Source organism: Gemmatimonadales bacterium (genome assembly GCA_030697825.1).
Classification (GTDB): domain Bacteria; phylum Gemmatimonadota; class Gemmatimonadetes; order Gemmatimonadales; family JACORV01; genus JACORV01.
The window spans coordinates 1-46,801 of record JAUYOW010000331.1 but is presented as its reverse complement, the minus strand read 5'-3'; the positions used below and the strand labels follow the sequence as shown (position 1 = coordinate 46,801).

39 protein-coding genes, 1 pseudogene and 1 riboswitch are annotated in these 46,801 nt (G+C 68.8%); of the genes and pseudogenes, 12 read left to right on the top strand and 28 right to left on the bottom strand.

All coding sequences use genetic code 11. From position 1 onward, the window contains the following. Window positions 1–15 precede the first annotated feature (15 nt). The 17 genes from Q8Q85_16855 to Q8Q85_16775 form a co-directional block, all read right to left on the bottom strand. A complete protein-coding gene (locus Q8Q85_16855; GenBank protein ID MDP3775931.1) occupies window positions 16–1,515 on the bottom strand; it encodes an ATP-binding cassette domain-containing protein in 1,500 nt (499 codons plus the stop codon). 1 nt (window position 1,516) lies between these two features. Further along, window positions 1,517–2,269, bottom strand: coding sequence for a Nif3-like dinuclear metal center hexameric protein (locus Q8Q85_16850; GenBank protein MDP3775930.1), 753 nt, complete (start codon window positions 2,267–2,269; stop codon window positions 1,517–1,519). 1 nt (window position 2,270) lies between these two features. Then, window positions 2,271–3,242, bottom strand: coding sequence for a BMP family protein (locus Q8Q85_16845; protein ID MDP3775929.1), 972 nt, complete (start codon window positions 3,240–3,242; stop codon window positions 2,271–2,273). A gap of 137 nt (window positions 3,243–3,379) precedes the next feature. Further along, on the bottom strand, window positions 3,380–3,865 hold the full coding sequence (locus Q8Q85_16840; GenBank protein MDP3775928.1) for a polymer-forming cytoskeletal protein: 486 nt from the start codon (window positions 3,863–3,865) through the stop codon (window positions 3,380–3,382). A 44-nt stretch (window positions 3,866–3,909) separates the two neighbouring features. Next, a complete protein-coding gene (locus Q8Q85_16835) occupies window positions 3,910–4,698 on the bottom strand; it encodes a M23 family metallopeptidase (protein MDP3775927.1) in 789 nt (262 codons plus the stop codon). 23 nt (window positions 4,699–4,721) lie between these two features. Beyond that, a complete protein-coding gene (locus tag Q8Q85_16830) occupies window positions 4,722–5,612 on the bottom strand; it encodes a ParB/RepB/Spo0J family partition protein (protein MDP3775926.1) in 891 nt (296 codons plus the stop codon). Beyond that, entirely contained in the window at window positions 5,609–6,436 is an 828-nt protein-coding gene (locus tag Q8Q85_16825) for an AAA family ATPase (GenBank protein ID MDP3775925.1), read from the bottom strand. The genes Q8Q85_16830 and Q8Q85_16825 overlap by 4 nt, the downstream gene beginning before the upstream one ends. 179 nt (window positions 6,437–6,615) lie before the next feature. After that, complete coding sequence (locus tag Q8Q85_16820) at window positions 6,616–7,890, bottom strand: ABC transporter permease (GenBank protein ID MDP3775924.1); 1,275 nt, start codon at window positions 7,888–7,890, stop codon at window positions 6,616–6,618. Then, window positions 7,883–8,842 carry an ATP-binding cassette domain-containing protein gene (locus tag Q8Q85_16815; GenBank protein ID MDP3775923.1) on the bottom strand — a complete coding sequence of 320 codons (960 nt, stop codon included), beginning with the start codon at window positions 8,840–8,842 and terminating at the stop codon, window positions 7,883–7,885. Before Q8Q85_16815 ends, Q8Q85_16820 begins: the two co-directional genes overlap by 8 nt. Further along, complete coding sequence (locus Q8Q85_16810) at window positions 8,839–9,369, bottom strand: DJ-1/PfpI/YhbO family deglycase/protease (GenBank protein ID MDP3775922.1); 531 nt, start codon at window positions 9,367–9,369, stop codon at window positions 8,839–8,841. Before Q8Q85_16810 ends, Q8Q85_16815 begins: the two co-directional genes overlap by 4 nt. An 11-nt stretch (window positions 9,370–9,380) precedes the next feature. Beyond that, window positions 9,381–9,830 (bottom strand): SUF system NifU family Fe-S cluster assembly protein, encoded by a 450-nt coding sequence (locus Q8Q85_16805; protein ID MDP3775921.1) that lies wholly within the window; start codon window positions 9,828–9,830, stop codon window positions 9,381–9,383. Further along, entirely contained in the window at window positions 9,831–11,030 is a 1,200-nt protein-coding gene (locus Q8Q85_16800) for a cysteine desulfurase (protein ID MDP3775920.1), read from the bottom strand. A 65-nt stretch (window positions 11,031–11,095) separates the two neighbouring features. Then, window positions 11,096–12,439, bottom strand: coding sequence for a Fe-S cluster assembly protein SufD (gene sufD, locus Q8Q85_16795; GenBank protein MDP3775919.1), 1,344 nt, complete (start codon window positions 12,437–12,439; stop codon window positions 11,096–11,098). Further along, complete coding sequence (sufC, locus tag Q8Q85_16790; GenBank protein MDP3775918.1) at window positions 12,436–13,191, bottom strand: Fe-S cluster assembly ATPase SufC; 756 nt, start codon at window positions 13,189–13,191, stop codon at window positions 12,436–12,438. The genes sufD and sufC overlap by 4 nt, the downstream gene beginning before the upstream one ends. 1 nt (window position 13,192) lies before the next feature. Then, entirely contained in the window at window positions 13,193–14,629 is a 1,437-nt protein-coding gene (gene sufB / locus Q8Q85_16785) for a Fe-S cluster assembly protein SufB (protein MDP3775917.1), read from the bottom strand. Further along, on the bottom strand, window positions 14,626–15,330 hold the full coding sequence (locus tag Q8Q85_16780) for an HTH domain-containing protein (GenBank protein MDP3775916.1): 705 nt from the start codon (window positions 15,328–15,330) through the stop codon (window positions 14,626–14,628). The genes sufB and Q8Q85_16780 overlap by 4 nt, the downstream gene beginning before the upstream one ends. Window positions 15,331–15,373: 43 nt before the next feature. Further along, window positions 15,374–17,230, bottom strand: coding sequence for a hypothetical protein (locus tag Q8Q85_16775; protein ID MDP3775915.1), 1,857 nt, complete (start codon window positions 17,228–17,230; stop codon window positions 15,374–15,376). A gap of 6 nt (window positions 17,231–17,236) precedes the next feature. Between Q8Q85_16775 and Q8Q85_16770 the strand changes: the two genes are divergently transcribed. From Q8Q85_16770 to Q8Q85_16750, 5 genes and pseudogenes are all read left to right on the top strand, one after another. Further along, window positions 17,237–17,902: a LysE family transporter gene (locus Q8Q85_16770; protein ID MDP3775914.1), complete on the top strand. Its 666-nt coding sequence runs from the start codon at window positions 17,237–17,239 to the stop codon at window positions 17,900–17,902. Beyond that, window positions 17,894–17,989: riboswitch (TPP riboswitch) on the top strand. It overlaps the preceding gene by 9 nt. Further along, window positions 17,977–19,332 (top strand): annotated as a pseudogene (gene thiC / locus Q8Q85_16765) (phosphomethylpyrimidine synthase ThiC). Its footprint overlaps the riboswitch before it by 13 nt. Before the next feature lie 289 nt (window positions 19,333–19,621). Next, window positions 19,622–23,872 carry a S8 family peptidase gene (locus Q8Q85_16760; GenBank protein MDP3775913.1) on the top strand — a complete coding sequence of 1,417 codons (4,251 nt, stop codon included), beginning with the start codon at window positions 19,622–19,624 and terminating at the stop codon, window positions 23,870–23,872. Between the two features lie 10 nt (window positions 23,873–23,882). Further along, window positions 23,883–24,842: a hypothetical protein gene (locus Q8Q85_16755; GenBank protein ID MDP3775912.1), complete on the top strand. Its 960-nt coding sequence runs from the start codon at window positions 23,883–23,885 to the stop codon at window positions 24,840–24,842. 112 nt (window positions 24,843–24,954) lie between these two features. Continuing rightward, window positions 24,955–25,224, top strand: coding sequence for a ferredoxin family protein (locus Q8Q85_16750; protein ID MDP3775911.1), 270 nt, complete (start codon window positions 24,955–24,957; stop codon window positions 25,222–25,224). Here Q8Q85_16750 and Q8Q85_16745 read toward each other — a convergent pair whose 3' ends face one another. Next, entirely contained in the window at window positions 25,225–26,436 is a 1,212-nt protein-coding gene (locus Q8Q85_16745) for an alpha/beta fold hydrolase (protein ID MDP3775910.1), read from the bottom strand. A gap of 340 nt (window positions 26,437–26,776) precedes the next feature. Here Q8Q85_16745 and Q8Q85_16740 point away from each other — a divergent pair, with 340 nt between their 5' ends. Further along, window positions 26,777–27,925, top strand: a complete 1,149-nt coding sequence (locus Q8Q85_16740; protein MDP3775909.1) for a ribonuclease D — start codon at window positions 26,777–26,779, stop codon at window positions 27,923–27,925. Here Q8Q85_16740 and Q8Q85_16735 read toward each other — a convergent pair. The 3 genes from Q8Q85_16735 to amrS are packed head-to-tail and all read right to left on the bottom strand — an operon-like array spanning window position 27,922 to window position 29,962. Continuing rightward, entirely contained in the window at window positions 27,922–28,224 is a 303-nt protein-coding gene (locus Q8Q85_16735) for a metal-sulfur cluster assembly factor (GenBank protein ID MDP3775908.1), read from the bottom strand. The genes Q8Q85_16740 and Q8Q85_16735 overlap by 4 nt on opposite strands. Window positions 28,225–28,275: 51 nt before the next feature. Beyond that, on the bottom strand, window positions 28,276–28,665 hold the full coding sequence (locus Q8Q85_16730) for a DUF393 domain-containing protein (GenBank protein ID MDP3775907.1): 390 nt from the start codon (window positions 28,663–28,665) through the stop codon (window positions 28,276–28,278). Between the two features lie 13 nt (window positions 28,666–28,678). After that, window positions 28,679–29,962, bottom strand: coding sequence for an AmmeMemoRadiSam system radical SAM enzyme (gene amrS / locus Q8Q85_16725; GenBank protein MDP3775906.1), 1,284 nt, complete (start codon window positions 29,960–29,962; stop codon window positions 28,679–28,681). On the opposite strand from amrS, the gene Q8Q85_16720 reads away from it, so the two are divergent. After that, a complete protein-coding gene (locus Q8Q85_16720; protein ID MDP3775905.1) occupies window positions 29,945–31,372 on the top strand; it encodes a M28 family peptidase in 1,428 nt (475 codons plus the stop codon). The genes amrS and Q8Q85_16720 overlap by 18 nt on opposite strands. Window positions 31,373–31,387: 15 nt before the next feature. Here the strand turns inward: Q8Q85_16720 and Q8Q85_16715 are convergent, their stop codons facing one another. Next, window positions 31,388–32,218 carry a matrixin family metalloprotease gene (locus tag Q8Q85_16715; GenBank protein ID MDP3775904.1) on the bottom strand — a complete coding sequence of 277 codons (831 nt, stop codon included), beginning with the start codon at window positions 32,216–32,218 and terminating at the stop codon, window positions 31,388–31,390. Window positions 32,219–32,352: 134 nt separating this feature from the next. On the opposite strand from Q8Q85_16715, the gene Q8Q85_16710 reads away from it, so the two are divergent. Beyond that, window positions 32,353–34,653 (top strand): MMPL family transporter, encoded by a 2,301-nt coding sequence (locus tag Q8Q85_16710; protein MDP3775903.1) that lies wholly within the window; start codon window positions 32,353–32,355, stop codon window positions 34,651–34,653. A gap of 93 nt (window positions 34,654–34,746) precedes the next feature. Here the strand turns inward: Q8Q85_16710 and Q8Q85_16705 are convergent, their stop codons facing one another. The 5 genes from Q8Q85_16705 to Q8Q85_16685 form a co-directional block, all read right to left on the bottom strand. Beyond that, on the bottom strand, window positions 34,747–35,715 hold the full coding sequence (locus Q8Q85_16705; GenBank protein MDP3775902.1) for a hypothetical protein: 969 nt from the start codon (window positions 35,713–35,715) through the stop codon (window positions 34,747–34,749). Window positions 35,716–35,830: 115 nt separating this feature from the next. Then, window positions 35,831–36,106 (bottom strand): hypothetical protein, encoded by a 276-nt coding sequence (locus Q8Q85_16700; GenBank protein ID MDP3775901.1) that lies wholly within the window; start codon window positions 36,104–36,106, stop codon window positions 35,831–35,833. Between the two features lie 55 nt (window positions 36,107–36,161). Continuing rightward, window positions 36,162–38,933 (bottom strand): DNA polymerase I, encoded by a 2,772-nt coding sequence (polA, locus tag Q8Q85_16695; GenBank protein ID MDP3775900.1) that lies wholly within the window; start codon window positions 38,931–38,933, stop codon window positions 36,162–36,164. A gap of 19 nt (window positions 38,934–38,952) precedes the next feature. Next, the gene (locus tag Q8Q85_16690; GenBank protein ID MDP3775899.1) at window positions 38,953–39,519 is read right to left on the bottom strand and encodes a hypothetical protein; all 567 of its coding nucleotides are present in this window, start codon (window positions 39,517–39,519) and stop codon (window positions 38,953–38,955) included. Next, window positions 39,516–40,913 (bottom strand): GWxTD domain-containing protein, encoded by a 1,398-nt coding sequence (locus Q8Q85_16685; GenBank protein ID MDP3775898.1) that lies wholly within the window; start codon window positions 40,911–40,913, stop codon window positions 39,516–39,518. Before Q8Q85_16685 ends, Q8Q85_16690 begins: the two co-directional genes overlap by 4 nt. 93 nt (window positions 40,914–41,006) lie before the next feature. Between Q8Q85_16685 and Q8Q85_16680 the strand changes: the two genes are divergently transcribed. The 3 genes from Q8Q85_16680 to Q8Q85_16670 are packed head-to-tail and all read left to right on the top strand — an operon-like array spanning window position 41,007 to window position 44,159. Next, on the top strand, window positions 41,007–41,918 hold the full coding sequence (locus Q8Q85_16680) for a serine/threonine-protein kinase (GenBank protein ID MDP3775897.1): 912 nt from the start codon (window positions 41,007–41,009) through the stop codon (window positions 41,916–41,918). 4 nt (window positions 41,919–41,922) lie between these two features. Next, window positions 41,923–42,492, top strand: coding sequence for an orotate phosphoribosyltransferase (gene pyrE, locus Q8Q85_16675; protein MDP3775896.1), 570 nt, complete (start codon window positions 41,923–41,925; stop codon window positions 42,490–42,492). A gap of 20 nt (window positions 42,493–42,512) precedes the next feature. Then, complete coding sequence (locus Q8Q85_16670) at window positions 42,513–44,159, top strand: methyl-accepting chemotaxis protein (GenBank protein ID MDP3775895.1); 1,647 nt, start codon at window positions 42,513–42,515, stop codon at window positions 44,157–44,159. A gap of 30 nt (window positions 44,160–44,189) precedes the next feature. Here Q8Q85_16670 and Q8Q85_16665 read toward each other — a convergent pair whose 3' ends face one another. Continuing rightward, complete coding sequence (locus Q8Q85_16665; protein MDP3775894.1) at window positions 44,190–45,047, bottom strand: DNA-binding response regulator; 858 nt, start codon at window positions 45,045–45,047, stop codon at window positions 44,190–44,192. A gap of 74 nt (window positions 45,048–45,121) precedes the next feature. Between Q8Q85_16665 and Q8Q85_16660 the strand changes: the two genes are divergently transcribed. Then, window positions 45,122–46,801 (top strand): AAA family ATPase (locus Q8Q85_16660; GenBank protein ID MDP3775893.1); only part of this gene is annotated, 1,680 nt, incomplete at its 3' end.

Sequence of the window (46,801 nt, the reverse complement as noted above, 5' to 3'; positions counted from 1 at the left end):
GCCGCGCCCGCAGCTTCACGCCGCGCTACCCAGCATCCGCGCGCCTACCTCTTCGCGAGTGGCGGTACGCGGAAGCTCGATCCAGCGTCCCTCCACCATCACGGCGACCCGATCGGCAAGCGCGAGCACTTCGTCCAGGTCGGTGGAATGAAAGAGCACGCCGGCCCCTTCCTGCCGCGCCGCCCTGAGGATGCGCGCGTGCACTTCTGCCGTGGCGCGTACGTCCAGACCGCGCGTCGGGTTCTCCGCCACGAGGAGTGCCGGCCGGCGTGACAGTTCTCGGGCGAGCACTACCTTCTGCTGGTTCCCGCCCGAAAGCGTTCGCACCCGTCCACCCGCGAGGCCCTGGATGTCGAATGCCCCGATCGCCTCGTCGGCCGCCGCCAGGTCCCGCGCCCGGTCCACCCACCACCCGCCCGCTCCGCCCAGCGCCAGGTTCTCCGCCACGCTGAATTCGAGGATGAGCGCCTCTCCCTGCCTATCCTCCGGCACGAAACCGATGGTGCCGGAACCACCGATCGTCAGAGCGCCTTCGCGTGGCACGAGCCCCGCCACTGCCCGCATCAGCTCGCGCTGCCCGTTCCCCTCCACCGCCGCGATCCCGACGATCTCACCCCGCGCCACGCCGAACGAAACACCATCCACGACCCTACGCCCGCCCGAACTCCCAACGCAGAGATTTCTCACCTCCAGCGCCAACCCCTCCCCCCGCTCTCTCCCCTCACTCCCCTCACTCCCCTCTCTCACCTCTCTCACCTCTTTCATCGCCTCCTCCATCTCACGCTGCGCGGCACTCTCACCGATCATGGCGCGTGCCAGAGCTGCGGCGTCCCGACGGCCCGCCTCCTCTCCCGACACGACCGTCTCGCCGCGCCGAAGCACCGTCACCCGGTCGGCTATCGCCGCCACTTCGCGAAGCTTGTGAGTGATGAGCACAACGGCGACGCCGGAGTCAGCGAGGCGTCTCAGCGCGCCGAAGAGTTCCGCGATCTCACCCGGAGCGAGCGCGGCGGTGGGTTCGTCGAGGATGAGGACCCGCACCTCACGCGCGAGCGCCTTGACTATCTCGAGGCGCTGGCGAAGTCCGACCGGAAGATCGCCGGCGGTAGCGTCGGGGTCGATCGCGAGGCCCGTCGCCTGCGAGACCCGTCGCACCAAGGCGCTCGCCGCCTCGCGATCGTAACGCAGGCCGCGCCGGCCGAGCCAGACGTTCTCGGCTACCGTCATCGCCGGCACCTGGGTGAAGTGCTGGTGCACCATTCCCAGGCCGGCCGCCATCGCATCAGCGGGCGAACGGAACCGTGCCGCCCGGCCGGCGACTTCCACCGTCCCCGCGTCCGCCGGCACCAGCCCGAACAGGATGTGCATCAGCGTGCTCTTGCCCGCGCCGTTCTCTCCCAGCAGCGCGTGGATCTCGCCGGCAGCACCAGAAAAATCGGCCCCGCGCAACGCCTGCACGGAGCCGAACCGCCGCGAGATGCCGCGCATGCGCACGGCCTCCTCCCGCTCCGTCACGCTACAAGCCGGTCGGGTGATCGATGAAGGACCACGGCAGTTGGAAGCGCTCCGCGACGTGTTCCGCCAGCGCCTGGAGTCCGACCGTCTCGGTGGCGTAGTGTCCCGCGTACAGCGCGTTCAGGCCCAGCTCTTCCGCATCGAAGAAGGTCCAGTGCTGGCCTTCGCCGGTGATGAATGTGTCGAGCCCGGCCTCGTGCGCCTGACGGATCATCGAGCCCGCGCTTCCGGTGATGATGCCAACCCGGCGGACGCGCTCCGGACCGAACGGCATCAAGCGCGGCGCCGGGCCCAGCACCGTCGCGACTCGCTCGGCGAGCGCCTCACGCGGCAGGTCGAGCTCTCCCCACGCGCCGATCGGCGCGCCGCGGTAGTCGCCGAACCACCCACGAACCTCCATGCCGAGCTTTCGTGCCAGCACCGCGTTGTTGCCCACTTCGGGGTGCCGGTCGAGCGGGATGTGCGCCGAGTAGAGCGCGATGCCGTGGCGAACCAGCGCACCGACGCGGCGATAATGGCGCCCGACCAGTGGCTCGAGTCCTCCCCAATACAGGCCGTGATGGACGATGAGCAGATCCGCTCCGCGCTCGGCCGCCTGATCGATGGCCGCCTGGCATGCATCGACCGCAAACGCCAGGTGCTGCACCTGGCCGGCGTTCTCCACCTGCAAGCCGTTCAGCGCGTTCGCTTCGTCGGCTACTTCGCGCACCCGAAGGTAGCCGTCCAGGTATCCGGCAAGGTCTTCGAGTCTCATGTCAGCGCACGACCACCGGAACCGAATCCGGCACGAACTCGACCCGTGGGACGGCTAGCGTACCCGCCACGATCGAGTCGCGGGCTGCGGCGATGCGGGCGCGCAGCTCCGGCGTCACTCGGCCGCTCAGCGCGGGGTTTACCGCCAGGTCCACTACGCCATCCTTGATGCCGAAGTAGCGCACGCCGGGACGGAACCGCCCGTCCCGCACCTCGCGCGCCACCAGCAGGAGGGCTTGCGGCACGTCGAGCGTCGCCGAGGCGATTATCACGTCCGGCGCCACGTCATTCTGGTCCCGGTTGGCGCCGAGCGCCAGCACTCCCGGCGACTCGCGTGCCGCCTGGAAGATGCCGAAGGACGCCGCGTCGGCGTTGTGCAGGATGATGTCGGCGCCGCGGCGGATCTGCGCCAGCGCGTTCTCCTTGGCCGCCGCTACGTCCTCGAAGTTGCCGAGGTACGCCTGGAGGACCGTGACGGCGGGGCGCACGGCACGCGCCCCAGCGACGAACCCGAGGTAGGTGCCTTCGACCGGCGGGAGCTTGATCCCCCCTATGAACCCTAGCCGGCCGCTCCGCGTGAGCGATCCGGCAAGCATGCCGGCGAGGTACGTCCCCTCCTCGAGCCGGAACACCATAGGCGAGACGTTGGGTCGGACGGTCGAGCCGGACGTGGTGATGAAGATCGTGTTCGGGTAATCCGCACCGACCCGGGCAGCCGCGTCCTGGAACTCGAAGCCGTGACCGAACACCAGCCGATAACCGCGGGACGCATAGTCGCGGAACGCCTCGTCGAACTCAGCCGGAGTTTTCGTCTCCACATGGCTGATCTCCGCCCCCAGCGAGTCTCGGATGCGAACCAAGCCTTCGTAGGCGGCGGCGTTCCAGGCGGCGTCCGAAATGGGACCGGGGGTGAGGAGGGCGACCTTGAAGGAATCGCTACGCGTCTTGGAGCACCCTAGAACGAGCAGTGACACGACAGCGAACAGTGAACGACATGACACTATGTTGACTCGTTTGTCCACGAGTCAACATTCCATCATGGTGCTACACAAATAGTTAACAGACGAATGTTGGTCGCGTCGCGCACAATGTTGAACCTTCGGTTGATACGCTAGTGTCCTGTTCTTGGCAACGTGGCTCTTGGCGGTACCGCGACTCGCGCGACTGGCACCGAAGGCCTGCTAAGGCTGGGTTGTGGCACCGGTCGCGGCTCCACCCTGGCGCCGTTGGAGACCTTGAGTTCCAGCGCCGGCTGGTCGCCCATTCTGATCTGTCCGTTTAGGCTCCCGCCCTCCGCTACGGCGATCCTGCGGGTCGTGATGTCCCCGTTGACCGCGGCCCCCGATTGTATCTCCACCCGGTCCCCGGCCCGGACCGCTCCGTTCACGGTTCCGCCGATCACGGCTTCGCGCGTTTCGATGTCACCGTGCACCACCCCGCCCTTCGCCACGAGCACCTGGTGCTGGGCGTTGACGTGGCCGTCCACCGTCCCTTCCACCTTCACTACGCCGGCCGTCTCGATGTCGCCGCGCACCGTCATTCCGGCGCCGATGATGGACAGTCCGCCCGTGGTGCCCGGCCCTCTGTGGTCTACCATCGCTCCCGCGTCGGCTGCCGCTTTCGTCCCGAAGATTCCCATGGCTAGGTCCCTTCTCTCACCAATGTGAACGGATCCACCGATCGCCCGCTCCGGCGCACCTCGAAGTGCAGGTGGGGCGCCGTGGACCGCCCGCTGTTGCCGGAAAGTCCGATCACCTGCCCCGCGTTCACAGCGTCGCCTCGCGCGACGAGCACGCGGGAGAGGTGCCCGTACATCGTCTCGTAACCATCGGGATGGGTGATGAGGATGTACCGACCATAAGCTGCGTCGTTGCCGGTCTCCTTGGTGATTCCACCGCCCGAGGCACGAACCTCCGAACCCGCCGGCACGGCCAGGTCGACGCCACCATGCCCCTCGCTCGAATCACCGGCGGCAAGCCCCCTGGTCCGGTACGCCGGGACCGAAAGCGGCCAGCGTCGCGGCACCGACGGCCCCGGCGTCTCATTCGCGGCCGCGATGCTCGGCGCGCGCGCCATGATCGGCGGCGCCACGTAGAGCCTTTCCACTCTCGAGGCAGTCATCGCAACTCCGCCCGCGGCGTTCGGCGCGCCCGGTTCGGCACCCAGCATCCCGCGCAGCTGCGCGTAACGCGCCTCGGCCTCATCGAGCGCGTGCGCGAGTTCTCCAACGCGGCCGTTCTCACGGTTCAGCCGCGAGATCTCCCTCTGGAGGAACGGCGCCCGGCCGGCCGCGACGACGATCGGGCCATAGAACACGACCAGCGCCGTCAGCAACAGGACCGCACCAATGCCGCAAACCGCCGCGACCCGCACGACCGAGAACGGCACCCGATACTGGCGCGAATCGAGCGCGCCGTCCCGGTGCAGCATGATGGTCAATCCACGCCCGCGCATCAGCCGTCCCAGCGCCGGGCGAGGATCAACTCGAGCAGCCGGCCGAGGTCTTCATCCGAATAGAAACGGATGGCCAGGTGGCCCTTGGCCTTGCCGCTCAGCACGACGCGGACATCGGTGCCGAGCTTCTTGCGCAACGCCGCTTCGATCCGGCGTACCTCGGTCGGGACCTGCCGTCGAGCCTTCCTGCCGTCGCGGCTCTTGCGCGGGGTCGAATCGGTGCGCGACTGCCGCTCCATCTCGCGCACCGACCACCCGTGTGCCACGCACTCGCGCGCGAGTCGCGACATCTCGCGGTGGTCTTCGAGCGAGAGCAGGGCGCGCGCGTGGCCCGCGGTGAGCTCGCCGGCGTCGAGCAGTTGCTGCACGCTCTGCGGAAGCTTGAGCAGGCGGACGGCGTTCGCCACAGTGGACCGGTCACGCCCGACCGCCTGAGCGATCTCCCCGTGCGACAGGCTGAACTCGCGCGCGAGCCGCTGGTAGCCTTCCGCCTCGTCGATGGGGGAGAGGGAAGCGCGCTGCAGGTTCTCCACCAGCGCGAGCGTGAGCAGTGTCCGCTCGTCCACCTCACGCACGACCGCCGGGATCCGCTTCCACCCGAGCTCCCTGACCGCACGCCAACGCCGCTCGCCAATCACCAGCTCGTACCCGTCTCCGGTCTGGCGGACGACGATGGGCTGGATGAGACCGGTCGCGGCGATGGACTGCTTGAGCTCCTTGAGCGCCTCGGCGTCGAAGGCCCGGCGGGGCTGGAACCGATTGGGCTTGATCTCGCCCACGGAGAGTTGGCGCAGCGAGCCGTCGCGCTCCGCGTCCTCGACCGTCGAAACGCCGAGCAGGGCCTCGAGACCGCGACCCAGGCGACGCTTGTTGCCGGCCGTGCCGCTCACGGCATCGCCTCGATGGTCGGAAGCAGCGTAGCCTCGCGCGTCTCGGCCGGGGTCCGGTTGGCGGTACGGCGGATAAGTTCTTCTGCCACACTGAGATAGGTCTGAGCGCCTATCGACCCGATGTCGTACAGCAGAATGGGCTTTCCGAAGCTGGGGGCCTCGGCCAGGCGGACGTTCCGGGGGATGACGGTGTTGAACATGCGGACCCCGAAGTACTCCTTCGCCTCGTCGGCCACCTGCTTGGACAGGTTGAGCCGGGCGTCGTACATGGTCAGCAACACCCCGTCGATCGCGAGCCGTGGATTGAAGTTACGCTGCACGAGGCGCACAGTGTTGAGGAGCTGGGACAGCCCCTCCAGGGCGTAGTACTCGCATTGGATGGGGATGAGAACCGCATCCGCGGCGGACAGCATGTTCAGCGTGAGCATGCCGAGTGACGGCGGGCAATCGATGAGGATGTAGTCGTAGTTGGTGCGCACGCTTTCGAGGGCGCGGCGCATGATCGACTCCCGGTGGGAGCGTGAGACGAGTTCGACTTCGGCACCGACCAGGTCTCGGGAGGCGGGAGCCACGTCCAGGCGAGGGAAGTGGACCCCGCGCCGGATGACGTCGTTGAGGGGCCGGCCGTCGATCATGACTTCGTAAACGGTGAGCCTGAGGCCATCCCGCTCGAGCCCCACGCCGCTGGTCGCGTTGGCCTGGGGGTCGGCGTCCACGAGCAGCGTGCGCTTCTCCGCCGCGGCGAGCGAGGCGGCGAGGTTCACGGCCGACGTCGTTTTTCCGACGCCGCCTTTCTGGTTGGCAATGGCGATCACGCGGCCCATGGGGCGGAGAATCTATGGTGTTGCACGTGGAACAGATAGGGTGGGTGGAGAAGAAAACAGGGGAGTCAGGGGAGTCAGGGGAGGGGTTGCGCGGCGAAGCGGGTGTTGCACGTGAAACCCTTACCAGCCTCACTCCCCTTACTCCCCTTACTCCCCTTACTCGCCTTTTTTCGTGTCCATCAACTCTGCCTCGCCCAGCGCCACAACTCCTTCAGGCTGGGCCGTTTCCCATACATGAGTATCCCGATCCGGTAGACCCGGGCCGCGCCCCACACCACCGCGACGGCGGTGGCCGCCATAATAGCCAGGGACAAGGCGAGCTGGCGCAGCGGGACGTCCGACGTCGCCACCCGAACCGGCATGATGATGGGTGCGCTCAGCGGGACCAGCGAGGCCACCACCGCCAGCTGGCCGTCGGGATCGGTCATCGCCGCGAACGAGATGATGAGAGAAAAGACCAGGAGCATCATCACCGGCTGCTGGGCCTGCTGCGCCTCCGAGTCGGTGTTCACCGACGCCCCGACCACCGCAAACAGCGCCGAATAAAGGAGATAGCCGAGGAGGAAGTACACCCCGATCACCAGCAGAAGGCCGCCGCTCACCTCCGGCATCTGGACCGCGTTCGCCGCCTCCGCCGAGACGTGGAAGAAGCCAAGGATCTGCCGGCGGAAGTGCGCCATCAAGTAGCCGACCGCGCCCCAGATCGAGAACTGGAAGAGTCCCACACCCCCCACGCCGATCACCTTGCCGAGCATCAGCTCGAAGGGCCGGAGGCTCGAAACCAGAACCTCGATGATGCGGGTCTGCTTCTCCTCCAGCACGCTGCGCATCACCCCCATCCCGTAAATCAGGATGATCATGTAGAGGATGAGCCCCACGAAGTAGCCGAGGAAGAAGGTCACCTCACTCGACGCCCCGGTGGTGCCGCGCCGGCTGATCCGCAGCGTCTTGAAGTCCACCCGACCCTGGGCCTCCTGCACGATCGCCGGATCGATGCCGCGCCGGGTGAGCCGCTCCACCACCAACGTCTGCCGGATCACGCGTTCCAGGACGCTCATGTCCCGCAACGACGAGACGTTGCGGCCGCGGTACTCGGCCGTGCCCGCTTCCATCGTCGCCGCCGTGAGCGTCAGGAACCCGTCGAGCGCCTGGCGCCGCGCTTCCGCCGTCAGCGAGTCGGCCACCGCGGTGTACCGGTCCGCCTCGACCGGCAGGATGGTGACCAGGAACCGGCCGCTCGCCACCAGCTGCGTCCGCACCCGCTCCGCGAACGGCCCGCTCCCCTCATTGACGATCACGATGTCGTTCACTCGGCCCGTCTTGGTCGCCAGCAGACTGGGCAGCACAAACATCGCGATGATGAACACCGGCCCCAGGAGCGTCGAGATCAGGAACCACTTGTTGCGCACCTTCTCGACGAACTCGCGCCGGATCACCGCCCAGACCTTACGCATGGGCCGGCTCCTGCTGGGACTCAGCAGCGGCGTCGGGACCCGCCTTGTCGAGGAAGATGCGGTGCAGGGAAGGCTCGACCCGCTCGAACCGGCGCAGTCTCGCGCCCGAGCGCATCAGCTGCTCGAGCAGCGCCTGCGGGTCCACTCCGTCCCTGAGCGCCAGCTCCGCGTAGACGCCGTAGTCGTCCGCCTTCGCTACCAGACCACTGACGCCGGCCAGCGCCGCGGCGGTGTCGGCTCCGTCCTCGAAGGCCACCGCCACGTGCGTCCCGCCGTGCACGTGCTTCACCTCCGACAGCGTGCCGTCAAGCACCTTCCGCCCGCGCGCCACGATGCAGACGTGGTCGCAGATCTTCTCGGCCACGTCCATCTGGTGGGTCGAGAAGATGATCGTCGTCCCCTTTCGCGAGAGGTCCACGATGATCTCCTTGAGCACGTCCTGGTTGATCGGGTCGAGGCCCGAGAACGGCTCGTCGAGGATCAGGAGCTCCGGCTCGTGCAGCATCGTGGCGATGAACTGCACCTTCTGCTGCATGCCCTTGGACAACTCCTCCACCTTCCGCAGCCGCCACTCGCCGAGGCCCAGGCGGTCGAGCCACTCGTCGGCCTTGCGGCCGGCCGCCGCGCGCGCCACACCCTTAGCCTCCGCGAGGAAGACCAGCGTGTCGCGCACCTTCATCTTGCGGTACAGCCCGCGCTCCTCGGGCAGGTAGCCGATGCGCGCGCTGTGGTGCCGGCCGCCCAGATCGTCGCCGAAGAGCTTCACGGTCCCTTGGTCGGGGATCGTGATGTTCATCAGCATCCGGATGCTGGTGGTCTTCCCGGCGCCGTTGGGGCCCAGCAGGCCGTACACCGCGCCCTTCGGCACCCGCAGCGACAGGCTGGCCACGGCGACGAAGTCGCCGAAGCGCTTGGAGATGGCGTCGATCTCGACGATCAGGTCGTTGTTCATGATCCCAGGAGGTTGACGAGCGCGGAGCCGAAGGCCGGAGCGGCCTCGGGTCCGCGAGCGGTGACGATGATGCCTTCCACCACGACCGCCTCATCTACGAGGGTCGCGCCGCCGCGTTTCATTTCGATGATCGCGCGCGCATCGGGGAAGACCGTCGCGCGCTTGCCGGCCAGCACACCCGCCCGCGCGAGCACCGGGCAGGAGAGACAGATCGCCGCCACCGGCCGCCCGAGGGCATACATCTCCCGCGCGAGCCGAAGCGCGGGGTCGCTGTCCCACAGGTGCGACGGCGCGCCGGCGCCGCCCGCGAACACCAGCGCGTCGAAGTCCTTGGCGAGCACTTCGCTCAAGCTTGCCTCGGCGTTGACCCGAGCGCCAAGCATCCCGACCGCCACGCCACGCCTCGTGGACGCCACCAGCACACTGTGGCCGGCGCCCTCGAGCGCACGCTGGGGCTCGAGCAGCTCCTCGTCGCGGAAGCGTTCCGGGGCGATGATGTAAAGTACGCTGCGGTTTCGTGGCGCCATCGGCCCGAATACTACTCGGTCGTGACTGGCTCCGCAGAGGCGGTGATAGCGGCGTGAAGCGTGTGCCATGGAAGATTGGCACACTTGACCCGGGCAGGGAACTGCCGCACTCCGGCGAAGGCGGCGAGCTTGCCGAGCGCCTTCGGGTCTCCCGCCCCGGTCTCACCCATGACCATCGCGTGAAAGGCGTGGAAGAGCGCTTCGGCGTCGGCCGTGGTCTTGCCCTTGACCGCGCTCGTCATGAGCGAGGCTGAGGCCTGTGAGATCGCGCAGCCGGAGCCCTGGAAGCCGACGTCGGAGATCACCTCGCCGTCCAGATGCACGTAGAGGGTGATCTTGTCGCCACAGAGCGGGTTGTCTCCGTGAGCGGTGCGGTTGGCGTCGTCGAGATGCTTGAAGTTTCGCGGATTCCGGTTGTGGTCGATGATGATTTGCTGGTAGAGATCGGCGAGGTCGGCCATTCAGGCGAACACCTCGCGGACCTTCTTCACCGCCTCGACCAACCGGTCCACGTCATCGCGGTCGTTGTAGAAGGCGAACGACGCACGCGCCGTCGCCGGCACGCCGAAGAAGTCCATCACGGGCTGGGTGCAGTGATGGCCGGTCCGGATGGCGACGCCCTCCTGGTCCACGATCGTGCCGACGTCGTGCGCGTGAACGCCGTCCATCACGAAGGAGACGACGCTCGCCTTGTGTGGCGCGGTGCCGATCAACCGGAGCCCGGTGACCTGCGCCAGCGATCCCGTCGCATACGCCAGCAGATCCGCCTCGTGCGCGGCGAGCTGCTGCCAGTCGAGCGCGGCCAGATAGTCTATGGCGGCGCCGAGCCCGACCGCGCCCGCGATATGCGGCGTGCCCGCTTCGAACTTCGCCGGGAGCGGCGCGTAGGTCGTCTTCTCGAACGTGACCGAACGGATCATGTCGCCGCCGCCCTGGTACGGCGCCATGGAATCGAGCCGCTCGGCCTTGCCGTACAGCACCCCGATGCCGGTCGGCCCGAACATCTTGTGGCCGGACACCGTGTAGAAATCGCAGTCCAGGTCCTGCACGTCGATGGGCAGGTGCGGCGCCGCCTGTGCGCCGTCGACGAGCACGGGGATCCCGCGCGCGTGGGCGAGCGCCACGATCTCCTTCACCGGATTGATCGTGCCGAGCGAGTTCGAGACGTGCACCATGGCGACCAGCTTCGTCTTCGGGCCGAGGAGCTTCGGGACCTCGTCCACGCACAGCACGCCGCGCTGGTCCATCGGGATCACGCGGAGCCGGGCGCCGCGCTCCCCGCAGATCAGCTGCCACGGGACGATGTTGGAATGATGCTCCATCGCGGTGACGAGCACTTCGTCGCCCGCCGACAGGTTGGCGCGGCCGAAACTGCTCGCCACCAGGTTGATCGCTTCCGTGGTGCCGCGCACGAAGATGATCTCGCGCGCCTCGCGCGCGTTCACGAAGCGGCGCGCCTTCTCCCGCGCGCCCTCGTAGAGCGCCGTCGCGTGCTCGCTCAGCCAGTAGACGCCGCGGTGGACGTTGGCGTTCTCGGTCGCGTAGTAACGGGAGATCGCGTCGATCACCTGGCGCGGCTTCTGGCTGGTCGCCCCGTTGTCCACGTAGACGAGCGGCTTGCCGTGCACCCGCTCCTGGAGGATGGGAAAGTCCGTTCTCAGGAGCGCAAAGTCCGTTCGCTCCGGCCCGCCGGCCCGCTGGCCCGTGGCAGCTCGCTGGGCCGTCGTCACGCCGCCCGCCGCCCCCGGGCGCGGTTGAGCAGCCGCGCGCGCACCAGCCGCTCCAGCTGCACCCGGAGCGGCGCGATCTCCATTCTGTCCAGGATCTCCGCGCCGAAGCCGTAGGTGAGGAGACCCTGCGCTTCGTTAGGCGAAAGACCCCGGCTCTTGAGATAGAAAAGGGCTTTCTCGTCGATTGGTCCGAGCGTCGCGCCGTGAGTGCACTTCACATCGTCGGCGTAGATCTCCAGTTGCGGCTGGCTGTCGGCGCGCGCTTCCTCGGAGAGCACGAGGTTGTTGTTGGTCTGCTTCGAGTCGGTGCGCTGCGCGCCCTTGCGCACGATGATCCGGCCGTTGAATACCCCGCGGGACCGCCCGTCCAGCACGCCGTTGAAGTACTCGTGGCTCTCACAGTGCGGCTGGGCGTGGTCGATGGTGGTGTGGTGGTCCGCGTGTTGCCTGCCCTCGAGCAGGTACAGGCCGTTCAGAGTGCACTTGCCGCCGGGCCCGTCGAGCACGGTGCCGATGTCGTGACGCGAAAGAACCGCGCCCAGGACCACGGCGTGGACCGACAGCACGCTGTCCCGGCCCTGCCGCGTCTGGGTCGTGGCGACATGGTATGCCCGCTCGCTCTCGCGCTGCACCCGGTAACAATCGGCGCGCGCGCCGTCGCCGAGGACCACCTCCGTCACGGCGTTGGTCCAGTAGACGCCGTCGCCGTGTCCGGCATACGTCTCGACCACGGAGGCCCGCGCCATCCGCTCCACCACGATGAGGCTACGCGGGTGGGAGACCATCGGCTCCGCGCCCGGCATCGATAGGAAGAGGAGCTGCACCGGCTCTTCCATGACCGTGCCTTCCGGCAGGTAGACGAACGCTCCATCGTGCACGAACGCCGTGTTCAGCGCCGCGAACGCGTTATCGTCGAGGAGCGCCTGCCGCGCCAGATGCCGCTCCACCAACTCCGGCTCACGCTCAAGCGCGCCGACGAGGCTGCCGACCCGGGCGCCGGCCGGCAGGCCGGCCACCGACGACAGCGCCTCGACGAACCGCCCGTTGACGAAGACCGCGAGGTGCCGCCGCGCCTCGCACAGCTCGAGCCGCTCGAGCGACTTCCCAGCCGGCAACTCACCGGAGGCCTCGCTCGCGGGCGCGAACGCGGTCTCGGCGATCGGCTGCACGCTGGTGAAGCGCCATGCCTCGAGCTTCGTCGTCGGGAAGCCGAGTTCCGCGAAGCGCGCCAGTGCGCCAGCGCGCAGGACGCGTAGCCACTCGGGCGCGACCTTCCCGCCGTTCCTGGCGAACGCCTCGTGCTGCGCCATGAAGCGATCCAGGACCCGCGGAGCGTTCACGCCGCCACCGCCTCGTCCTTGAGCCAGTCGTAGCCCTTCGCCTCGAGCTCCTGCGCCAACTCCTTGCCGCCCGACTTCACGATCCGCCCGCCCGATAACACGTGAACGAAGTCCGGCGTGATGTAGTTGAGCAGCCGCTGGTAGTGCGTCACGATGATCGATGCGTTGTCGGGGCGGCGAAGCTTGTTCACCGCTTCGGCGACCGTCTTGAGCGCGTCGATGTCGAGGCCCGAGTCGGTCTCGTCCAGGATGGCGAGCCTGGGCTCCAGCACCGCCATCTGGAGGATCTCGTTGCGCTTCTTCTCGCCGCCCGAGAAGCCGTCGTTGACCGGCCGGTTCATGAGGCTGTCGTCCCACCCGATCACCTTGAGCTTCTCATCGAGAATCCCGAGGAAGTCGAGCGGGTCGAGCTCCTCCTGGCCGCGGTACTTCCGGGTCGCGTTGAGCGCCGAGCGCAGGAAGTAGGCGTTGGTGATGCCGCGGATCTCGACCGGGTACTGGAACGCCAGGAACACGCCTTCGCGGGCGCGCTCCTCGGGAGCCATCTCCAGGAGGTCCTTTCCTTCATAGAGGACCGTGCCCTCGGTGACCACATACGCCGGGTGCCCTGCCAGCAGCTGCGCCAGCGTGCTCTTCCCCGAGCCGTTAGGGCCCATGATGGCGTGAACCTCGCCCGCGTTGACCGAGAGGTCGATCCCGCGCAGGATCTCGCTGCCCTGGACCGAGGCGTGCAAGTTCGTTACTTGCAGCACGTTATCCTACACTCCCTTCGAGGCTGATCCCGAGGAGGTTCTGCGCCTCGACAGCGAACTCCATCGGCAGCTCCTTGAAGACTTCCTTGCAGAAGCCGTTGACGATCATGGACACCGCGTCCTCGGCGGAGAGGCCGCGCTGCTTGCAGTAGAAGATCTGGTCTTCGCCGATCTTGGAGGTGGACGCCTCGTGCTCCATGATCGCGGTGCTGTTCCGGACATCGATGTACGGGAAGGTATGCGCCCCGCACTGGTCCCCGATCAGCATGGAATCGCACTGGGAGTAGTTCCGGGCCCCGGTGGCGCCCTTCATGATCTTCACCAGGCCGCGGTACGTGTTCTGGCCCTTCCCGGCGGAGATCCCCTTCGACACGATGGTGCTCTTCGTGTTCTTGCCGATGTGGATCATCTTGGTGCCGGTGTCCGCCTGCTGGCGGTTGTTGGTCACCGCCACCGAGTAGAACTCGCCGACCGAGCCATCGCCCTGAAGGATGCAACCCGGGTATTTCCAGGTGATCGCGGAGCCCGTCTCGACCTGCGTCCACGAGATCTTCGAGTTGACGCCGGCGCATTTGCCGCGCTTGGTGACGAAGTTGAAGATGCCGCCTTTGCCGTTCTCATCCCCGGGGTACCAGTTCTGCACCGTCGAGTACTTGATCTGGGCGTTGTCGAACGCGATCAACTCGACCACGGCGGCGTGGAGCTGGTTCTCGTCGCGCACCGGCGCGGAGCAGCCCTCCAGATAGCTGACATACGCTCCTTCTTCCGCGATGATGAGCGTGCGCTCGAACTGTCCCGACGACGCGGCATTGATGCGGAAGTAGGTCGAGAGCTCGAGCGGGCAGCGGACGCCCTTCGGGATATAGGCGAAGGAGCCGTCGCTGAATACCGCCGCGTTCAGCGCCGCGAAGTAGTTGTCGGTGTAGGGCACCACCGTCCCGAGGTACTTCTCGACCAGCTCCGGATGGTCGCGCACCGCGTCGGAGAAGGCGCCGAAGATGACGCCCGCCTTGGCGAGCTCCCCCTTGAACGTGGTAGCGACTGAAACGCTGTCGAACACGGCGTCCACCGCGACGCCCGCGAGGCGCTTCTGCTCCGAGATCGGGATGCCGAGCTTGTCGAACGTCTCGAGGAGCTTCGGGTCCACCTCTTCGAGGCTTCCGAGCTTCTTCTCCTGCTTCGGCGCCGAGAAATACACGATCGACTGGTAGTCAATGGGCAGATAGTGGACGTTCGCCCAGGTCGGCTCCTTCATCGTCAGCCAGTGGCGGTAACCCTTGAGTCGCCATTCCAGCATGAACTCGGGCTCGCGCTTCTTGGCCGAGATGAGTCGGACGATGTCCTCGTTGAGGCCCGGCGGTATGACTTCCGCACCGATGTCGGTCACGAAGCCGTACTTGTAGGGCTGGAGGACCTGGGCTTCGATCATCGTGCTCATGGCTGCCTCTGGTCCGGCGCTGCCGTCTTGCGGGGCGTGGGGACTACGACGGGTGAAGCCGCGCCGAAGCTGATCGCGTACTCGCACGCGTTGCAGCCGTTGACGATGTGAGCCCGCCGCTCCACCTCGGCGCCCAGGACGTCCTTGAGGAACTGCTCTTCGGCCGCGCAGACCTCCGGGAACCGTTGAACGACCGCGCGCAGCGCGCAGTTGTGCTCCGCGAACTGGAAGGCGCCGTCAGTTTCGCTCCAGTCCGCCATGTAGCCCGCTTCGGTCATGATGCGGGCGACGACGTCCAGGCGGCGCTCATGCGGCGCCACCGCCAGCTCGCTCTGTAGCTTGCGCGTGAGCTGCGCGTAGCGCTCCTCGAAGAGCCGCACCACCGCGCCGCGCCCGTCTCGCTCGGCCACCTGCTCCAGGAGTTCGGTCAGCGCGTCGCGGTAGCCGTTGGGGAAGAGGGCTTCGCCCTCATCGGTGAGGCGGTAGGCGAAGGCGGGGGCGCCGAGGCCGTGCTGTTCACGCCCGAAGTGAACGAGGCCAGCCAGCTCGAGTTCCTTCAGGTGCCGCCTGATGGCATTGGCGGACACCCCAAAAACTGAGCTAAGCTGCTTAGCTGTAACAGGTTGAGACTTCTTGACCTCGAGGAGGATCTGCCCTCTGAGGCCCCGATATCCGGGTAGGGAAGCGTCGCCGTTAGCCATAGGTCCCCCAACTTCGTCAATACTTTTGTTCGCGAAGTCGAATCTAACGTGGTTGGGGGCCGAAAAGATAGGGCTGGATGACGGCCGTCGCCTCGGGGCCGAGGAGAGGGAGGAAAGCGGCGACTCGCGCCCATCCGGCGCGATGCTCGGCGGCGAAGGTGCGGATCGCTTCCCTGAAGCGTGCTTCGCCGGCGGCACGCCGGGCAGCTTCGAGGGCAGCTGCGCCCTTGGCGAGCAGCAGCGCCAGGCTGGAGTCTCCATCAACACTGAGGCCGGCGAGCGGCGGGTCGTCGTGACCGGCTACTGCCAGGTGCCACGCCGATTCGGCCTCGCGCACCAAACGTTGGCGCACCGTATCGCCCTCGATGACGCCCCGCGCGGCGATAGAGGCCCAGGCCGGGAAGGCGTCGGTGATCCACGCCGAGCCCGGGCCGGCCGCGGCGATCGCGCCTCCCCACCATGAGCGCGCCATCTCACGAAAGATGAGGTTTGCCGGCGGCAACACTCCCGCGCCGACGAAGAGCACGCCTGGGGCTCCCCGGACCCCATCGAGCGTGCCCTCGACAATCGAGATGTCAGAGGTTTCGAGCGGGCCGAAGGCCCGCGAATAGAAGGACCAGCCGCGGGCGACCTGCGCGACGAGTGAGTCGTTCAGGGGGTTAGGGGCCGCCTCGCCGGAGTCGCGGAGAAAGACCTTGAGGCGCAGCCGTCCCACATCGCGGGACTCGGTCCGGTAGTTCGCGATCGCAAAACCCGAGGCGCCCACCGCGGCGTCATCCGCGAGCCACGTCATCCTCCGCCTGCCGAGGGCAGTGACTTCCGAAGTGAGCCGGCCCGGCGCCACCGCACGCCGCTCCCCCGGCAGATCGAAGCGCAGCGTCTGGCGGGCGCGCGGCACCTGTGCGTATTGGCCGGACGAGTCCGTCGGCGACTGGACGCGCGGGATCCAATCCGGGAGAACGAGTGCTTCTTCCCGGGTGATACGGACATCACGCGCCGCCCCGGTGCGATCGGGTGTGGCGTGATAGTAGACGGTGACCGTGCTCTGGCCCTGCGGCGCCACTCTGGCCCCGAGCGCTACTCGTTGCACCGGGCCCGAACCCAGCGGGATCGAGCGCCCCAGGCCCGCGCGCACACTGTCCGCCACCAGGAACGGCGCCAGCCAGAAAGCGACCGAGTCACGCGGCACGATATCGTCGTTCGCGAGATCGAGGCGCGCGGTCAAGTCCAGCCGCGGCTGGGTCGTGTCGTACCGCACCAGTGCGTCATAGGCCTGGAGGCGCCACGGCGAGGCGCGCAACGCGCTCCACATCGCCGTCCGCGGGCGCCGCGCCTCATCCGCGGCGGTCTGCGGCGAGGCGCGCTCGCCCGGGGCCCCGCGAATGCGGATCCCGTCGAAGACTCGCTCGTAGCCGGCCGCGATGGAGTCGCGCGGCAGGCCGCGCGGATACCTGAACTGGAGCAGGATGAGGTCCCCGCCGCGTGCCACGAGGTACTCCTCGACGTCCAGCACGGCGTGGTCGATGGTGCCCCCCATCACCACGTGGATGGCCGGAAGCCCGACCACCGTCATCGAGTCGCGCGTGAGGAGCGTGAAGGACGGCCCGAGGGTAGCCTGCCACGAGGTGAGCACCCGCTGGTCCGCTACCTGGCCGATCGGCACGTCGCGGTTGAAGGTCGTCAGCACGAGCGCGCCCCAAAGCTGCTCGCGCAGGGAGGCGTCGCGAGGATGGAAGATGACGGTGGTCGTGCCACGGCTCGACGCCGGCTCGAAGACCCAGTCGTCGAAGGGGCGGGGAAGCGAGACGCCGTACAGCGAGTCACGGTAGACGGGGACGTCGAGGGTCGTCGGCTGCTGCGGCGCGGCGGCCGTGGCGAGGGCGAGGAGCAGGCTGAGCACGCTTCGATGCTACTCGCGGGCCGCTTCCCGCGCTACATTCGGCGCCTCATGCTAGCCGCTTTCCTGGCCGGGATCCTCGGCGGAATCGTGTACTGCCTGCCCGTGAGCGCGGTCAACGTCGAGATCATCCGGCGCGGCCTCACGGGTGGGTTCATGGCCGCGCTGATGGTCTCCCTGGGCGCGATCGTCGGGGATGCCGTATGGCTCACGGTCGCGGTCGGCGGCGCGGAACTGATCATGTCCCGGCTTTCGCTGCGGGTGACGATCGGCGGCGCCGGGGCCGCGTTGCTGCTCTGGCTGGCGTGGAGCGCATACCAACATTCGCGGCGCGAGCCGGAGCTGACCCCCGCCGAGCGAACGAGCCATGGGCGCGCTTTCGCGGTAGGTGCGCTGCTATGCCTGGCGAGCCCGTTCGCTGTCGTCGTGCTGCTGGCGGTGATCGGGTCGGTCGGGGCGGGGATCGGCGGCGGCGACTTCGCCACGCGCTCGTCGCTCTACGGCGGCATCTTTGTGGGCGCGGTCATCTACGGGTTGGTGGTCTCGGGGCTGTGCGCCTGGGGCCGGCGGTTCGTCACCCGGCGAGCGCTCCAGCTGGTGGACGTGGGCGCGGCGGCCATCTTCGCGGCGCTCGGCCTTTACCTCACCTGGCAGACCATCCATATTCCGCGATGACAGGGGTGCCCGCCAAGGCGGGCTGAGATCACACCCTTTGAACCTGACCCGGCTGATACCGGCGTAGGGAGTCGCGAATGAAAGTCACCCAGATGCACTTCGCCCGGAAGGGCGAGATCACCAACGCGATGCGGTTCGTCGCCGAGCGGGAAGAGCTCAAGCCCGAGCTGGTGCGCGCCGAAGTGGCGCGCGGGCGGCTCGTCATCCCGGCCAACGTCAATCACCTGAAGGGCCGTCTCGAGCCGATGGGCATCGGCACCGTGGCGCGCGTCAAGATAAACGCCAACATCGGCAACTCGGCGGTGACGAGCGACGTCGAAGGGGAGCTGGAGAAGCTCCACTTCGCGGTGCACTTCGGGTCGGACACGGTCATGGACCTCTCCACCGGCGGCGGGATCGACCAGATCCGGGAGGCGATCGTCGCGGCGAGCCCGGTGCCGATCGGCACGGTGCCGCTGTACCAGGTAGTGCAGTCGGTGAAGGAAGTGCCCGACATCACGCCCCAGATGCTGCTCGGCAACCTCGAGCACCAGGCGCGGCAGGGCGTGGACTACTGGACCATCCACTGCGGCATCCTGCTGGAGCACCTGCCGCTGGTGATGGGTCGGGTGACGGGGATCGTGAGCCGCGGCGGCTCGCTGATGGCCGAGTGGATGGTGGCGCATAGGGAGCAGAACCCGTTCTACACCCACTTCGACGAGGTATGCGAGATCGCGGCGGAGTACGACGTCACCCTCTCGCTGGGTGACTCGCTCAGGCCGGGCTCGGTCGCCGACTCGACCGACCAGGCGCAGCTGGCCGAGCTCAAGGTGCTGGGCGAGCTCACGGAGAAGGCGTGGGCGCGCGACGTGCAGGTGATGGTCGAGGGGCCGGGCCACATCCCGATGCACGAGATCGAGATGAACGTGCGGCTCCAGCAGCAGTGGTGCCACGAGGCGCCGTTCTACACGCTGGGCCCGCTGGTCACCGACATCGCGCCCGGCTACGACCATATCACCAGCGCGATCGGCGCGGCGATGATCGGCTGGTACGGGGCCTCGATGCTCTGCTACGTGACCCCCAAGGAGCACCTCGGCCTGCCCAACAAGGACGACGTGCGCGAGGGGGTGATCGCCTACAAGATCGCGGCCCACGCCGCCGACCTGGCGCGCGGGCGCAAGGGCGCGCGCGACCGCGACGACGCGCTCTCGCGGGCGCGGTTCAAGTTCGACTGGAACGAGCAGTTCCGGCTGTCGCTCGATCCGGAAAGGGCGCAGGCGTACCACGACGAGACCTTGCCGGCCGAGTACTTCAAGAGCGCGGAGTTCTGCTCGATGTGCGGGCCCAAGTTCTGCTCGATGCACATCACGCGGAAGTTGGAGGAGGGGATCGCCGAACTGGCGGCGGAGCAGGGGGCCGCGCGGGAGCCGGCGGGCGCGCTGGGCGACTAGCCGCGTTGGTGACGAGCTGGTGACAGTGTGGTGATGCCGGTGAGCTAGGTTGAGCCAGCACTCGACCCCGGGTCGCGTGCTACGAGCGAAGCGAAAGGAGCCCTCCCCGGGCTTGCCCCGGAGAGGGCTCCTGCTCTCGCCCAGGTGAATCGAACCCATTTCCGACGTGGCCGCCGTCACCACCCCCGGGGAGACAGCAACTCATCTACTTTCTTGCCGTGCCGGCGCTCGGCGCGACATATTGGCAGCCATCCACCAGCTCGCCCATCACTCTGACCACCGAGGACGCGTGCACCGTTTCCGTGTGCTCCTTGCCCAAGGTGCGCTGCTCCTCGTTGCCGCGGCCCCCGCACTGGGGCAGAACGGTGTGGCCAAGCTCGACCCGTTGCTGCGCCCGTTCCGCGACGCGGACGTCGTCGCGCGCGCCAATGGCGTCACCCGGGTCGAAGACGTGGCCGCCGCCGTGGGACTCCCCAGCGCAAACCAGATCGTCCTCACGCGAGGTCCCGGACGGGTTGAGATGTTCGTGGACGCGTTCATCTCGCTGACGGATTCGATCCCCGGCCTCATCGAGGCGGTGGGCGGCGAGGTACGCGTCCTGGCGGGTTCGCTCATTGGCGCGCGCCTCCCGCTCTCCGCGCTCGCCGGGCTCGAAGGCGATCCCAGGGTGCGGTACATCCAGGCCGCCCACTACGTGCGCCTGCGCAACGACCTCGCGATGGTCGATATCCGGGCCAATCTGGTCCGCAGCGTCTCCGGTACGACGTTTACCGGCGCCACCGGCAGCAACGTCATCGTGGGCATCCTCGATACCGGCATCGACTTCCGGCACGGGGACTTCCGGAACCCCGACGGCACGAGCCGGCTCCTCTACCTCTGGGACCAGACCGTGTCGGGCACGCCGCCCGGCGTGATCGGCGGACAGAGCTTCAGTCGAGGCAACGAGTGCAACGCCGCCCTGATCAACGCCAACGGCTGCAGCCAACAAGACACCTTCGGCCACGGGACGCACGTCGCCGGCATCGCCGCCGGAAACGGCGCCGCGACCGGCGCTGGCCAGCCGGCGTACCAGTACACCGGCGTGGCACCGAATGCGAACCTCATCGTGGTGAAGGGCGGCAACGGCAGCTTCTCGACCCTGAACATCATCGAGGGCATCCAGTACATCTTCAAGCGTGCGACGACCCTAGGCCGGCCGGCGGTCGTGAACCTCAGCCTTGGGGGGCAGTTCGGGCCGCACGACGGGACCATGGCCGAAGAGCAGGCGATCGACTCGCTCTCGGGGCCCGGCAAGATCGTGGTGATCTCGGCGGGCAACGAGGGGAGCAACCAGAACAACATTGGAACCGGCAGCAACACGCCGTTTCTGATCCACGCGGCGCGCACCCTCAACACGGGCGACACGGCTCAGTTCACGGTGGTCGTCCCGTCCTACTCCGGGGCCACCGGCGCGTCGAACGACTTCGTCCTGCTCACGATGTGGTACGACGCGCGCGACACCGTGACGGTGACGGTCACCCGACCGAACGGGACATCCTTCTCCCGGCGCACCGGCGACGCCGCCGCCGCGACCGACGACGCGCAGGGACGTATCTTCATTGACAACGCCTCCTCCGGGCTCGCGCCGCAGAACCTCGACCGACAAGTGGAGATCGAGTTCTTCGACGCTGTGGCGACCCAGACACCGGCTCCAGGTACCTGGCGGGTCACCGTCCAGATGAACCGCCGTCTGGGGAACGGGCGCTTCGACACCTGGCTCTACGCCTCGCAGCTCGGTGCCACGTTCCTCGAAGCCCAGATCGTCGGCGGCGGGGACAACGGCAACATCGTCGGGTCGCCGGGGAACGCCTCGCGGGCCATCACCGTCGCGGCGCACACCACCAGGCTGTCCTGGAACTCGCAGGGCGGAAACAATGTCGCATTCACGGTTCGCTCCACACTCGGAGATCTCGCCACCTTCTCGTCGTCCGGTCCATCGCGACCCGTCCGCGATGCGGTGGCACGCCAGAAGCCGGACATTTCGGCTCCGGGCACCGCGATCTTCTCGTCGCTTTCGATCAACACGACCCCGGCTCCGAACCCGCTGTTGGTGGGCACCGACGGCGTACACACCATCGCGGGCGGCACGTCGATGTCGGCCCCGATGGTGACGGGCTCGACGGCCTTGCTCCTCGAACGCAACCCGGGACTCACCCCGGAACTGGTGCGCGCCATTCTCGCGGGGAGCGCGCGTTCGGACGGCTTCACGGCCGTCGCCTACAACACGGCGAGCGGCTCGCCGGTCGGCGCACCGCTCCCCAATGCGTCGTGGGGGTATGGCAAGCTCGACGTGCAGATGGCGCTGGGCGCGACGCCCGCCAACCTGACCGCGACCGCGGGACCTTCGAACGGCAGCCTAGGCGGTCCCTTCGTGTTGCCGCGTTCGATCATCCCCTCGCTTCAGGTTCGTCTGTCGGGCAGCCAGACGGACGCCTTCACGCTCACCGGCATCCGCCTGCGGTCGACGGGGACCGGCAACGACGCCACGGGCGTGATCGGCGTTTCGCTTTACGCGGACGTGGACAGCACCGGCACGGTGGGCGGAAGCGAGGTGCTGCTGGGAACGGTCGCGGTTCCCACCAACGATGGTGAGGCCGTCTTCACGGGGCTCTCCCTCAACCTCCCGGTCAGCGCCAACGTCTACCTGCTCGCGGCGTACGCCCTGAACGGCACACCGACCAACGGACAGACGTTCCAGCTCAACCTCGAGGCGGCGGCGAACATCACCGCTCAGAAGGTGAGCGACGCCAGCGATGTCACCTTCTCGGGCATCGCGATCAGCGGAGGCGTGGTGCGTGCCCAGGCCATCGGTACGGTGGCGGCCTCCTCGGGCGGTGCGCTTGTTTCCAGCGTTGCGACGACCGGCCAGCCCAATGTCGTGCTCCTGCGCCTCAACGCGACGCCCGATGCCTCCGAGGGATTCTCGCTGCGTCGGTTCGTCGGCACGATAGGCGGCACGGCGACGCCAGCCGCTTCGCTGCAGAACCTGCGTCTGGTGCGGGACGCCAACGGCAACGGCGTGTTCGACACCGGTGACAGCAGCGAGGCGACCATCGCGAGCACCGTCACCGGCGCGACGGTCGCCGCGAGCTTCACGCCGAGCGGCGACCCGCGGGCGAGCGCCGCGACGACCAAGAACTGGCTCGTGGTGGCCGACTTCCCGATCACGGCGACCGTGGGCGGCACGATCGACTTCCGGACGGACTCGCTCTCGGGACGCGGCCTGGTCACCGACAGCGCCATCGTCACGACCGGGTTACCGGTCACCGGCAGCAGCCTGAACATCATCCAATCCACGCTCGCCTACGGCGGGCCGGTGCTGGACACCGCCGCCGTGCTGCGCACGGCGACCGCCCTGGCGCTGGCTCACGTGCGGTTCGTTGTCCAGGGGGAGTCCACGATCGTCGACTCGCTCATCCTACGCACCACCGGCAATCTGGCGGCGAACTCGCTGACCAACATGCGCCTCGTCGCCGACCTCGACTCCAATGGGGTGGCCGGCAGCGGCGAGCCGGTGCTGGCCACCTCCCTCAACATCAGCGGGGGAGTCGTTCGCGTCCTGCCCGGCAACGGGGGGATCCTGCCGCCCGGAGACCGGTGGTGGGTGGTACTCGGCGACGGCGCCGATAACGCCACCTGGGGACAGGCGATCCAGTTCCGGCTCGACAGCGCCGACGTCTACGCGCGGGGCAAGAACAGCGGCACGCGCCCCGTCAAGCTCGGGCCGGTGAGCTTCTCCTTCCGACGGTTCACGATCGGCGGTCAGGCCGCCCTCGCCGTCGCGCCGGGGCCGAGCCCGCCAACGGCACGGCTTCAGGTGGGGGCGCTGGCGGCGCTCCAGCTCACCATCGGCGCCACGAGCCTGGAAGGTGCCCGGGTGGACTCGCTCCGTGTGTCCGCGACGAGCGGCAACTCCCTGAGCGCACTCGTGCAGCAGCTGGCGCTCTACCGGGACTCCGCAGGCACCGGCATGGTGCCGAGCGGACCGCCGCTCGCCACAGTAAACAACCCTTTCGCGGCCGGGGCGAGCGCGACCTTCAAAGGGCTCAACCATAACGTTGCGGCGGGTGGCTCGCAGACGCTGCTCGCCGTTCTCACCCTGACGGATCGGCTCCGTCAGGGAGACACGCTTGGGCTGACGCCCGCGACGGTGTACGCGACTGGTCTTCTCTCGACGCTTCCCGCGACGGTGTCGCTCGCGGGATCGAGCACGCTCGGATCGGCCACGATCCTCGCCGCCGGCGAAGCGTTCATCTTCTCGGAGAACCCGGTCCGGAACGGGCAGGTGATCTTCAGCTACGACCAGATTCCCCGGTCCGTCGCGATCTACAGCTTCTCGGGACTCCGGGTGCGCCTGTTGGAACAGCTCCCGCCCAACCGCTACGTATGGGACGTGCGCGGCGAGTCACCCGGACTTCCTAACGGCATGTACCTGGTGGTGATCGACACCGGCACCGGCATCCTGCGGCGGCGCCTCATGATTCTCAGCCCGTCACGCTAAGGCGGTACCCATGACCATGCGAACCGTCGTCTCCGCCCTCGCGCTCGCGGCCGCTTCCACGGCGGCCGCCTCCGCCCAGACCGTGGACCGCGCCAACGGCGAGTCCGGCGCCACCGTACTCCAGCTCACCACCGTGCCGCGCGCCGCCGCGATGGGCGGCGCCCTCACCGCCACGGGCGGGATCGCCAGCCTGTTCGCCAACCCGGCCGGGCTCGCGACCGTGGCGGGTTTCACGCTGCACGCATCCGGGCAGACCATCTTCGACGGCGCGAAGGCAGGCTCCATGGCGCTCGGCTTCCGCGCCTCTGCTCTCAGGGTCGCGGTCGGGGCCCGCTACCTCAACCTCGGCTCCATCGATGAGCTGGTGTGCAACGGCTGCGGCGGCCAAGGCACACCTACGGGAAACTCCCTGTCGGCGAATGAGCTGGCCGCGACCGGCGCGGCGGCCTTCACGCTTGGCCGCTCGCTGAGCGTGGGTGCCGCGGTCAACTACTATTCGACGACCGTCGCTGACGAATCCGGCTCCTCCATGAGCTTCTCAGCCGGGCTCCGGCTGCCGGCACGCGCCGGCGCGCCCGTGTCCGTGGGGGCGAGCGTCCAGTTCGTCGGCGGCAGCGTGGACCTGGCAGACTTCTCCTCGCCGTTGCCGCAAACCCTGCGCGCCGGCATCGAGCTCCGGCCGCTGCGCCCGGAAGGCTCGCTGCACCTGGCCCTGGCCGCCGACTACGTCGGCCTCAAGGGTGCGCCCGGCCGTATCGTGGGCGGCGCCGAGCTGGGCCTCGGAAGACCGGGGAGCTTCGAGCTGCTCGGGCGCTTCGGATTCGCTTCGGGGGCGGACGCGGATTACGGGACCAAGGCGATCAGCTTCGGCGGCGGACTGGTCCTCGGCCCGCTCACCTTGGACTACGCCTACCAGGGCTCGAACGTGTTTGGCACTCAGCAGCGTTTGGGGGTCACCGTCGGACGCTGAGCCACGAAAAGGAGACGGCCGCGTGCGGGCTTGACACCGCATCGGCCGTCCCTTAAATCGCGCCAAGGAGCCTGAACACCGGTCCGAAACGCCTTATGGCTGGAGCACATAGATGCCGTACGTGATTGCTCAACCCTGCGTCGACGTCAAAGACCGTTCGTGCGTGGACGTCTGCCCCGTAGATTGCATCTACGAAGGGGAGACGATGCTCTACATCCACCCCGACGAGTGCATCGACTGCGGCGCCTGCGAGCCGGAGTGCCCCGTCACGGCGATCTTCCCCGAAGAGGACGTCCCGCCGCAGTGGAAAGAGTACATCGCGATGAACAAGGACGTCTTCGCGAGCGACAATCCGCCGGGGAAGCCGCTGAAGAAAGCGTAGCTACCTCACCGCTTCCAGGAACTCTGCGAACACCCGGCTCACCGCTGTGGGCGCCTCCAGGCACGTCACGTGGCCGGCGCTCGGAATGATCGTCATCGCGGCTGACGGGATCGCCGCGGTCATCGCCTTCGCCAAAGCCGGCGGCGTCAGCTCGTCTTCCTGCCCCACCACGACCAGCGTCGGCACATCGATCGTCGGAAGCAACGCCGTGGAGTCAGGCCGGTCGCGCATGGCGCGCAGCGCCCCGACGATACCCGGCACCGACGCCCGGCCGATGATCTCCCTCAGCCTGTCCACGACCTGCGGCTGGGTCTGCTGCGTCGAGCGGCCGAGCAGGCGCGGGATCATCAGCTCCGCGATGGCCGTCGCCCCCTTCGACACCGCCAGCGCAGCCGCCTCGTCGCGAGCGCGCTTCGCGTCCTCGTCGTCAGCCTCCGCCCGCGTGTCGGCGAGGATCAGCCCCGCCACCCGGATCCGGTGACGCCGCAACATCTCGAAAGCGATGTACCCCCCCAGCGAAAGCCCGGCGATCACAGCCTTGTCTATCCGCAGACGATCGAGCAGCCGCGCCAAGTCATCGGCATAGGCCGCCATCGAGTACCCTTCGGCCGGCGCGTCGGATAGACCTAGACCGCGGAGGTCCGGCGCGATGCGCCGCCACCCGGCGAGGGTGGCTACCTGGTGCGCCCAGATGGAGCGGTCGAGCGGGTAGCCGTGGATGAGGAGCAGCGCCGGCCCGTCGCCTCGGACGTCCGCGGCCAGCGTGACCTCGCCTACGTCGTAACGCACCACCTCGCCGACGCGGGTCGAAACCCGCGTCCCGAACAGGCCCCCGATCTCCTCCGGCACCGGGGTGGGGTTCCCTGAGCCGTCTATCATCACGAAGACCAGATGGGCCTCGGCCACGAGCGCGCCGTCGGACGAACGCTTGGCGCGCTGGCGCAGCTCCATCGACGTTCGCCCCAGCTTCTCCATCTGCACTTCGATCTCGAGCACGTCGCCCGGAAACGCGGGCAGGTGATAATCCACCGTCGCGCGCCGAACGGCGGGCCACACGCCATGGCGCCGGAAAAGATCCTTCCCCGCCGTCTTGGCGATGGCCTCCCAGCGCGCGCGCTCGAAGACCTGGAGGTACGCAGCTTCGTTGAGGTGGCCATACGAATCGCAGTCGTACGGGTAGACGGTGATGGTGACGGGAGGGAGTCGGCTCACGATATAGGACGTCGAAGAGTTGAAGGTCGAAGAAGAAAAGACGTTGAAGGTCCAAAGGTAGCTGAGCGAAGGTACCTTGGCGAGCGTCGCGGCCGAGTCTTGTTCGCGAGGTTTCCACCTCCGGATGTACGCGCCACTGCAAATAGTAGCGTCAGTATCGAGACATCATAAATACATCATAGCGTCAGTTATTAGCTAGGTCTGCCGTCTGTCAACACATCATCTACACATCAACACGTCATTGTTGAAGAATCCGTGAGTATCGACGTGGATAGGTGGAAACAGCGACTGCCCGGCAGTTGCGCCAAGCCGCGTCGCCCGGCGAGCTTCCTTGATTATGGTGACCGCGCCGAAAGGGCCCACGCCGCACCGGTATGTCAGCACCGCCGCCGAGCTTGAGGCGTTGGTGCAGCGGGTGGGGAAGGAACCACTGGTCGCGGTCGATACGGAGGCCGCAAGCTTCCACCGTTTCGTCGACCGGATCTACCTGATCCAGCTCTCCAGCCGTCGCGAGACGGCGATCATCGACCCGCTCACGGTGACCGACGTCAGCACCCTCGGCGCGCTGCTCGCCGACCCCAAGGTCGAGGTCGTGTTCCACGACGCCGATTACGACCTCCGCATCCTTGACCGGGACTACGGCGTTCGGGCCCGGCGTCTCTTCGACACGAGAATCGCTTCGCAGCTCCTCGGCGAGCCGGCCATCGGCCTGGCGGCGCTGCTCGAGAAGCATGTGGGCGTGACGCTCGACAAGAAGTACCAGCGCGCTGACTGGTCGCGCCGGCCGCTCCCGCCCGAGATGCTCGACTATGCCGCGACCGACACCCGATATCTCCCAGCGCTAAGGGACACGCTCCGCGCCGCACTCGAGGCCAACGGGCGTCTGGCGTGGGCGGAAGAGGAGTTCGTGCGACTGGAGAAGCTGCGTTGGTCACCGCCGCAGACCAACGGTGATTCGTACCTGCGGGTCAAGGGCGCACGGCTATTGTCGCGGCGCGGCCTGGCGCTCTTGCGCGAGCTGGTCCACTGGCGGGACGAGGTCGCGGCAGAGCTGGACCGGGCGAGCTTCCGCGTGGTCTCCAACGAAGCTCTCCTCGATCTGGCGGGCGCGGGACCGCGGACGCCTGAGGCGCTCAAGGACTGGAAAGGCATCTCCCCGCGGATCGTGGAGCAGCGTAGCGATGCGCTCCTTGGAGCTATCGAGCGTGGCCTCGCGGTGCCGGAAAAGGAGTTGCCGCGCTTTCCGCACGGCGAGCGCCGTGCCTCCGACCCGAAGTTCGAAGGGCGCGTCGAGCGGCTCAAGACAGTACGCAACGCGGCGGCCGAGCGACTCGCGCTCGACCCTGGAGTGCTTTGTCCCAAGGGGACGCTGGAAGCGGTGGCGCGGGCGATGCCGAAGGCGGCGGGTGCGCTGCGGACGATCCCCGAGATGCGGAAGTGGCAGGTGGAAGTGCTGGGCGAGGATTTCCTCAAGGCCCTGGCGAGCTAACCCCCCAAGAACGCCCTCAGCCGAGGGTCGATCTGCTCGGGCGTCCAGTAGGGCGTCCAAACCAACTCGATGTCCACCTTTCCGGCACCCTCCAAGCCCTCGATGGCTGCCTGGGCATCGGACATGATCTCGGGGCCGGCCGGGCAGCCGGGCGAAGTCAGCGTCATCTGCACGTGCACATCGGCGGTCTGATCGTCAACGGCGATTTCGTAGACGAGCCCGAGATCGATGATGTTGAGGTTCAGCTCGGGGTCCTTGACCCGGCGCAGCGCCGCTCGGACCTGGTCTTCAGTTGGCATCGGCTCAGAACTCCCTTCGTCACGGCAACGTACCCCAAAGCGCCCCGGCGTTCAACCCGGGAGACCGTTCGGGCAGGTCGCGGACCCACACCCCAGCCGATGACGGTTCCGGGCAACGACCCGGTAGATCGCGGCCGCGACCCTTGGTACGCCGGGTGCTGCGAACGCCCAGGAGAGCGGGGTTCCACCAGGCAGTAGCCGCAGGATCTCGGGGACGGCCGCGGCGCCCGGGAGCACGGCGCCGTCGGGCGCGACGAGGTGCATGGCCTGGTGGAGCGCGCGGAGCGGGATCGAAGGGAGGCCGACCAGGGCCTTCTCTTCCTGAAACGGCACGGCGCGCACGCGGCCGTGGCGATCCCATTGCGCGAGAAGTGCGACGCAACGCCGGCAGAACGCGCAGTCGCCGTCGTAGATGAGCGTCCACTCCCGCGCGGCGGTCACCGCGTGGAGAGACTCAGGTCCAGACGCCAGGGATGCGAGCGGCACAAGATGGGCAGGTGCCCTGGGCCATGATGCGCTGTTGGAGAATTTGGTAGCCAAAGCGCTCGATCAGGAGATCACCGCAGCTGGGGCACCAGGTGTTTTCCCATCGGCCCACCCGACCCGGAAGATTGCCCGCGTACACGAACTGGAGCCCGGTCTCGCGTCCGATCTCACACGCCTTGATGAGATCCGAGGCGGTGGTGTTCCGCGGGTCGGTCATCCTGTAATCCTGATGGAACGCCGTGATGTGCCATGGAATGTCCGGCGAGATAGCCGCAATCGTGCCGGCCATGCGCTTCAAGTCGTCGGGGTGGTCGTTGAAGCCCGGCACTACGAGCGTGACCAGCTCCATCCAGAACCCGCGCTCGTGCACCATCTTCATAGCATCGAGTACGTGCTGGAGCACTCCGCCCAGCTGGCGATAGGCCCGGTCCTGCATGGCCTTGAAGTCGATCTTGTAGCAGTCGGTCCAGGGGCGGATGAAGTCGAGCACTTCCGCGGTGGCGTTGCCATTGGAGATGAAGCACGTCCTGAGTCCAGCCGGACGCGCCACCTTGAAGACATCCAGCGCCCATTCGGCGGTTATCAGCGGCTCGTTGTAGGACGAGCCGATCGCCCGGGCTCCGCGCCCGACGCCGATCTCGACGAGCTGCTCAGCGGTGATGCGTGTGGGCGCGACACCGGCGCCCGGGTCGCGCAGCGCCTGCGAGGTGAGCCAATTCTGGCAGTAGCCGCAATGGAAGTCGCAGCCCAGCATGCCGAAGGTCACGCAGTCGGAGCCGGGGAGCACGTGGAAGAACGGCTTCTTCTCGATCGGATCGGACTGAAGGGCCGCGACGTAGCCGTGCGGCACGTACAGGCTGCCGGCTTCGTTGTAGCGGACCTTGCAGATGCCGCGGCGGCCAAGCTTGATCAGACACCGATGGCCACAGGCGTAGCAGCGGACGGCGTCGTCGGCTTCGGGGTGCCAGAGATGGCCCATCTTGGCGCAATCGTCCAGCGTTTCCTGGAGCGTCGGTCCCGCCGCTTCCCGGCCCGCGAGCAAGCTCGTGATGACGCGCGGACTACCAGCGGCCATGGGTGAATGTTCGCGCCGAACTTGCCGCCGCGCCAGTGGGGTGCTTAGCCTGGGCGCATGAAACGGAAAGCCGTTGCGCGACTTGCGCTTGCCGCGTTTGCGCTGGCTTTCGGGTCGCCGGCGCGCCTGTCCGGTCAGACCTCCGGCGGAATCGACTCGATGCGCCTGCGCGCCCACACCTGGTTCCTCTCGCACGACCTTCTCGAGGGACGGGGGACGGGCCGGCGCGGCGCCGACGTGGCGGCGTTGTACGTTGCCACCGAGGCCGAGCGGATCGGTCTCAGGGGAGCCGGGCCGGCGGGCAGCCCATATCAGCCGGTACCGCTGGTAGAGGCGGAGATCGACCGGACGAATACCTCCATCACCCTGCGCGTGCCGGACCGCGACAGCAACTCCGCGATCGTCTTCCAGTTCTTCTACCCGCGCGGGTTCATCCCCAACGTGGGCACGGCCCGCACCTTGACCGGCTTCTCCGGCGACCTCGTCTACGTCGGCTCGGCGCGCGACATCCTGGTCCACCCCGACCGGCTCCCTGACCTGACCGGCAAGGTCGCGGTCATGCGCGGCGTGTTCGGGCCGGAGGCCGCGGCCGCCGACACGCTGCGCGCTGGCGGAACGACGGGGGTCGTGCAACTCCTGGGCGACCCGGAGCTGTACGGTCTTTACGTGCGAAGCCGCGGGCCGTCGCGCATGTACATCGCGGAGGAGGCTCAGGCGGTCTCGTCTATGATCCCCGACATCCCGGCGGTGATCGCGAGTCCGCAGCTGGAGCAGCGGTTGCTGGAAGGCACCGACGTCGCCGCGGAGGCGGACCGTCCCCGGGCGCTGCCCGGAAGGCGGATCGACGTTCGTATCGCGGTGCGTGCCAGTGCAGTAGCGGCGCGCAACGTGGCGGCAATCATGCCCGGGTCCGATTCGACGCAGCGGGATGCGTTCGTGGTGTACACGGCGCACTACGATCACCTCGGCGTCTCGACACCGGACGAACGCGGGGACTCGATCTACAACGGATTCTCCGACAATGCGTCGGGCACGGCGATGCTGCTGGGGATCGCCGAGGCGATGGTGACGGGGCGACGGCCACCGCGGCCGGTGTTGTTCCTCTGGTTCACGGGCGAGGAGCGCGGCCTGCTCGGCTCGGACTATTTCGCGGCGCACCCTCTCGTGCCGGCCGCCGAAATCGTGGGCGCGATCAACCTCGATGCCGGAGCGCCGCCGGCGCCGGTGGTGAGCTGGCACGTCGCCGGCGGCGACCGCTCGAGCCTCGGGCAGTTGGCCGTGGACGTCGCGCGGCGCGCGGGGTGGGCGGCGGAGGTGCGGCCGGCCTCACCCAACTCGGACTACTTCCCGCTGCTCCGCATCGGAGTGCCGGCCGTCTTCCTCGTGCCCTCGCCCGGTCCGTACGAGGGCCTGACGACGGAGGCCTCGGACGTATTGCGCCGTAGATGGGACCACTACCATCAGGCATCGGACCATTGGGCGGCGAGCTTTCCGTTCGCGGGTCTGCTCCGATACGCCGACTACGCTTACCGGATCGGCTGGGCGCTCGAAACGGGAGCCCGTCCGCGGCTGTTCCCGTCGAAGTAGTCGGGGCAGTTGCCGCTAGCGGTAGCTGCCCATGGGCAGCGCGTAGAGGAGTCGCGCGGTGCGGCGGTCGCGCTCGGTCAGCTCGATGGCCGCGGTCTCAGGGAAGAGTGCGTCGGCGCGGACCGGCGAATGGTTGAGGCCGAGGGCGTGTCCGAGTTCGTGCAGCGCCAGCGCGACCATCTGGCTGCCAACGATCAGGCTCCCGTCGGGAGAGTGGGTGGCGAGGGTCACGGCGACGCGCCGGATCCGCCCCTGCATGTCCCAGGTGACATCGGCGCGGCCGGTCCGGTTGCTGTCCATCTGCCTCACCCAAGTCACTACGATATCGGCGCGCGCCGTGTCGCTCTCCGACTCCATCTGCACGGGGAGCTGGGCGCCGTTCCAGCGCCCGACCGCCCAGGCGACGTTGGCGACGAAGTCCTCGCGGAACCCATCCACCGCCTGCCGGATGACCGAGACCCGGAGCGGTGTCCGCGTGCGTTCCTCCGGCCAGCGGCGCAGCATCGAATCGCCACCCGCGAGCATCTCGACCAGGTAGGTCCCCCCGCTCTCGAGTCGGATGCGCCCCCGAACCTCGGCGTGGCGCGTCGAGTCGGCGGCGGTGGTTGGCCGCGCCGGAGCCGTCGTGCCCGAGAATGCCAGGTCGCCGTCCTGCGACGGTGTGGCGGCCGGGGGCGTGGACGGCGAAGGAGCCTCCAAGTCGATGGGCGAGGCGGACTCGGGCGAGGCCGCGGGAAGATGGGCCGGTATGGCGCGGCGCACGATGTCGACGACCACCGCGCCGAGGAGCAGCGACGCGAACGCCGTCAGCAGGATGCCGGCCTTCCCGGATCTCGCCATCGTCATCGAATCATGGCCTGGCGACGGGCGACGGGCAAACCTGCCGTGATTGCGAAACCGCGCCCGAACGGCCAGAATCCCTATCCGCGTATTGCGCGCGTCCTGCGCCAGTCTCACCGCCTGATCCCCGGGACGGAACGTTGATTCCACTGCCGGCCAACTTCATCGTCCGATGGCGCTGGCCGATAGTCGTGGTGTGGGTGTTGTTCGCCGCGCTGATGGTACCCGTGGCGAGCGAGCTCCAGCAGCGCCTCCAGGTCGGCGGGCAGAACCTGCCCAACTCCGAGTCCACGCGGGCCGAGGAGATCGTCCGCGACCGGATCGGCACGCCGTTCGCGAACTTCGTCGTCGTCGCGGTGCGCCACGCCTCCCTCACGCTCGACGATCCGGCGTACGCCGCCTGGGTCGATTCGCTCACCACCACACTCGACCGGCTCCCGTTCGTACTCCAGACGCTCAACTGGCGGCGCGCCGGGGCCGCGCGGTTCCGGAGCGCGGACGGCAAGACCACGTTCGTCGTGGCGGGGCTTCGCCAGCACAACGACAACGACCCCACGAGCTACGTCCCGCGGTTGCGTGAGGCGATCCGGGAAGCGAAGGTCCGCGCCGCTCCCGGCTTCGAGGCGCACGTGACCGGGAGCCCCGCGTTCGATTACGACACGCGGACGGTGGCGGCCGAGGACTCCAACTCACTGGAACGCCACCTGATCCCTCTCACGTGGCTGCTGCTCGTGATCGCCTTCGGCGCGCTGGTCGCCGCGCTGATCCCGGTGGCCGTGGGGTTCATCGCGATCACGGTCACGCTGGGCGTGATCGCGGTGATCGCCGCCTTCATGCCCATGTCGATCTTCGTGCTCAACATCACCACGATGATGGGGCTCGGCGTCGGAATCGACTATTCCCTCCTGGTGCTGACCCGATTCCGGGAGGAGATGGCGTCGGGGGCTGACCCGTTGGCCGCCGCGGCGACGACCATCAGGACCGCTGCCTCCGCGGTGATCACCTCCGGCGCAACGGTGATGGTAGGCCTGGCGGCGCTGCTGGTCGTCCCGCTCTCGGAGACTCGCTCTGTGGGCGTCAGCGGGCTCATCGTGGTCGCGACATCGGTCGGTCTTTCGATCTCGTTCCTGCCGGCTGTGCTGGCCATTCTCGGTCACCGCATCGACTGGCCGAAGGGCCTTGCGGCCAGGCTGGCGAGATTCCGCTCGGAGGTGGGCTGGAACCGGTACGCGCTCGGCATATCAAAGCACCCGGTGCGCGCCGTCATCATCTCTGGGGCGGCGATCCTCGTGCTTGCCGCGCCCTCGTTCTGGTTGAGGATCGGGATGCCGGGCTCGGGGTGGTTCCCCAGGGACACGGACGCCGGAGAGGGCCTCGCGGTGCTGGAGCAGATGGGAGAGGGCGCCGCGCTCACGCCGATCAAAGTGGTGGTGAACCTGCCGGCGGGGAGCAACGCGATCGACGTGGACCGGCTGCGCGGGCTCCGGATGCTCACGGACTCGATTCGCGCCAATCCGCGCGTCGAGGAGGTCCGCGGGATGGTGGACCTCCGCCCTGGCATCCCGTTGTACTGGTACGTGGACCTGTACGCCGACACCGCCCGGGCGCGAGGGCGGCTCCCCGATGCCTTCAAGGCGTTCCTGAGCCGGGACGCGTCGGCGACCGCCATGGACGTCTTCCTGGCCGACTCGGTGTCGCTCGACGGATCGCTCGACGCGGTGCGCCATATCCGGGCCATCTCGATCCGCCAGCTGCCCGCACTCGACCAGGCCGAGCTGCTCGTGGGCGGGTTCGCCGCATCGAATCTGGACTTCAGGGACGAGTTGCTGGGCCGGTTCCCGCTGCTGGTGATCCTCGTGCTGGGGGCGACGGGAGTCATGCTCGCCTTGGTCTTCCGCTCGCTCCTGGTGCCGATCAAGGCAGTGGTGATGAACTCGCTCTCGGTGGCGGCGACGTTCGGGCTGACGGTGGTGGTCTTCCAGTGGGGCGTGGGGGGCTCGGTCATCGGCCTGGAGGGGCCCACCGAGGCGATCTTCGTGCTGGGGCCGGTACTGGTCTTCGCGATCGTGTTCGGGCTATCGATGGACTACGAGGTCTTCCTGCTCGCGCGCATCAAGGAGGAGTTCGACCTCTCGCACGACAACGACGCGGCGACGACGGCGGGCCTCGCGGCGACCGGGGCGACGATCACGAGCGCCGCCCTGATCATGATCCTGGTCTTCGGCGCGTTCGCGTTCGCGCGCGTGCTGGCGGTGAAGCTCATCGGGTTCGGGCTCGCGGTGGCGGTGCTGCTCGACGCGACGCTGATCCGCATGGTGATGGTGCCCGCGGTGATGCACCTCGCGGGGCGGTTCAACTGGTGGCCGGGCTACCGGCGGCCGCCCGGTGCCGGCCACTACCGCCGCGCCAGCGGCGGCGTGGAAGACCCACTGGACGGCTGAGGGCAACGCCGGCACGCCTTACTTCGGGGTGGTCACAGCGGAGATGGTGGAGCAGTAACTCCCCAATCTGGCCACCGCGGGCCGGGGGCGGCTCTAGCGCCGGCGCGGGCGGGCGGGCGCAGCGGCCGGCAGCGAGAGGTCTGGCCCGCGCCACAGCTGCGAGAAGCGGCTCAGCCGGTCCGGGGCCAGCAACTCGAACTGCCAGTCGTCGCCGCTCTTCCAGGCGAGCAGTAGCTCGTCACGCAGGTCGCCGTTGAGGTCGAACGCGTTCACCGACCGCAGCTCCTCGGAACGGCCTGCGGTCAGCCGCTTCGCTCGGCCGCTCGCGGCGCGCAACACCGTGTCGGCCGCGACCCCGACCACCAGGCCGCTGAACGAACCGCCCCCGCCCAGATCGAGCGATCCCGCCGCCACGATCAGCCGCCGCTCGTTGTCGATGTCATTGATCGCATAGACCGTGGGCGTCCCCATCTGCTCTGCCGTGATCCGGATGCGGATGCCGGCGGCGGTACGGAAGACCACCAGCAGCGCCTGGGTAGCGGCGGCGAACTCATCGTCGGTCGGGTCCACCGTCTCAGCGCTGTGGGTGGGCGGCGGGCTCACGGCCACTATGGGCGGCTCGGTCCGGCTCAGCGAGCCGACGACTTCCACGACCGCGCGGGTCGGGCACCACGCGGGCGGATCGCCGCAGAAGCCGGGGAGCACCTGGCGGATGCGGCCCGCGCCCACCGGCGCTCCGTTGATGTACATCCCGGCCGCCTTGCCGGTAACGCGGGCCGCGCGGGTGCTGTCACGGGTGAAAGCAAGCTCCACGATCGTCCACTCCGCCTGCACCTGGCGGTAGACGCTGCGCCGCTCCCAGAGCGATGGGAAGACTAACATGTAGTTGGTGTCGGGCGTGAAGGCGATGACCAGGTCGGGCATGGAGGCGAGCGAGCCTGGTCGCGCCGCGACGAGCGGGGCCACGGCGGCCGCGCGTTGCGCGACCGCAGCCTCGGACACGCCAACTAGGATGCCGAACAGCATCAGCGCGCAGCGCCAATAACTGGTTGCCCTGTTCACGTGCCTGCTCCCGTGGTGGTGGACACCTCGCCGGTCCCGGGGTCGTGGCCGGACACGCCGGCTCCCGCCCCCGCCCCCGCCAATCTGCAAGACCGGACCGTGCGCAGCAACGGTCTCACGGCTCGCCGACCCTCGGCGGGACCTGGTCCTCCCAGAGGTCCCAGTGCCAGGCCGGGATCCGGATGCCGGTCCTGGGGTCACGCAGCGGCTTGTACTGGAGCCAACGCTCGTCGAAGCCGTGCGCCGCGCCCCACCCGAGGAGCGCGTCCCGGTCGCTGCTCACCAGATGGGCCATCGGGCGATCGTCGAGGGTGTAGCGATGCAACCAGAGCCCGCCGTCCAGCGCATGCTCGAGCCCGTCGCGCCGGCGGCGGAATTCCCGCCACGTCACGCTAGGAAAGGGACGGTATGGCACGGTATGGTCCGCGTTCGGCACCGGCAAGCGATCAGCCGGCCTTGGCGTCGAGCCAGTCACGCCCGATGCCGACGCTCGCCACCAGTGGTACGGTCAAGGCGGCCGCTCCCTCCATGTCGCGCTTCATCAATTGCGCTACTGCCTCCGTTTCCTCCGCCGGCGCCTCGACCACGAGCTCGTCGTGGACCTGGAGGAGGAGGCGGGCGCGCAAGCCATCGCGCAACGACTGCGCCACGCGTATCATCGCGATCTTGATGAGGTCGGCGGCCGAGCCCTGGAGCGGCGAGTTGGTGGCCGTGCGCTCCCCGAAGGCGCGCATGTTGAAGTTCTTGTCCTTGAGCTCGGGGATGTAGCGACGGCGTCCGAAGATCGTCTCGACGTACCCCTTCTGCCTTGCGGACGCAACCGTGTCGTCGAGAAAGCCGCGCACCCCGGCGAATCGCGCGAAGTACTCCTCGATGAAGCGCTTCGCTTCGTCGTATGGGATGCCGAGCTGGCGGGCCAGCGCGTGGGGGCCCTGGCCGTAGATGGTGGCGAAGTTGATGGTCTTGGCGCGCGCCCGCTGCTCGGCCGTCACGTCGTCCACCGGGACCCCGAAGATGACCGCGGCGGTCTGGCGATGGATATCGCCACCCGCCTGGAACGCCGAGACGAAGGCCGAGTCGCCGGAGAGGTGGGCGAGTAGGCGGAGCTCGATCTGGGAGTAGTCGGCGACGACGTACCGCCAGCCGGGACGCGGCACGAAGCCGCGCCGGATCGCCTCACCGCGCGCGGTCCGGACCGGGATGTTCTGGAGGTTGGGGTCGTTCGAGCTGAGTCGGCCCGTGGCGGCGCCGATCTGGTTGAACGACGTGTGGATGCGGCCGGTGCGCGGGTTGATGGCGGCCGGCAGCGCCTCGAGGTAGGTCGAGAGCAGCTTGGAGACCTCCCGGTAGTCGAGTAGCAGTCTTGGCACCTCGTGCCCCATCGCCGCCAGCTCCTCGAGCACTTCGGCGTCGGTGGACGCACCGGTCTTGGTCTTCTTGAGGACGGGGAGCTGGAGCTTCTCGAACAGCACGTGCCGGAGCTGCGGGGTGGACTGGATATTGAAGTCCGAGCCGGCGGCCGTCAGGATGGCGCGTTCGAGGCCCCTGAGCTCGTTCCTGAACTCCGCCGTCAGCCGTTCGAACACGGCGATATCAACGCCGATGCCCTCCCATTCCATCTCCACCAGAACGCCGATGAGCGGGATCTCCACCTCGCGGAAAAGCTTCATGAGGCTGTGGTCGGCCAGGGTCGGCTCCAGGAGCGAGCGCAGCCTGAGCGTGTAGTCGGCGGCCGCGGCGCCGTAGTCGGCTGCCTCCCGCACCGGCACCTCGGCGAACGGCTTCCCGCTCTTTCCTTTGCCGGTCATCTCTTCGAGCGCGCGCATGCGGAACCCGAAGTGCTCCAGCGCCAGCGCATCCAGGGCGTGCGAGCGCTTGCCGGGATCGATCATGAAGCTCGCGATCATCGTGTCGAACGCGACCCCGCCGAGCGCGACGCCCGCGCGGCGGAGGAGCAGCAGTGCCGGCTTGATGTCGTGCCCGACCTTGGCGACCGAGACGTCCTCCAGCATCGCGGCGAGTGGCGCGAGCGCCGCGTCACCGAGCGGCGGCAGGTTGCGCACTTCGGTCCGCTCGAAGACATCGCCGGGAGAGTGATGGCCGAACGGGAGGTACCACGCGACGCCATCTGCTATCGCAAGGGAGAGGCCCAGAAGCTCGGCGCGCATCGCTTCGGGGGAAGTGGCGCGCACGTCGAGCGCGCAGACGCCGGCCGCACGGGCGCGGCGCACGACGTCCGCCAAGGCCTCCGGCGTGTCGGCCAGAGCGTAGGCCGGCCCCGCCGACGGCGTTGCCGCCGGCGCCACTGGCGCCGCGCCCGCGCGCGGGCCCACGGTCCTGACCAGCGAGTGGAACTCGAGCTCGCTCATCAGCGCCAGCAAGACCGGCCAATCCGGCTCGCGAGCGGCGAACGCTTCCAGCTCCAGTTCGACCGGCACGTCGCGATGGAGCGTGACCAGCTCGCGCGACAGCCGTGCCAAGTCGGCCTCGCGCTCCAGCGCCTCGCGCACCCGCTTGGCCGGGATGGCGTGGGCGTGGGCGAGGATCGCGTCCAGCGTGCCGTACTCGGCGAGGAGCTTTTGCGCGGTCTTTTCGCCGACGCCGGTGACGCCGGGGATGTTGTCCGCCGTGTCGCCCATCAACGCGAGGAAGTCCACGGTCTGCTCGGGGGTCACACCGAGCCGCTCCGCCGCATTGGCCGTGGTCACCAGCTGCTCCTCGACCGCCGCCGGTCCGCCGCGGCCAGGATTGAGCAGAGACACGTGCCCGGTGATGAGCTGATAGAAGTCTTTGTCGCCCGAGACGATCACGACGTCGAGGCCCGCCTCCTCGGCGCGAATGGCCAGCGTGGCGATGACGTCGTCGGCCTCGTAGCCATCCACCGCCACCAGCGGCACGCGGCAGGCGCTCAGCAACCCCTCGACCCGCGTCACCGACTGGTCGAAGTCCTGCTGGAGTTCCTCGTCGAGCTTCTCGCGGGTCGCCTTGTATTCGGCGTAGGTCTGGTGGCGGAAGCTGGTACCGGCGTCGTGGACCCAGGCGACGTAGTCGGGCCGATGCTTGTCGCTGAGGCGCAGGAGGAAGTTCGCGATGCCCCAGGCGACCGACGTGTTCTCCCCGCGGCTCGTCGTCAAAGGCCGCGACAGCATGGCGAAGAACGCTCGGTAGATCAGGGCGTACCCGTCCACGAGGAAGAACCGGGGGCGGACGGCTGTCACGGACGACCCCGGCGATCCATCACGTGGTGAGCGCGAGCGCGGCGGCGGTGAGCAACGGAACGCAGAGGTTGTCCGATGCGGGCCAGGGCGCGCGTTCGGCCAGCGCCGCGGCGACGGCAGCAGCGAAGGCAGGCACGGGGGAGACTCGCATCGCGAACAGGACCAGCGCGGCGGCGACGAGCACAGCGGCGGAGCCGATGATCGTCTTGCGGCCGGCATTCGGAGCGAAGCGGTTGCCCACGAGCGCTCCGGCAGGGTCGGCGACCGCCGCGACGACGATGGCGGACGCGGCGATGCCCGGGAGGAAGAGCCACCAGGTCAGGGTGAACCCCAACGCGAGCGTGAATGCGCCGCTGACTCGGCCGGCTTCCGCCGGACGGAACAGCGGGCCCGCGACCCGCTCCATGACGGACCGTGCCCAAGGCAGCCTGAGGCGCGCGAACTCGAGCCCCGCGGCGAGCACGACCAGCGCGAGGAAGGCGAAGCCGGCCAAGCGCGCCGGCAGGAGCGGCGCCGCGAGACCGAGGCTCCCCGAAGCGAGATGGAGAACGCGGCGCCGGATTTCGCGCCGCGCGGGGCCGGTCACGTCGCGCGGCGGACGCGGTTGAGGACGCGGAGATACTCCGACCGCGAGCGGGGATCGAGCCGGTAGCGCCCAAAGCCCGTGTCGTCGATGAAGCTCAAGGTGAGCCGATACTCGTTGTACACCCAGTAGACGACCCGCGAGCGGCCTTGAAGCTCTGACCGCCGGTCCACGACATCGTCGGGCTCGCCCAGGGAGATGAAGACTTCGCCGCGATCCGTGAGCCAGCCTGGCAGCCCTTCCTCGCGGAATTGCTCGTTGGCCGACTGCACCCGCGCGAAGTACTGATCCAGCGCTTCGTTCTCCGGAGTGGCCGGATTCGGGTCGCTCGCCCGCCAGAATCTCTGCCAGGCCGCACCGCGCTCTTCCGGCGGGGCCTCTGCGAGCGAGCGCAATGTGTCGGGGGAGGTGAAGTACCGGAGGAGCGAGATCACGTCCTCTAGGTTCGACAGCACCCACCGGTCCGAGAACGACACTAGGAACGGCGTGGTCGAGAGGACGTTGCCGCCCAGTGCGACCCGGAGGTCGTAGCGCCCGATCGAGAGCCGGGCCGGCGGCACCGTGAAGACCAGCCCGATGAGCGGGATGGCCGCATCGATCCAGGCGCTGTCCAGCCACGCGACCCGGCCCCCGGCGTCGAGTGCGGAAAGGACGATCGCGGTCCCCGCAGGCAGGCGGTAGGATTCCAGATAGAAGCGGAGCGAGTCGGTGCCGTACTCGGCCGTGCTGCGCGGATTCGCCACCAGGTCGGGGGACGCGGAGATGGCGGTCCGCGGCCGCCCCTCGTAGATCGCGATAGGCGACGTGACTGCCGGCGTGCTGAGTTGAGTCACCGACAGCAACTGCTCGAAGTGGCTGGAATTAGGGCCGTTGCGGTCGCGCACGGTGACCGTGAGCCCGTATTGCCCGGCCACCAGTGGCACGAATTGCTGAAAAATGACGCTTTCGTCGGAACGCTGGGTCTCGCGGAAGGTGCTCACGCGGATGCGCTCGTCGCGGGTGACCTGCCGGGCGATCGCCGTGCCCTGCCGGAAGACCAGCTCGACGCGGTACTCGGCGAGGAAGGCGTCGCCGTCACGACGGAAGCTGAGCCCGCGGTTATGGAGCGAGAGCGCGACGACCGCCATCAGCGAGTCCGGCGGCGGGCCGGCCAGCACCTTCACCGTGCCGATGAACGGGATCGGGCCGGCGTCGACCATGAGTCCCATCTGCCGGTAAACGGTCGAGGGGTCGAAGACCGCCGGAAGCCGCTCCGGCGGGGCAGTGGCAGGCTCGGGCGTGCCGACGCGTTGCCACGAGCCGCATGCGGCGAGTGCTGCCAACGGCAGCCCGACGATGAGACGTTCAACGAACCGGCGCGTGCGAGCCTCGGGCGACGAGGGGAGGCGGGGAACCACGGGCAAGCTACGGACGCGCGGTCGGTGGAGTCAAGGCGCTATCCCGCCTTCACTTGCCGCGTCCGCCGCCCCACGGTACATTCGCCAATCTCCATGCAATCCGAAGATCTCACCGGAGCGTCGGTCGCCGGCTACAGCCTGCTGGAACGCGTCGGCGAGGGTGGCACGGCCACGGTGTACCGGGCCCAGCACGCCGAGCGCGGAGTCTGCGCCGTGAAGCTGCTGCGGGCCAAGCTCCGCGCCGACCGCACCGCGGTGCAGCGGTTCCTGCGCGAGGCCGCGTACGGCGCGCGCGTCAAGCACGCGGGCGTGGTGCAGACGTACGACTTCGGCGAGGCGGACGGCGGGCTGCACTACCTCGCGCTCGAGTGGGCGGACGGGGAGATCCTCGCGAGATTCGTGCGCCGCTCCGGTCCGCTCGCCCTGCCGCTCGCGGCCACGATCGTGCAGCAGATCGGCGAGGCGCTCCAGGCGGCCCACGCCGCGGGGATCATCCACCGCGACCTCAAGCCGGAGAACGTCATCTACGACCCGCGCACGCAGCGGGCGCGCCTGCTCGACTTCGGAATCGCCAGGGACGCGGAGCTCAAGCCCGAGGAGCGGCTCACCCGGACCGGCTTCTTCGTAGGTACGCTGCAATACGTGGCGCCCGAAGCACTCTCCGGCGAGTTGGTGGGCGAGTCCGCCGATATCTACTCCCTGGCGACGATCGCCTACTTCCTGCTCACCACGTACTTGCCGTACGTCGCCAAGTCCCCGCGTGAGCTATTCCACCAACTCCTGACGCAGCCGCCCGTCGCGCTTGGCACGGCACGGCGCGACCTCGTCTTCCCGCGCGCGGTCGAGGACGTCGTCATGCGCGGCCTCCAGCGCGAGCCGCAGAAACGTCAGCCTTCGGTCCTCGAGTTCGCGAACGATTTCTCGGCCGCCGCGACCCAGCCGCCGGCCGCCGGCAGGGGCGGACTGCTCGGGTCGCTGAAGGGGATGTTCGGCGGCAGCCGCTGAGACGATGGGACGCGCCGCCGGCGCCCTCGGGCGAGACCGCTTGATCTCCTTGCTGCGCGACCGCTCGGTGTTACACGGTGACTTCGTCCTCGCGTCCGGTCGCCGCTCCAGCCACTATGTCGATTGCCGCCGCACCACCATGCACGCCGAAGGCCTCGCGCTCATCGGCGGGCTCGGACTTGCCGCGGTGCGCGCCCTGGGTTGGGTGGCGGACGCCGTCGGCGGCATGACGATGGGCGCCGATCCCGTCGCCTACGCCATCGCCATGGCCTCCCATGCCGACCCACCCGAAATCCACGGGTTCACCGTGCGAAAAACGGTGAAGACCCACGGCGCCGGGCGCCGGATCGAGGGCTGCTTCACCGAGGGAGCACGGGTTGTGGTCGTCGAGGACGTGATCACGACCGGAGGCTCGGCCCTCGAGGCGGTTCGCGCGGTGCGCGAGGAAGGCGGCACGGTCGTGGGTGTCCTCGCCGTGGTGGATCGCGACGAGGGTGGCCGCGACGCGATCGCCGGCGACGGGCTTCCCGTGCATGCGCTCGTCTCGCTGGGCGAGCTCGTCTCCCGGTCGTGACTCGGCCGTCGCAGTCCGCAATGCGCGCTCCGCCGTCGCCGCCCGACGAGAGCGCCATCAGCCGGAGCTGTCGGCGCCGCTGGTGGGGCATCCCGCTGGCCGCGCTGGTGCTCCTGATCCTGGGCCCGGCCAATCTCGTCGATGCTTCGTTCCGCACGATCTTCTTCGCTACCGCTCTCGCGCTGGCGCTGAACACCGCGATCATGCTCTCCTCCAAAGTGCGGTGGCTGCGCCGCCCGGCCCTCCCGGCCGCCGCGGGTCTCGACGTCGTTCTCGTCTCGCTCGCCGTGCTCCTCTCCGGCAAGTGGGGCGTTGCGTTCTTCTACCTCCCGGCGATCGCCCCGTACGCGGTCCAGTGGAACCGCCGCTCAACCACCTGGCTGGCGACCGGGGCCGGTGCCGGGTACGTCGCGGCTCGGGTGCTGCACGCGCGCTGGTACGAGCCGCCTACGGGGATCGTCACGGTTCTCGACCTGCCGGCCGGGGCGTATCTCGACGCGATCCTGATCGTCGTCGTGACGCTGGTGCTGTCCCGCGCGCCGGCGATGCTGGCGCAGCGGCTGCGCGCCATGCGGCGCACCATGGAGGAAGCAGAGCAGGGGGACCTGGCGGTCCGCGCCGCGGCGACCGCCGCCGACGAACTAGGGATGCTGGAAAGGTCGTTCAATCGGATGCTCGCCAGCACCGCCGAGACGATCTCCAGCGTGCAGCGGGAAGCGGACGAGGTCGCGGCGTACTCCGACGTGCTGGCGTCTTCCGCGGACGACCTGGGCCGGTCGAGCGCATCGGTGGGCGGGAGCGCCGCGCGCCTCGCCGCGCAGTTGCGCGACCAGAAGTCCATCGCGGCCGCGAGCGGCGCGCGGACCGAACGGACGACCGCGGACGCCGCCGCGCTTAACGAGCGCGCAGCCCGCATGGCGGAGCAGGCGCGCGCGCTGGTAGGGGCCGCGGAAGCGAGCCGAGAGCGGATCGGCCGCGCGGGCACGACGCTCGTGTCAATCGGCGACGAGGTGCGCCGAGGTGGCGCAGCTGTCTCGGCGCTGGCGCCGCTCTCGGAGCGGATCGGTGGGCTCGCCAAGACGATCTCCAGGATCGCCCGCCAGACCAACCTGCTCGCGCTCAACGCGGCGATCGAGGCGGCCCGTGCCGGCGAGCACGGGCGCGGCTTCGCCGTGGTCGCCGCCGAGGTGCGGAAGCTCGCCGAGGAGGCAGCGCGCGCCGCCAGGGAAGTGGCTGGCACGATCGACGAGGTCCGCGAGGGAGTCACGGCTGCGGTGGACACGATGGAGGCGGGCGAGACGAGGGTCCGCGACGTCGGCGTTGTGGCCGAGCAGGCCGACGAGGCTCAGCGCGAAGTGTTGGCCGGCATCGCGTCCCTGTCCGCGCTGGTCGATCAGACAGCTTCTACTTCGCACCAGCAAGCCGAGGGGATGACGGTGCTTCTCCAGGCGATGGAGCGGGTGGAAGCGCTCGCCGCTACGTCGGCCCAGGCGGCGGCCGAGGCCGCGGGCTCCGCCACCGAGCAGCACGTCTCCCTGCAGCGCCTCGCCACGATGTCGCAGCAGCTGTCGGAGGTGTCGGAGCGCCTTAGGGGATCGGTGGTGCGGTTCTCGATTCTCGGACGCGGGCACGACACGGCGGAATACGCCGCCGTGCTGCGCCCCTGATCGACGAGATCACCCCGCCGGGACGGCCGCTCACGCCGCGGATTGTCCGTGATCCCCGGGCCACGTTCCCAATGGATGGAACGCGAGCAACCGGTCCCGGAACGGGGTGACGAATGAAGCGCGGAAGCGTCGGACGGCGGCCTCGAACGGGAAGCGGGTCCGGAACTCACCGGCCGTCATGCCGAGGAGGGCCCGCAGGTGGCGGCCGAAGCTCTGCGGCGACGAGTAGTCGAGCCGGTGCGCGACGTCCGAGATGCTGAGGCCCCCGCCATTGAAGAGGTGCGCGGCATGGAGCAGCCGGGCGTGCGCCAGGTACACCTTGGGTGAGGGCAGCTGGGCGCGATGAAAGCGGGACATCAGCGAGCTCGGCACCGCCTCCAGCACCGCGGACAGTTGCCCGACCGTCCTGATGTCCGGAGCGCTGCGCACCACCACCTCGAAGAAGAGCCGGCAGTCGGGCGGCCCGTCGCGGAGGTCGGGATCGAGCGCCGCCATTACGGCCGCGACCACCGGCGAACTCGGCTCGCGGAGCACCGACCGCAGGCGGTGCCAGCCGGCCGAAGCGCTGACGTCCACCACCGCGCGCACGCCCTGCGCACCGAGTTGCAGGACCCGCTCGCTGGCTTCATTGTCGCTGCGGGAGATGAGCGCCACGGCGGGCACGTGGGGGAACTCGCGCACGAACCGCGCGACCTGGGGCAGATCGACCTCGCCGCATCGATGTACGGAGAGGAAGACCGCGTCCACCCGATTGCGGCGCACTTCGCGCGTGGCGTCGTTGATCGAGTCCCGGTGCAGCGTGATGTAGGAGCCCTCGAGGGCTGCCTCCACGCGCGAGCGTTCCTCTGGCAGCAGAACCGTTGCGACCGTCGCGACACCTGCCGACATCCACGCCTCCGGGAAATGCGATCCGCGAACCAAGGTACGCGGCAGCATCACCACCGCATCACCGCGGGGGAGACATGACGCTCTCGCTGGTGGCGTTCGGGCCGCCCGAGCTTACCCAGGACGGCAGGCCCGCCCCGGCCGAGCTGACGTGGCGAAAACACTTCGCGCTGCTCGTCTACCTGGCGCGCTCCCCCGGCGGGACTCGGCAGCGCGACCACCTGATCGGGCTCCTCTGGCCCGAGAAGAACGAGGCCCGTGCGCGTCACAGCCTGAACGAGGCGTGCGGCGCGATCCGGCGATCGGTGGGTGACGCCGCGCTCGAGACGCAGGGCACCGCGATCGTGCTCGACCGCGAGTTGCTTCACGCCGACTGGATGGACGCGGAAGAAGCCCTGGCGGCGCGCGACGCGCGGCGCCTCGCGGCGCTGTGGCGCGGCGAGTTCCTGGAAGGGTTCGGGATCCCCGATGCATCGCCCTTCGAAGACTGGCTCGCGGCGGAACGCAACGCGTGGCGCACCCGTTTCCGGGACGCGCTCACCGCGGAAGCGGACCGGCTGATGCGGGCAGGACATCATCGGGAAGCGCTCGAGTTCGGGTCGCGCGTCCTCCGCGCCGATCCGGGCGCCGAGGCGGCGCTGCGGGTCGCCATGCTATCCGAGACGCTGGCCGGAGCCGCTCCCGCCGCGTTGGGCCGCTTCGACGCATACGCGTCGTGGCTGCGCGCCGAGCAGGCGGCGGAGCCGGCAGCGGACCTGGCGGCGGTCGCGGAGCGTATCCGCGGAGGCGTGCGGCATCACGCTCCGCCGGAGACCGGCGCCGGCACGCTGGTGGCGACGCCGCCGTTGTGCGGTCGGGAGCATCTGCTCGCAACCATTGCCGCCCACTTCGCGCCGGTCGACTCGCCGCGCGTCACTGTGGTGCTGCTCGGCGGAGGACCGGGCTGCGGGAAGAGCCGGCTGTTGAGGGAGGTAGTGGAGCGAGCCCGCCTCGAGGGCGGACGCCTGCTCGCCATGACGTGTGTGGGCGCCGACGCCGATGCCCCGGGCTCCGCCATTACCGCGCTGGTCCGGCGGGGTCTCGCGCGGGCGGCCGGCCTTGCCTCGGCGTCACCGGACGCGGTCGCGGTGCTGGCCATGCTGGAGCCGGAGATCGCCCGTCGCTACCCCGGAGCCCAGCCGCGGCCGGCCACCGGTTCGGCGGACCTTGGCCGCGCCCTGGGCGAAGCGCTCGCCGCGGTGGCCGAAGAGGGCCCGGTGATGGTCGCGATCGACGACGCCCACCTCGCGGACCACCTCTCGCTCGACGCGCTGCCGGCACTCCTGCGGGCCGCCGAGCGCGCCCGGCTCACCGTGCTGCTCGCGGCACGCACCGATGCCGCCGTTCCCGACGGGGTCACTGCGCTGCGCTCGCGCATCGGCCACGATCTGGCGGGCGTTGAGGTCACAGTAAACCCGCTCGGCGACGCTGATGTCGCCGAGCTCACCCGGGCGCTGCTGCCGGCGTACGGCGAGGACGAACAGGCACGCCTGGTACGACGCCTGCGCCGCGAAGCGAACGGCGTCCCCCTGTTCGTCGTGGAGATCCTGCGGGCGCTCGCCGGCGGGGCCTCTGGTGGCGCCGCACTGTGGCCCGCGGCCGGTGAGACGACGGCACAGCCATTGCCGTTCCCCGTGCCCGGCGCCGTGATCGCCGCCCTCACGCTGCGCGTGCAGTCGCTGACGCCGCCCGCCCGCGAAGCGCTGCTTGCCGCATCC

Excerpts from the sequence above, each read along its gene's own strand:
- Q8Q85_16850 (MDP3775930.1), bottom strand. The coding sequence starts at position 2,269 with ATGAGACTCGAAGACCTTGCCGGATACCTGGACGGCTACCTTCGGGTG.
- Q8Q85_16840 (MDP3775928.1), bottom strand. The coding sequence starts at position 3,865 with ATGGTAGACCACAGAGGGCCGGGCACCACGGGCGGACTGTCCATCATC.
- Q8Q85_16835 (MDP3775927.1), bottom strand. The coding sequence starts at position 4,698 with ATGCTGCACCGGGACGGCGCGCTCGATTCGCGCCAGTATCGGGTGCCG.
- Q8Q85_16825 (MDP3775925.1), bottom strand. The coding sequence starts at position 6,436 with ATGGGCCGCGTGATCGCCATTGCCAACCAGAAAGGCGGCGTCGGAAAA.
- Q8Q85_16820 (MDP3775924.1), bottom strand. The coding sequence starts at position 7,890 with ATGCGTAAGGTCTGGGCGGTGATCCGGCGCGAGTTCGTCGAGAAGGTG.
- Q8Q85_16815 (MDP3775923.1), bottom strand. The coding sequence starts at position 8,842 with ATGAACAACGACCTGATCGTCGAGATCGACGCCATCTCCAAGCGCTTC.
- Q8Q85_16810 (MDP3775922.1), bottom strand. The coding sequence starts at position 9,369 with ATGGCGCCACGAAACCGCAGCGTACTTTACATCATCGCCCCGGAACGC.
- Q8Q85_16805 (MDP3775921.1), bottom strand. The coding sequence starts at position 9,830 with ATGGCCGACCTCGCCGATCTCTACCAGCAAATCATCATCGACCACAAC.
- sufB (MDP3775917.1), bottom strand. The coding sequence starts at position 14,629 with ATGAGCACGATGATCGAAGCCCAGGTCCTCCAGCCCTACAAGTACGGC.
- Q8Q85_16780 (MDP3775916.1), bottom strand. The coding sequence starts at position 15,330 with ATGGCTAACGGCGACGCTTCCCTACCCGGATATCGGGGCCTCAGAGGG.
- Q8Q85_16770 (MDP3775914.1), top strand. The coding sequence starts at position 17,237 with ATGCTACTCGCGGGCCGCTTCCCGCGCTACATTCGGCGCCTCATGCTA.
- Q8Q85_16755 (MDP3775912.1), top strand. The coding sequence starts at position 23,883 with ATGACCATGCGAACCGTCGTCTCCGCCCTCGCGCTCGCGGCCGCTTCC.
- Q8Q85_16750 (MDP3775911.1), top strand. The coding sequence starts at position 24,955 with ATGCCGTACGTGATTGCTCAACCCTGCGTCGACGTCAAAGACCGTTCG.
- Q8Q85_16735 (MDP3775908.1), bottom strand. The coding sequence starts at position 28,224 with ATGCCAACTGAAGACCAGGTCCGAGCGGCGCTGCGCCGGGTCAAGGAC.
- Q8Q85_16720 (MDP3775905.1), top strand. The coding sequence starts at position 29,945 with ATGCGCCTGCGCGCCCACACCTGGTTCCTCTCGCACGACCTTCTCGAG.
- Q8Q85_16715 (MDP3775904.1), bottom strand. The coding sequence starts at position 32,218 with ATGACGATGGCGAGATCCGGGAAGGCCGGCATCCTGCTGACGGCGTTC.
- Q8Q85_16680 (MDP3775897.1), top strand. The coding sequence starts at position 41,007 with ATGCAATCCGAAGATCTCACCGGAGCGTCGGTCGCCGGCTACAGCCTG.
- pyrE (MDP3775896.1), top strand. The coding sequence starts at position 41,923 with ATGGGACGCGCCGCCGGCGCCCTCGGGCGAGACCGCTTGATCTCCTTG.
- Q8Q85_16670 (MDP3775895.1), top strand. The coding sequence starts at position 42,513 with ATGCGCGCTCCGCCGTCGCCGCCCGACGAGAGCGCCATCAGCCGGAGC.
- Q8Q85_16665 (MDP3775894.1), bottom strand. The coding sequence starts at position 45,047 with ATGTCGGCAGGTGTCGCGACGGTCGCAACGGTTCTGCTGCCAGAGGAA.